Source organism: Burkholderia crassaminum (assembly GCF_964265005.1).
Classification (GTDB): domain Bacteria; phylum Pseudomonadota; class Gammaproteobacteria; order Burkholderiales; family Burkholderiaceae; genus Burkholderia.
Genome location: NZ_OZ183801.1, coordinates 967,838 through 1,025,330, shown reverse-complemented (window position 1 = coordinate 1,025,330; position 57,493 = coordinate 967,838). Strand labels below are relative to the sequence as shown.

Annotated in this window: 48 protein-coding genes and 3 pseudogenes (2 of these 51 cut by a window edge); 26 read left to right on the top strand and 25 right to left on the bottom strand. The window is 66.8% G+C overall.

The window, feature by feature from the left end; translation table 11 throughout:
- On the top strand, positions 1–232 hold the 3' portion of the coding sequence (locus ACPTTF_RS37725; RefSeq protein ID WP_423372550.1) for a hypothetical protein. Its footprint begins 1,313 nt before the window's first position; only the last 232 of its 1,545 coding nucleotides appear in the window; its start codon lies off the left edge, out of view; it ends in the stop codon at positions 230–232.
- A 93-nt stretch (positions 233–325) separates the two neighbouring features.
- Positions 326–457 (top strand): annotated as a pseudogene (locus tag ACPTTF_RS37720) (helix-turn-helix domain-containing protein); the annotation flags it as partial.
- A 32-nt stretch (positions 458–489) separates the two neighbouring features.
- Here the strand turns inward: ACPTTF_RS37720 and ACPTTF_RS37715 are convergent.
- The 3 genes and pseudogenes from ACPTTF_RS37715 to ACPTTF_RS37705 all read right to left on the bottom strand — a co-directional run.
- Positions 490–624: pseudogene (locus tag ACPTTF_RS37715) on the bottom strand (IS256 family transposase); the annotation flags it as partial.
- Between the two features lie 304 nt (positions 625–928).
- Positions 929–1,282, bottom strand: a complete 354-nt coding sequence (locus tag ACPTTF_RS37710; RefSeq protein ID WP_423372549.1) for a helix-hairpin-helix domain-containing protein — start codon at positions 1,280–1,282, stop codon at positions 929–931.
- Positions 1,283–1,317: 35 nt separating this feature from the next.
- A complete protein-coding gene (locus ACPTTF_RS37705; protein ID WP_423372548.1) occupies positions 1,318–3,126 on the bottom strand; it encodes a B12-binding domain-containing radical SAM protein in 1,809 nt (602 codons plus the stop codon).
- 136 nt (positions 3,127–3,262) lie between these two features.
- Between ACPTTF_RS37705 and ACPTTF_RS37700 the strand changes: the two genes are divergently transcribed.
- The gene (locus ACPTTF_RS37700; protein WP_423372547.1) at positions 3,263–3,883 is read left to right on the top strand and encodes a glutathione S-transferase family protein; all 621 of its coding nucleotides are present in this window, start codon (positions 3,263–3,265) and stop codon (positions 3,881–3,883) included.
- Positions 3,884–3,940: 57 nt separating this feature from the next.
- Entirely contained in the window at positions 3,941–4,699 is a 759-nt protein-coding gene (locus ACPTTF_RS37695) for a PIG-L deacetylase family protein (RefSeq protein ID WP_423372546.1), read from the top strand.
- Here the strand turns inward: ACPTTF_RS37695 and ACPTTF_RS37690 are convergent.
- The 19 genes from ACPTTF_RS37690 to ACPTTF_RS37600 all read right to left on the bottom strand — a co-directional run bounded on the left by ACPTTF_RS37690 (position 4,654) and on the right by ACPTTF_RS37600 (position 23,996).
- Positions 4,654–5,517: a glycosyltransferase family 2 protein gene (locus ACPTTF_RS37690; protein ID WP_423372545.1), complete on the bottom strand. Its 864-nt coding sequence runs from the start codon at positions 5,515–5,517 to the stop codon at positions 4,654–4,656. The genes ACPTTF_RS37695 and ACPTTF_RS37690 overlap by 46 nt on opposite strands.
- Positions 5,514–6,635: a Gfo/Idh/MocA family protein gene (locus ACPTTF_RS37685; RefSeq protein ID WP_423372544.1), complete on the bottom strand. Its 1,122-nt coding sequence runs from the start codon at positions 6,633–6,635 to the stop codon at positions 5,514–5,516. Before ACPTTF_RS37685 ends, ACPTTF_RS37690 begins: the two co-directional genes overlap by 4 nt.
- 5 nt (positions 6,636–6,640) lie before the next feature.
- Entirely contained in the window at positions 6,641–7,843 is a 1,203-nt protein-coding gene (locus tag ACPTTF_RS37680; RefSeq protein WP_423372543.1) for a DegT/DnrJ/EryC1/StrS family aminotransferase, read from the bottom strand.
- 62 nt (positions 7,844–7,905) lie between these two features.
- Positions 7,906–9,195, bottom strand: coding sequence for an alkaline phosphatase family protein (locus ACPTTF_RS37675; RefSeq protein WP_423372542.1), 1,290 nt, complete (start codon positions 9,193–9,195; stop codon positions 7,906–7,908).
- Between the two features lie 11 nt (positions 9,196–9,206).
- Positions 9,207–9,668 carry a type II 3-dehydroquinate dehydratase gene (locus ACPTTF_RS37670; protein ID WP_423372541.1) on the bottom strand — a complete coding sequence of 154 codons (462 nt, stop codon included), beginning with the start codon at positions 9,666–9,668 and terminating at the stop codon, positions 9,207–9,209.
- Positions 9,653–10,312 carry an HAD-IA family hydrolase gene (locus tag ACPTTF_RS37665; RefSeq protein WP_423372540.1) on the bottom strand — a complete coding sequence of 220 codons (660 nt, stop codon included), beginning with the start codon at positions 10,310–10,312 and terminating at the stop codon, positions 9,653–9,655. Before ACPTTF_RS37665 ends, ACPTTF_RS37670 begins: the two co-directional genes overlap by 16 nt.
- Positions 10,305–10,949 carry a sulfotransferase gene (locus ACPTTF_RS37660; RefSeq protein WP_423372539.1) on the bottom strand — a complete coding sequence of 215 codons (645 nt, stop codon included), beginning with the start codon at positions 10,947–10,949 and terminating at the stop codon, positions 10,305–10,307. Before ACPTTF_RS37660 ends, ACPTTF_RS37665 begins: the two co-directional genes overlap by 8 nt.
- 37 nt (positions 10,950–10,986) lie before the next feature.
- Positions 10,987–11,241: an acyl carrier protein gene (locus ACPTTF_RS37655; protein ID WP_166958944.1), complete on the bottom strand. Its 255-nt coding sequence runs from the start codon at positions 11,239–11,241 to the stop codon at positions 10,987–10,989.
- Between the two features lie 3 nt (positions 11,242–11,244).
- On the bottom strand, positions 11,245–13,470 hold the full coding sequence (locus ACPTTF_RS37650) for an AMP-binding protein (RefSeq protein ID WP_423372538.1): 2,226 nt from the start codon (positions 13,468–13,470) through the stop codon (positions 11,245–11,247).
- On the bottom strand, positions 13,457–14,578 hold the full coding sequence (locus ACPTTF_RS37645) for a radical SAM protein (RefSeq protein WP_166958948.1): 1,122 nt from the start codon (positions 14,576–14,578) through the stop codon (positions 13,457–13,459). The genes ACPTTF_RS37650 and ACPTTF_RS37645 overlap by 14 nt, the downstream gene beginning before the upstream one ends.
- Complete coding sequence (locus tag ACPTTF_RS37640) at positions 14,575–16,374, bottom strand: B12-binding domain-containing radical SAM protein (protein ID WP_423372537.1); 1,800 nt, start codon at positions 16,372–16,374, stop codon at positions 14,575–14,577. The genes ACPTTF_RS37645 and ACPTTF_RS37640 overlap by 4 nt, the downstream gene beginning before the upstream one ends.
- Position 16,375: 1 nt before the next feature.
- The gene (locus tag ACPTTF_RS37635) at positions 16,376–17,878 is read right to left on the bottom strand and encodes an alkaline phosphatase family protein (RefSeq protein WP_423372536.1); all 1,503 of its coding nucleotides are present in this window, start codon (positions 17,876–17,878) and stop codon (positions 16,376–16,378) included.
- A gap of 77 nt (positions 17,879–17,955) precedes the next feature.
- The gene (locus tag ACPTTF_RS37630) at positions 17,956–18,306 is read right to left on the bottom strand and encodes a TfoX/Sxy family protein (RefSeq protein WP_166958954.1); all 351 of its coding nucleotides are present in this window, start codon (positions 18,304–18,306) and stop codon (positions 17,956–17,958) included.
- A 23-nt stretch (positions 18,307–18,329) separates the two neighbouring features.
- Positions 18,330–18,719, bottom strand: coding sequence for a VOC family protein (locus ACPTTF_RS37625; RefSeq protein WP_166958956.1), 390 nt, complete (start codon positions 18,717–18,719; stop codon positions 18,330–18,332).
- Positions 18,719–19,510, bottom strand: a complete 792-nt coding sequence (locus ACPTTF_RS37620; protein WP_423372535.1) for a hypothetical protein — start codon at positions 19,508–19,510, stop codon at positions 18,719–18,721. Before ACPTTF_RS37620 ends, ACPTTF_RS37625 begins: the two co-directional genes overlap by 1 nt.
- Positions 19,511–19,520: 10 nt before the next feature.
- Positions 19,521–20,534: a methyltransferase gene (locus tag ACPTTF_RS37615; RefSeq protein WP_423372534.1), complete on the bottom strand. Its 1,014-nt coding sequence runs from the start codon at positions 20,532–20,534 to the stop codon at positions 19,521–19,523.
- Positions 20,531–22,768: a beta-ketoacyl synthase N-terminal-like domain-containing protein gene (locus ACPTTF_RS37610; protein ID WP_423372533.1), complete on the bottom strand. Its 2,238-nt coding sequence runs from the start codon at positions 22,766–22,768 to the stop codon at positions 20,531–20,533. The genes ACPTTF_RS37615 and ACPTTF_RS37610 overlap by 4 nt, the downstream gene beginning before the upstream one ends.
- On the bottom strand, positions 22,762–23,493 hold the full coding sequence (locus ACPTTF_RS37605) for a class I SAM-dependent methyltransferase (protein WP_166958964.1): 732 nt from the start codon (positions 23,491–23,493) through the stop codon (positions 22,762–22,764). The genes ACPTTF_RS37610 and ACPTTF_RS37605 overlap by 7 nt, the downstream gene beginning before the upstream one ends.
- A gap of 239 nt (positions 23,494–23,732) precedes the next feature.
- Positions 23,733–23,996, bottom strand: coding sequence for an acyl carrier protein (locus tag ACPTTF_RS37600; protein ID WP_166958966.1), 264 nt, complete (start codon positions 23,994–23,996; stop codon positions 23,733–23,735).
- Positions 23,997–24,398: 402 nt separating this feature from the next.
- On the opposite strand from ACPTTF_RS37600, the gene ACPTTF_RS37595 reads away from it, so the two are divergent.
- From ACPTTF_RS37595 to cysC, 8 genes are all read left to right on the top strand, one after another.
- Positions 24,399–25,358, top strand: a complete 960-nt coding sequence (locus tag ACPTTF_RS37595) for a transglutaminase domain-containing protein (protein WP_166958968.1) — start codon at positions 24,399–24,401, stop codon at positions 25,356–25,358.
- A 48-nt stretch (positions 25,359–25,406) separates the two neighbouring features.
- Positions 25,407–26,150, top strand: coding sequence for an SDR family NAD(P)-dependent oxidoreductase (locus ACPTTF_RS37590; RefSeq protein WP_423372532.1), 744 nt, complete (start codon positions 25,407–25,409; stop codon positions 26,148–26,150).
- Positions 26,150–27,013, top strand: a complete 864-nt coding sequence (locus tag ACPTTF_RS37585) for an ROK family protein (RefSeq protein WP_423372531.1) — start codon at positions 26,150–26,152, stop codon at positions 27,011–27,013. The genes ACPTTF_RS37590 and ACPTTF_RS37585 overlap by 1 nt, the downstream gene beginning before the upstream one ends.
- Positions 27,010–27,843, top strand: a complete 834-nt coding sequence (locus ACPTTF_RS37580; RefSeq protein ID WP_423372530.1) for a 4'-phosphopantetheinyl transferase family protein — start codon at positions 27,010–27,012, stop codon at positions 27,841–27,843. Before ACPTTF_RS37585 ends, ACPTTF_RS37580 begins: the two co-directional genes overlap by 4 nt.
- Positions 27,844–27,845: 2 nt before the next feature.
- The gene (locus ACPTTF_RS37575) at positions 27,846–28,949 is read left to right on the top strand and encodes an HlyD family secretion protein (RefSeq protein ID WP_243771730.1); all 1,104 of its coding nucleotides are present in this window, start codon (positions 27,846–27,848) and stop codon (positions 28,947–28,949) included.
- Between the two features lie 11 nt (positions 28,950–28,960).
- Entirely contained in the window at positions 28,961–30,553 is a 1,593-nt protein-coding gene (locus tag ACPTTF_RS37570; RefSeq protein ID WP_423372529.1) for a DHA2 family efflux MFS transporter permease subunit, read from the top strand.
- Between the two features lie 94 nt (positions 30,554–30,647).
- Complete coding sequence (locus ACPTTF_RS37565; protein ID WP_423372528.1) at positions 30,648–32,093, top strand: efflux transporter outer membrane subunit; 1,446 nt, start codon at positions 30,648–30,650, stop codon at positions 32,091–32,093.
- Between the two features lie 62 nt (positions 32,094–32,155).
- On the top strand, positions 32,156–32,761 hold the full coding sequence (gene cysC / locus ACPTTF_RS37560) for an adenylyl-sulfate kinase (RefSeq protein WP_423372527.1): 606 nt from the start codon (positions 32,156–32,158) through the stop codon (positions 32,759–32,761).
- 57 nt (positions 32,762–32,818) lie between these two features.
- On the opposite strand, the gene ACPTTF_RS37555 is transcribed toward cysC, so the two are convergent.
- Positions 32,819–33,601 (bottom strand): alpha/beta fold hydrolase, encoded by a 783-nt coding sequence (locus ACPTTF_RS37555; protein WP_423372526.1) that lies wholly within the window; start codon positions 33,599–33,601, stop codon positions 32,819–32,821.
- 979 nt (positions 33,602–34,580) lie between these two features.
- Between ACPTTF_RS37555 and ACPTTF_RS37550 the strand changes: the two genes are divergently transcribed.
- Positions 34,581–35,255 carry a lytic polysaccharide monooxygenase auxiliary activity family 9 protein gene (locus tag ACPTTF_RS37550; RefSeq protein ID WP_423372631.1) on the top strand — a complete coding sequence of 225 codons (675 nt, stop codon included), beginning with the start codon at positions 34,581–34,583 and terminating at the stop codon, positions 35,253–35,255.
- Between the two features lie 97 nt (positions 35,256–35,352).
- Here the strand turns inward: ACPTTF_RS37550 and ACPTTF_RS37545 are convergent, their stop codons facing one another.
- Positions 35,353–36,756, bottom strand: coding sequence for a GGDEF domain-containing protein (locus ACPTTF_RS37545; protein ID WP_423372525.1), 1,404 nt, complete (start codon positions 36,754–36,756; stop codon positions 35,353–35,355).
- Positions 36,757–37,341: 585 nt separating this feature from the next.
- Between ACPTTF_RS37545 and ACPTTF_RS37540 the strand changes: the two genes are divergently transcribed.
- The 7 genes and pseudogenes from ACPTTF_RS37540 to ACPTTF_RS37510 all read left to right on the top strand — a co-directional run bounded on the left by ACPTTF_RS37540 (position 37,342) and on the right by ACPTTF_RS37510 (position 48,438).
- On the top strand, positions 37,342–39,069 hold the full coding sequence (locus tag ACPTTF_RS37540) for a S53 family peptidase (protein WP_423372524.1): 1,728 nt from the start codon (positions 37,342–37,344) through the stop codon (positions 39,067–39,069).
- 377 nt (positions 39,070–39,446) lie between these two features.
- Positions 39,447–40,316, top strand: coding sequence for a glycosyl hydrolase (locus ACPTTF_RS37535; protein ID WP_423391209.1), 870 nt, complete (start codon positions 39,447–39,449; stop codon positions 40,314–40,316).
- 135 nt (positions 40,317–40,451) lie between these two features.
- Entirely contained in the window at positions 40,452–40,886 is a 435-nt protein-coding gene (locus tag ACPTTF_RS37530) for a polymorphic toxin type 15 domain-containing protein (RefSeq protein WP_423372523.1), read from the top strand.
- Positions 40,887–40,900: 14 nt separating this feature from the next.
- A complete protein-coding gene (locus ACPTTF_RS37525; protein WP_423372522.1) occupies positions 40,901–41,545 on the top strand; it encodes a GAD-like domain-containing protein in 645 nt (214 codons plus the stop codon).
- A 512-nt stretch (positions 41,546–42,057) separates the two neighbouring features.
- Positions 42,058–42,750, top strand: a pseudogene (locus ACPTTF_RS37520) (IS5 family transposase); the annotation flags it as partial.
- 57 nt (positions 42,751–42,807) lie between these two features.
- Positions 42,808–46,380: an AAA domain-containing protein gene (locus ACPTTF_RS37515; RefSeq protein ID WP_423372521.1), complete on the top strand. Its 3,573-nt coding sequence runs from the start codon at positions 42,808–42,810 to the stop codon at positions 46,378–46,380.
- Between the two features lie 1,332 nt (positions 46,381–47,712).
- Positions 47,713–48,438 (top strand): autoinducer binding domain-containing protein, encoded by a 726-nt coding sequence (locus tag ACPTTF_RS37510; RefSeq protein WP_166958988.1) that lies wholly within the window; start codon positions 47,713–47,715, stop codon positions 48,436–48,438.
- Between the two features lie 345 nt (positions 48,439–48,783).
- On the opposite strand, the gene ACPTTF_RS37505 is transcribed toward ACPTTF_RS37510, so the two are convergent.
- Entirely contained in the window at positions 48,784–49,893 is a 1,110-nt protein-coding gene (locus ACPTTF_RS37505; RefSeq protein ID WP_423372520.1) for a 3-deoxy-7-phosphoheptulonate synthase, read from the bottom strand.
- A gap of 545 nt (positions 49,894–50,438) precedes the next feature.
- Between ACPTTF_RS37505 and ACPTTF_RS37500 the strand changes: the two genes are divergently transcribed.
- The 6 genes in view from ACPTTF_RS37500 to ACPTTF_RS37475 are tightly spaced (at most 33 nt apart) and all read left to right on the top strand, a layout consistent with a single transcriptional unit that may run on beyond the window.
- Positions 50,439–52,526 (top strand): isochorismatase family protein, encoded by a 2,088-nt coding sequence (locus tag ACPTTF_RS37500; RefSeq protein WP_423372519.1) that lies wholly within the window; start codon positions 50,439–50,441, stop codon positions 52,524–52,526.
- Positions 52,523–54,394: an anthranilate synthase family protein gene (locus ACPTTF_RS37495; RefSeq protein WP_423372518.1), complete on the top strand. Its 1,872-nt coding sequence runs from the start codon at positions 52,523–52,525 to the stop codon at positions 54,392–54,394. Before ACPTTF_RS37500 ends, ACPTTF_RS37495 begins: the two co-directional genes overlap by 4 nt.
- Positions 54,391–54,726 (top strand): hypothetical protein, encoded by a 336-nt coding sequence (locus ACPTTF_RS37490; protein ID WP_166958994.1) that lies wholly within the window; start codon positions 54,391–54,393, stop codon positions 54,724–54,726. Before ACPTTF_RS37495 ends, ACPTTF_RS37490 begins: the two co-directional genes overlap by 4 nt.
- Positions 54,726–55,817 carry an AMP-binding protein gene (locus tag ACPTTF_RS37485; RefSeq protein ID WP_423372517.1) on the top strand — a complete coding sequence of 364 codons (1,092 nt, stop codon included), beginning with the start codon at positions 54,726–54,728 and terminating at the stop codon, positions 55,815–55,817. The genes ACPTTF_RS37490 and ACPTTF_RS37485 overlap by 1 nt, the downstream gene beginning before the upstream one ends.
- A 23-nt stretch (positions 55,818–55,840) precedes the next feature.
- Positions 55,841–57,211 carry an aldehyde dehydrogenase family protein gene (locus ACPTTF_RS37480; RefSeq protein WP_423372516.1) on the top strand — a complete coding sequence of 457 codons (1,371 nt, stop codon included), beginning with the start codon at positions 55,841–55,843 and terminating at the stop codon, positions 57,209–57,211.
- A gap of 33 nt (positions 57,212–57,244) precedes the next feature.
- Positions 57,245–57,493: the 5' end (the start) of an FAD-binding oxidoreductase gene (locus ACPTTF_RS37475; protein WP_423372515.1), read on the top strand. It continues 1,128 nt past the right edge of the window; only the first 249 of its 1,377 coding nucleotides appear in the window; its start codon is at positions 57,245–57,247; the stop codon falls past the right edge of the window.

Here is a 57,493-nt window from a genome sequence, read left to right as displayed (position 1 = left end):
AGTGCTGCAGGCGGCGTCGTTGAATCAGTCGTCCGACCGGAAGACACGCGATTCGATGTACGAAGCCGGCCGGCTGATTTCGGATGTGACCACGCCGGAAGAAACGTCCCGGTCGTCGGATCTGCTCGCATTGCTCAAACCGCTGCTCGACAACGGTGACGCTACGCGCAACAGCGTTGAGTGGCAGCAGGCGCTTTCACGCGTCCATGCAATGGTCTTGCTGGGCGCGTAATTTTCGCCGGCGATCGGGAGATTGTGTCGCTTGAGATGTGTGATTCGCGGACATCGTTTCAACTAATACGGGACGATGGAACGTGAAATCTCGATGCGATTACGTTGGGTACGCATATCTCAAGAGACCGGCAATGCCGGTCTCGTATGCGCGCGTTGTGGCATCTCCAGGCCAACGCTTCGCAAGTGGCTGCGCCGCTACCAGGAAGCGGGAGGAGAGGGGGTGTCAGGAGCTCCGTATTCAAGGCAGGTTGAGATTCACGCGGATGATCGAATGAATCGATCCCCGTAAAGGATGGCGAGCTGGTTCACAGCCGCCTTCCAGTCATGAGCGGCACGCCCCCAATCGGCAGTAATGTTTCGTAGTGCAAACCAGATGGGCTTGGTGGCGGCTGTCAGCGCTCCAGGTGAGTTGACATTGGTCTTCGCGACGCTGGGTTCGGCGACATCTTTACTTCGCAAGCGGTGACGACTTTATTTTGGTCTGCGGCTGCGGCTGCGGCTGCGGCTGCGGCTGCGGCTGCGGCTGCGGACGCTGGGGCACGCGCTGCATAGCTGAGGGCGATGCCGGCACGGGGGGATGCGATCGAACCCGCGCAAGCGTCTCTCGGCGCCGACCTGCTCGTCTGCTACCGGCGCGCGTGCCGCCGGTTCGTGGCGATCGGGCGGCGCGCCCCCTGGCTGGCGGCCGTCCGGCTCAGCCCGGCCGCCGTCCGCACACATCGCACGGCAGGCCGGCGGGCGTGTCGCAGGCGGCGGGAGAGGCGCCGCTCATGACGCGCTTGCGCGCGTCGGTGAAGGCCCACCACGGCTCGGGCGGATCGCCCGCCATGAACCGCGTCACGGAAATGAACACATCGATCACGCACGGGTCGTGGCGCGTCGCGGTGCGCATGCACAGCTCGTCGTAAAGGCAAAACGGACACCGGCCGACGAGATCGGCGGGGCGGCCGATGCCGATCTGCACGAGGTCGGCGGCGGACGCCGGGCCGATATTGGGCAGGTCGGTCAGCTTGACGACGCGGGTTCGGTCTACCTTGGCGGGATTCATCGTGAAGTCGGTCGGGAATGGGGCAGCGGCCCGTGTCACCAGCAGGGCGTGCCGCCGCCAGTATACGTTTTTGCGATCGGGAAGTTTCGCGTGTCGGTGGTCGACGTGATCTGGCTCAGGTCGGCGCCCGCCCGCAGCAGCGCCCGCCCGAGCCGCAACTGGCGGGTCCGGATCTCGTCGATCGCGGAACGGAAATACTGTTCGACATCCGCCACGTCGCGCCGGTGCGTTTCCGCATCCAGCCGGTCCGCCAGCACCGCGTCGAGGCTCGACGTGAAGAACGCGAAATTGAACTCGGACATCTCCTTGTGCTTCGCGTACAACCCCGAGCGAAACTCGCGGATCAGCTCGACGACCGACGGGGTGTGCCGAAAGCGCCGCTGGGTGCGCGACAGGAAAGTCGACAGCACCACGTTGAAGGTCTCGAATTCGAACACGGCGGACTGATCGGTGATGACGCCGCGCTCGTGATAGTCGTCGTTGTTGTAGAGCGACGCGAAGTGATGCGCCAGCTTCGCCACCGCTTCATCCTGGTAGCGGTAGCCATAGTGGTCGAGCGATTGCCAGTAGTCCGCGTTCAGCAGGCCGTCGTGCTCCATCTTGCCGATCAACGGCGTGCCCGGATAGATTTCCAGCCGCTCGGTGAGCCGGCGCAGATTGTGGCCGTTGTTGCGGCGCAGGAATTCGGCATTCCGACGCAACGTGTCGACGGTCGAGTACGGGTGGAACTGGATGAATCCCATCGCGAGATAGATGCCGTGCTCGCGCAGCAGCCGGATGATCCGCTCGTTGTCTTCGACGCTCGCGCGCTTCTGCCACAGGGCGAGCTCCTCGGTGGTGCCCGACTCGATCCCCACGTTGACCTTCTCGAGGCCGGACTCGAACAGCAACTGCAGCAGCTCGGCATCGTCGTCGGTCCAGTTTTCCGCGCGCATGCAGACGTTGTAGTAGATGTCGAGCTTGCGATCGAGAATCCCGTTCGCGATCTCCCGGATTCGCCCCTTGCCGATGCGCCGTCCGTCCGGATCCTCGAAGGTGGAATCGATGAAGTCGTAGGTGCGGAACTGGTACGCGTCGACGAGATGGGTGAGCTCGTCCAGCACCGACGCGGCCGAGCGGCCGCGCCAGCCCTTGCCCGGCTGGATCTTGTTGCCTGCGTGCGGCGCGCTGCAGAACGTGCAGCGCGCGACGCAGCCGCGGCTCGTGCTGATGCGGATGTACTCCAGCTTGCCGCCGTGCAGCTCGAGCTGGTCGCGCGACGGGAAGGGCAGGTCGTCGAGGTTGTGCATCATCATCCGCAACGGGGTCTGCACCGGTTCACCGTCTGCGTTGCGAAAGCAGATGCCCGGGCAGGTGTCGAGCGGCAGGTTCAGGTACAGCCGCTGCACCAGCTCGAAAATGGTCGGCTCGCCTTCGCCGACCGCGACGATGTCCGTGTGCGGGCAGTTGCGCAGCACGTCGACCCCGGCATAGGTGCCGGCCGGCCCGCCGCACACGATGCGCGTGCCGGGCAGGCGCGCGCGGACCTGCTCGGAGAAGCCGCCGAACGTCACGATGTTCAGGCTCATCAGCGTGAAACACGTCATGTCCGGCGCGAACGCGGCAAGCGTGTCGAGTGCGGCGTCCTTGTCGTCCCGCACTTCCATGATCACGCAGGTGAAGCCGGCGCGGCGCAGCACCGCCGCCATGTAGGCGACGCCGAGATGCTCCGGCGACATCACGAGGTCGCCCTCCAGGAATATCACGAACGCGACCTTGAAGCGGGCGGGATCGGTGACGCGCGAGTCCAGCTCGAAATGATATTCACGCTCGAGCGGCGCATTTCGCATATCGATTAATTGCATGGTCAGCCTCGAAAGAACTATGCTCGTGTCGTTAAAAAAAAGCGGTCGTTGCGGGAAAGGCCGGGAAGGCCGGATGCGCCCGGATCGGTCGCGCAGCCGCCGCGTTGTTCATTGCCGTATTCACTTGCCCGAAGTCATGCATTCAAAACCATCCATTCGTCTCCATCGTTTCTCGCTGTCCGGCCATTCGCACAGCGTCGCGTTGTTCGCTTCGCTGCTGAAGCTCCCGATCGAGACGATCGAAGTCGACCTGCTGCGCGGCGAGCACCGCACGCCGGCCTTTCTCGCGCTCAATCCGCTCGGTCAGGTGCCGGTGCTCGAGGACGGCACGCTCGTCCTGTCGGACTCCCATGCAATCCTCGTCTACCTCGCCGAGCGCTATGGCGCGCGTCACTGGCGCGGCGCGGACGCGCCGCCCGGCGCCGTGCAGCGCTTCCTGTCGCTCGCGGCGGGGGAGCTCGCGTTCGGCCCCGCCGTGCTGCGTCGTCACGCGCTGTTCGGCGGGCAGCACGATCTGGTGCGCGCGCGTGCGCTGTCCGAGCGGCTGTGCGCGTTCTTCGAGCAGCATCTCGCGGGCCGTGATTTCCTGCTCGGCGCGCAGCCGTCGATCGCCGACGTGGCCTGCCATACGTACCTCGCGCAAGCGCCGGTAGGCGGGTTCGCGCTGGACCCGTATCCGCGCCTGCGCGCGTGGATCGCGCGCATCGAAGCGCTCGACGGTTTCATCCCGCTGGCCGACGGCATGGCGCACGCATGACCGCCATGACGCCAAGGCCCATCCGGACTGCATCGTTCGTTCTCCACTCGATCCCGCATGAACTCGACCGCCCGACTCGTTCCTGACGGCCGCCTCGTGCTGCTGTCGCCCCATCTCGACGACGCCGTGTGGTCGCTCGGCGGCGCGGTGCCGGCGTGGCGCCGCGACCGCGAGGTCACGATCGTCACGCTGTGCGACGGCGACGCGGAGCCCGCCGTCGCCGCGCGCCTGACCGAGCCGGCGCACCGCTGGCGTGCGTTCGGCGGCGTCGCCGCGCGGCGCGACGAAGACGCCCGCGCCGCGGCCATGCTCGGGTGCGCGCGCATCGGCCTCGGCCACCAGGACGCCGCACTGCGCGCGTCGCCGGCCGGTGAATTCGAATGCCCGGCGCCGGACGCGCTATTCGCGGCGTCCGGCGACGTCGGCGCGCCCGTCGTGCCGGACGCGCTCGAAGCGCGCCTGCGCGCATTGCTGCGCCCGGATGACCAGGTCATCGCGCCGCTCGGCTTCGGCGGCCACGTCGACCATTGCATCGCCCACCTGCTCGCGCGGCGCCTGCCGCACACCGTCGCGTACTACGCCGAGTTTCCGTATTACGCGCCCGCGCATGCCGCCACGCTCGCCGAGCAGGTTCGCGCGCTCGGGCTGGCGGCGATGCCCGTCGCGCTCGAATGCGACTGGCCGGCGTGGGTCGACGCGAGCCTCTGCTATCGCAGCCAGGTGATCCGGCTGTTCGGCGGCCGCGCGCGCTTCATCGACGCGCTGTCGGCCTACGCCGGCGATACGCCGCGCTGCCTGATCTGGTCGACGCGCTGACGGTAGCGCTCGACCGAGCCGGCCGGCGACAGCAGCGCATCGAGCGCGTCCGCCTCCGGGCAGGCCGCGCGCTGCTGGAACCGCCGCAGGTTGTCGTGGTGCTCGTCCCAGCGCGCGGCGTTGTAATGCGACATGTGGTAGCCGCGCGCCTGCGGCGCGAGCCGCACCGGCACCCCGGACGCCCACAGGCGGAACGCGAAATCGATGTCCTCCATCCCCCAGCGGGTGCCATAGGCCTCGTCGAAGCCGCCGCCGGCAAGCCAGGTCGCGCGTGGCACGGACAGGTTCGCGCCGGCGCACGCGAGCCACGGCCAGCGGGCCGCCTCGGCGTGCTCGGCGGCCTGTTCGAGCGGATTGGCGACGGCGCGCGCGGTGCCCGGCGACCAGCATCCGGCGCGCAACGCCGCCGCGTCGATCGGGGGGCAGGACGGGCCGCCGAGCGCCGGATCGTCGACGCGCAACAGCCCGATCAGCTCCCTGAGCCCGCCGTGCACGAGGCCGGGCTGCTCCACCTGCGCGGACCGGTGGCAGGCCAGGAAGTCGGCCTGCACGAGGATGTCGTCGTCGACGAACACCAGCCATTCGCCGCGCGCGACGGTCGCGCCCGCGTTGCGGGCCGCCGCGCGGCCGACGCCGGGCGTTTCGACGACGCGTGCCGCCGGCGCGGCGGCGATCACCTGCCGGACCGCCGGCGTCGCGTTGTCCGCGACGATGACGAGCTCGACGTCGCCGCACCCGGACTGGCCGGCGAGGCCGGCCAGCGTCAGCGCCAGCCGGGGGGCCTTGCTGTGCGCCGGAACGATCACGCTCAGGCTCATGCCGCCACCTCGCCGGCCCGCGCCGGTTCGGTGGCCGGGCCGCCCGCACCGGCCCGCGCGGCCGGCGGGTAAAGCGCGGCCATCGCCGAGCCGAGCGAGCGCAGCTTCCGGTAGTCGGCGGACAGCGCCGCGCGCTCGCCCGCCGCCGCGCGGCCGGCGAGCGTCAGCGCGTCGCGCACGAAGGCCCGATACGGCGCGATGCGCTCCTCGGAAGGGCAGGCAAGCGCGTGCACGGCGCCGTCCTGCGTCAGCGTCAGGGTGGGCTCGCGCACGCCGTTGGTGCTGAACCCGAACGTGCAGCGCAATGCCAGCTCGCCGTTCTGGCCGTATGCGTGGATCACGGTTTCATCGTGTTCGCGATGCGACACCCACGCGGTCGACACACGCACGACCGCGCCCGTGTCGGCGAGCAGGCAGCCGAACAACTGCGTGTCGACGCTGAGCTCGGCGTCGGGCGCCGTCGCGTCGTCGCCGCGCCACGCGGCCAGCTGGGCCGCAGGGTCGCCGGCCGTCATGACCTGGTGGCTGAAGCCGGCCTGCACGAGCGGATAATCGAGCAGGCCGAGACCGACTTCGAGCAGATGCCAGCCGAGGTCGCCGCCGGATCCGGCGAGCGCGCTGCCGGCACGCGTGAACCAGGAGCCGGGGCGCGGAATACCGGCGCGGCGACGCCAGCCGACGTCGATGCAATGCGGCGCCCCGAGCGCGCCGTGCCGGGCGTGCTCGTACAGGCTGCGCACATCGCCGCGTCGCGACGAGGCCGACGTGACCCACAGCCCGCGCTGCCGCCGTTCGCTGAGGCCGATCAGGAACTCGGCCTCGGCGAGGCTGAAGCAGGCCGGCTTGTCGACGATGACGTGCAAGCCCCGCTCCAGCGCGAACGCGGCGTGCTCGACGTGATGGGCGTTCGGCGAGCAGACCAGCGCGAGATCGCAGCCGTCCAGCGCCGCGTCGTCCAGCGCGTGATGTACGCGGATGCCTGGAAAGCGCGCCGCCACCGCATCGCGCGCGTCTGCCGACGGATCGACGACGCTCGCGAGCGTGGCGCCGGCCTCCTCGAGCAGCGGGAGCCAGACGGTGCGGGCGACCCAGCCGCCGCCGATCGTCGCCGTACGCATCGCGGTCACGACGCGTTGACGCCGTCGAGTACCTTGCGGAGCGCCTCGGCGATGGCCAGGGTGTCCTCCCGCGAACCCAGCAGCGCGCGATGGTGGATCCAGATGCCGTTCGCCGCGATGTGCTCGGTCGCCGGGCAGGCCTGGACCAGCGCGTCGTGCGTCGTCGTCGGCGCCGGCGGCATCCAGAAGCTCGGGATGCGATACAGCGCCTGATACGCGCGAAACGCCGGGATCCCCTCGGCGATGAGGCAGTCGACCACGCGGTTGCGATCGAACGAGCGGCCGTGCCGATCGCGCTCGAGGGTCAGGATGGTCATGTAGTGCGGATGGACGGTCGCATGCTCGCCGTGCTGCTGCTGGCGGATTTCCGGCATGCGGGCGAGCGCGTCGCGCAGGATCGCGGCATTCGCCTCGCGGGTCTGCGTCTGCGCATCGAGGCGCGCGAGCTGCGTGCGCAGCACGGCGGCCGAGAACTCGCTCATGCGCGCGTTGGTCCCGACCACGGTGTGCTGGTACGCGCGGTCGTTCTGCGGCCGGCCGCAATTGCTGTACAGGAAGATCCGCTCGCGAAGCGCGGCATCCGGACAGGTGATGATGCCGCCTTCGCCGGCCGTCATCAGCTTGAAGTTCTGGAAGCTGAAGCAGGCGGTCGTGCCCCATTCGCCGATCCGCAGGCCGCGGGGGCCTCGTGCGCCATGCGCGTGCGCGGCGTCCTGGATGACGGCCAGCCCGTGCTTGCCGGCGATCGCGAGTACTGCGTCCATGTCGCTGAAATGACCGGACATGTGGACCGGGATGATCGCGCGCGTGCGCGGCGTGATCGCGGCCTCGATCGCCTTCGGGTCGATGCAGTAGGTCGTCGGCAGCACGTCGACCGGCACCGGCACCGCCCCGATCTTCTGGCAGGCCATCGACGTCGAAATGAACGTGAAAGCCGGCACGATCACTTCGTCGCCCGGTTCGATGCCGAGCGCGAGCAGCGTGAGCTCGATCGCGACCGTGCCGTTCGTGACGGTCACGGCGTGTTCGCAGCCGTGATGCGCGGCGAATTCCTCTTCGAAGCGCAGGTTTTCCTGGCCCGTCGCGCGCCACCACTGGCCCTGGCGCAGGCTGCGCAGCAGCGCGGCTTCTTCCTGTTCGTCGTAGTGCGGCCAGGCCGGAAATGCGCCGGTCTTGACCGGGGTGCCGCCGTCGATTGCAAGTTTCATGAGGATGAGTTCCGGAAGATTGCGGGAGATTGGGGTGGCCGCGCTGCGCCGCCCCCGGTTCGTCATTGCAGCAAGGTGCCCATTTCGCACTGGGGCGCGGGCGCGCGACCGAGCAGATGCGCGATCGTCGGGGCGATCTGCTGCAGCTGCGCGTCGCCGCCCGGGTCGGCCAGCGCGTGCGCGCTGTCGACCAGCACGAAGCCCTGGTCCCGGTGCCAGCCCGACTGGGCGGTCCGGCGCACATGGCGCGCCCAGCGCGGATCGCCGAGCGGCGGGCGCTTCGGGTTCGCGGGCTTGACGATCAGCGTGGGTGCGAGATGCCGGTGGTCGCCGACGTAGAGCTCGTCGCGGTGATGCACGCTCGCGAGCACTGGGGTGCCGTCGTCGAAGCGCAGCGCCTGCAGGAACGCGCGAACCTCGTCGACTTCGCTGTCGCGGGCGCCGTGGCCACCCAGCAGGTCGCCGCGCAGCGCGATGCCGTGCGAACCCTGCACCGTTTCCATCGCGAGGCTGCGCGCGCAGTCGACCTGGCCGTCGCCCGCGAGCACCTGCAGGCCGCCGGCCTGCAGCGCCGCGTCGATGGAATGGAAACCGTCGAGATCGCCGAAGCCGATCTCGGAGAACACCAGCGTCGCGTCGGGCTCGAGCGACTGCAGGCGCCGGCAGGCCGCGTCGACGAAGTCGTACGCCTGCAGCACCACCGGCCGCTGCGCGGGATTGTCCTGGCGCATCTCGTACCACAGGAAATGCGATACGCGATCGATCAGCGTGAGGTTGACGATCATCACGTCGGTGTCCGCTGCCAGCTCGAACGCGGTGTCGAGCTGCGCGGACGCGACGCGCCACGCATCCTGCGCGAACGCGTCGAACGGCTGGCCCGTGTAGAACAGCGTCACGTCGTGCGCGTAGCGGATGCCGCGCCGGTGCAGGTCGGAGAGCAGGCTGCGCGGATAGCTGGCGTTCAGCGAATACGACATCGGGTACGTCACCAGCCGGCCGTTCAGCGGCTTGGGCGGATGGGTCAGCTGGACGTTCACGACGCTGAAGCGCAGGTCGCTCAGCTCGGGCCATTCCCACACGCGCGCGGCCTTCACGTCGCCCGTCTCGAGCACGCGCGGCAGTTCCCCGTCGCCACGGGTGCTCCAGTACGAGAAGCAGCCGTGGCGCCCCGGATTGACGCCGGAGAACGCGGTGGCCAGGTTGCTCGGCTCGTACGGAACCGGCCCGCAATCCAGGCGGCGGTAGTGCGACGCGCGCAGGCGTTCGGCGAACCACGGCAGATGACCGCGCTGCACCTGTTGCTCGAGGACGACCGGGTCCATGCCTTCGGCGATGATGATGAGTGCTTTCATGGGACAGGAGATCAGGGGTGCGCGGCCGGTTCGACGGCCGGCCGGCCGGCGCCGCGCATCAGCCCGGTGGCGGCCAGCAGGTAGCCTTCGCTGCCGAGGCCGGCGATCACGCCGGCCGCGAGTGGTGCGAGGATGGACGTATGGCGAAAGCTCTCGCGGCTCCAGATGTTCGACAGGTGGACTTCGATCCACGGCGCCGGAAAATCCTCGAGCGCGTCGCGCAACGCCCAGCCGTTCATCATCAGCGCGCCGGGGTTCAGGATCAGCGCGTCCACGTCGCGGCGCGCCTCGAGGCAGTCGATGATTTCGCCTTCGTGATTGCTCTGGAACGCGACGACCGACCACCCGCCGGCCTCGGCCAGCGCCTCGAGGCGCCGCGTGATGTCGTGCAGGGTGGCCGTACCGTAGATGTCCGGCTTGCGGCTGCCGAGCCGGCCGAGATTCGGGCCGTTGACCATCAGGAGAGTGCGCATGACTGGGGCATCCTCAGCAGTGACAGGAGATCGGCCGGCGCGGCGAGCTGCACGTCGACGGGCATCGCCAGCACGTGCGCCGGCGGATGGTCCCACAGGGCCAGCGCGGTCTTCATGCCGGCGCGCGCGCCGCATTCGAGGTCGGCGGCCGCGTCACCGACGAACAGCGTGTCGGCCGGCGTGAGCGCCAGTACGTCGGCGATGCGCAGCGCCATGTCGGGCGCCGGCTTCTGGTTCGGCACGTCGTCGCTGCCGAGCACCATCGAGAAATGGCCGTCGATCCGCAGGTGCTCGAGCAGCGCGACGGTACGCGCGTGATCCTTGCCGGTCGCGATCGCCATCGGCACGCGGTGCAGCGACAGCGTCTCCAGCATCGCGATGACGCCGTCGAACACGCGCACCCGATGCATGTTGCGGATGCTCTCGCGCTTGAATGCCGCATGCATTTCGAGCGGCAGCCCCATCTGGCGCATGATGTTCGGGAAGCTCTGGCCGAGATAGCGGCAGTATTCGCTGAACGGCGGCGGCGCGCCGTCTCCGACCACCTCGTCGTACGCGGCGAAATACGCGCTGCGCATCACGTCCTTGCTGTCGATCAGCGTGCCGTCCAGATCGAAGATGACCGCGGACAACGTGTCAAGCATGCGATGCCTCCCGCGGCGAAGCCGCATGGTTCAGCGTCGGGTCGACGGCCGCCAGCATCCGCGCCGTATCGAGCGGGCGCGGCGCGAGGAACGCCTGGATGCGGTCGATCTCCGGCGCGGGGGCGGCCAGCATCGATTCGTAGTGCAGCGTGTGCAGCCGCATGTTCGGCCGCGCGTCGATCCACGCGAGCGTTTCGTCGACATGGCGGCGGTATACATCCTTGAGCTTCTCCGCCGCCGCGTCGTCCCACGACGCGTCGGAGTGATGCAGCGCCATGTCGCGCTGCGAGCGCACGATTTCGTCGAGGTCCCGGTGCAGGAACAGGATCGAATAGCAGCGCGTGGCCGGCAGGTGCCGCACGAAGCGCGACACCGCCTTGACAGCCTTGCCGGCCGCGCTGTCGATCCAGTTCACGTAACCGTGCCGCTCCTTGATCGGCTCCCACTCGAAATAGCCGTGCGGATTGCGCGAGTTGCCTTCGCGGATGTGATCGGTCAACGGTTCGATGCCGCCGAACGCGAGCACGCGCATCAGCATCGACGTGCCGGAGCGCGGCAGGCCCGAGACGACGGTGACCGCATCGTCGCCCCAGGCATCGTTCGCGAGGACGTCCATGCAGGCGAGGGATTTCAGCATGCCGTTCTCCCCGGGCGGGCGCGGTGCGTGTGCCGCTTCATGCGGTGGCCGCCGGCAGCCGGTTGCGGATGTACTGCTCGAGCGTGTCGACCGAGCTGACCAGGTCGATCGACAGGTCTTCGTCGTCGATCTGGATGCCGAATTCGCCTTCGACGCGAATCAGCACTTCGAGCGCGTCGACCGAGTTCAGGCCGAGCGTCTCGATCAGGTTCTTGTCCCGCAGCGAGTCCAGCGTCACGTCGCGTTGCGTGACCGCGGAAAACACGTTGATCAGGCGTTCGGAAATTTGCATGGCTCAGGTCCTTGAGTAAAAGTTCACACGATGGGAAACCGTGGCGTCGTCCTTCATGACGTCCTGTTTCCGGAAGCCCAGGTTCAGCATCAGCAGGTCGATGCTCGATTCGGTGGGATGGCAGGTGCCGCCGTGCGTGATCCAGTCGACGCCGATCGCGGCGCCCGCGCCGTCGCCGAGGAACAGTTCGTCGACGACGACGACGCCCGTGGGCGACAAGCGCTCCGCCAGCCGCAGCAGGTTCGACGCGACGTCGGGGTGGTGCACGGCGTTGTCGAGGATCACGACGTCGAGGTCGCCGGCGCCGGCGCACGCGTCGTCGAGCGTGCAGCACCGCACGCCCGGCGCCGGTTCCGCATTGAGCCCGCCGACGAGCACGCATCGGCCGTCGCGCACCAGGCCTTGCGCCGCGAGGCGCGCCGAATAGGCGCCCGACGTCGCGCTGATGTCGAGCACGCGATACGGCCCGGGATGCAGTGCCGCGAGGCGCCGCATCGCGAACAGCGCGGCGCGCTGCTTGTGCGGCCCGTTCATCGCGCGCTGGTAACGCGCGATGAACGCCTGCGACGGCGCATGCGTTGCGAGCGGTCGCGCGCGCCGGCCCGCCTGCAGGATCGCGCGCAGATCCTCGGCGCGGTTCCAGCTGCCGGCGGCGTCGGCTTCGAGCCGCACCAGGTCGGTCACCGCGTCCGGCAGCGGCGCGGGCGCGCCGTCGGGCGCGTCGCTCAGCAATCCGCATTGCGCCGCGACCGACAGCAGCTCGCCGAGCGCGTCGGCGTGCAGACCGCTTTCGTACGCGAGCTGGTCGACGTTCGCAACGCCGTCGAGCCGTTCGAGCACGCCCGAGCCGCACAACGCGAACAGCAGCGCGGAGCGCTTGTACGCGCCGGCTGCCTCGATCAGCCGTTCCGGCGCCGCCCAGCGGTAGACCGGGCTGCGCGCGGCCTTGCCGTTGGCGGTGCGGCGGATGGCGTCGACGGCTTCGAACACGTCCGGAACCTTGTTCTCGCGCAGCCGCTCGCGGCAGAACCGGCGTACCGCGCCCGCGTCCCAGGCGAGCCCGGGGCGCGGCACGATCGACGCGAGAATGTGGTCGTTGCCGTCGCCGCGGCGCGACTTCACGCTGCGCACCTGGCAATCCTCGACGAGCGGGCACTCGCGCAGCACCGCTTCGATCTCGAACGGCGAGATCCATGCCTCGCCGCGGCGGATCGCGGCCGTTTCGCGGCCGACGATCTGATAGCCGTGCTCGCCTTCGTTCACCAGGTCGCCGGTCGGATGCAGGCGCCCGTCCTCGAGTTCGATCACCAGCGGGAAGGCCGACGCGTCGCCCGGCTTGGCGGCGATCCGCAGGCCGGGCATCGGTCGGCCGATGCACAGCGGCGGCAGCGGCGCGATGCCCGCGAACAGCGCGCCGGTCTCGGTGCTGCCGTAGTTACGCGACAGCCCGAGCCCGAACGCGGCCTGGAACTGCGCGTCGAGCGGCGCGTCGACCGGCCCCGCGCCCGCCATCGCCACGCGCAGCCGTGCCGGGCGCGCACCGCTGCCGGCGCGGCGCGCCAGCAGCGACGCGATGAACGGCGTGAGCGCGCAATGCGTGGCGCGCTGCCGCAGCGCGTCGACGGTGCGGCCGAGCTGGGTCGGCGCACAGATCTCGAGCGCGCAGCCCGCATCGGCGGCGGCCCAGAGCCAGCCCAGCACGTATGCGTGGTAGACGGGCGCGACGAGCAGCACGTGATGCTCGGGCGCGAGCCCGAGCAGGTCGATGTAGCGGCGCGCTTCCTGCCGCCAGCTCGCGACCGGACGGAACACGACGGACGGCCGGCCGGTCGAGCCCGACGTCAGCAGGTGCAAGCCGCTTTCCGGCGGGTTGTCGCCGGTGCGCGCCGGTGCGTCCGCGATGCGCTCGATCGTCAGCGACTGGTTGTCCGCCAGGCGCCAGAGGGTGTCGGCGCCGATTTCGCGCGCGTAGCCGCGCGCCTCGTCGGCCGTGCTGTCGGCCGGCAGGACGAGCGGCGAAATGCCGTGCGCCAGCAGGAAGAACAGCAGCGCGGCATGCGGCAGTGTGTTGTCGACGTAGACGACCGCCCGCGTGCCGATGCCGTGCTCGGCGGCCAGCGCGTCGCGCCACGCGGCGAGCGTCGCCGCGCCGGCATGGCGGGCCGCCACCTGCTCGAACGACGCGTCGCCCGGCGGCGCGGGCCGCGCGATGAATTCAGCGTTCGACATAGTGGGCCTTCTTGGCTTCGAGCAGGCGGCGCACGCCGGGCGGCGCATAGGACGGCGCGCGGCACAGCTCGTCGAGCGTGATCTGGTCCTCGAAATACAGGCTGAGCGTGTCCCACGGCGTGAAGCAGCCCTTGCACGCGTCGAGGCGCGGGCGCTCGCCCAGCAGCAGTTCGTAGAAGCCGGTGCGGTTGACCTGATCGAGCGCCGCTTCCCAGTTGTCCGTGGTCAGGTCGCCCATCTTGTGGAACCAGATGTTCGGGCAGGGCGTCACGACGCCGTCGTCGAACGTCGACACGACGAGCCGCGGCAGGTGGCAGCGCCACGAGCGCACGCCGTCGCGATAGAACGCGATCAGCCGGTCGAGATAGGGCTTCGGCGGCAGCACGTGCGCGAATTCCGCGAGCATCGACGGCAGCGCGTCGATGTGGTGGTACTGGTCCGGACGCACCTGGAATCGCTCGCTGTCCGGCCCGCGCACCGGGAACGGAAACAGCTGCGGCGGATTCTCGCGAAACTGCCCGCACCACTCGACCAGCGCGCGCAGGTAGGGCGCGCTTCGATCGTTCAGCACACCGTATATTTCGAGCGGTAGGCCGGCCTCGACGATCCGGCGGATCCGGTCGAGCACCATCGAATGAATCGATTCCGACTGCACGCGGTAGCTGTTGCCGTGGTAGTCGCTGCTGTCGAGCGACACCTGCACGGTGATGTTGCCGAGCTTGACGAGACGCTCGATCTTGTCGTCGGTCAGCGGCAGCGCGTTGGTCTGCACGATCAGCGTTTCATAGCGCGGCGCCATCTTCTCGATGAACGCCATGATTCCCTTGACGATGAAGATCTCGCCGCCGGTGAGCTTCAGCAACGGCGGGGCGAGCGCTTCGTCGACACGCTCGACGATCGTGTCGAGCCGCGTGCCGAGATCGTTGCCTTGCGCGTAGCGAGCGATCGTCGGCGTCTGGAAGATCAGTTTGCCTTCGTGCGACGCCTTCAGGTTGCTCTGCCCGGTCAGGCAGTATTCGCAGCTGAGGTTGCACGCGTTCTCGTTGATCACGAGGTCGTTGCCGAGCAGCTGTCTGGCGACGTCGGGTTCATGCGCGAGTGGATTCATGGTCGGACCGCCTCGTCGGGTTGGGAATGGAATGGTCGGGAGCCGGCCGACCGCCACCCGGCGGCGAGCTCGGCGTCGAGCGTGCGCAGCGCGTCGAGCGCCGCGCGATACCGGGCGTCGACGGCCGGCCGCTCGGCGAGCACGTCCGCTTCGGTCAGCGCGCCCTGCTCGGCGCGTAGCGTCAGCCGCGAAATCAGCGCGAGGTTGAATTCGGCGAGCGCGTCGCGCAGCACGCGCACGCCGGTTTCAGCCGCCGCAATCGCACGCGCGCCGGCCGGCGTCGCGGCCCGGCGCTTCAACCGCGACAGGCGCAGGCTGAAGGCCGGATCGTTTCGCTCGAATTCGAATACGGGCGGCAGCGCACCGTCCGTCGACGCGGCGTCCTTCCTGAACAGCAGCGGCATCGACGCGGCCAGCGCCGCGATGCGCGCATCCTGGAAGTCGTACGCGAACGGGTCGAGCGACAGCGCGTAGTCGTCGTGCAGTAGCCGCTCCTCGCGCAACGTGTCGAGCACGCTGGCGCCGGGGTAGAGCTCCAGCGGTGTCGTATAGCGGCGCAGATGCTGGCCGAGGAAGCGATGCAGGAACGCGTTGTTGGCGCGAATCTCGTCGAACGACGACCACGGGTGGTACGCGATGAAACCGAATTCGACGTGAATGCCGGCGCCGCGCAACAGCCCGATCGCGCGAATGTTGTCCTCGACCGTCGATTTCTTGTTCCAGCGGTCGAGGCCGCGCTGCGAGCCGGATTCGATGCCGATCAGCACTTTTTCGAGCCCCGAGCGATGGAGCAGCGCCAGCAGCGGCCGATCCGCCTCGTGCCAGCTCCGCGCCTGCGTGCAGCAGCTGTAGTGGATGTGCAGCCCGCGATCGAGCACGCCTTGCGCGATCGCGCCGATGCGGCGCTTGCCGAGCGTGCCGCCGCCCGGATCCTCGAACGTCGAATCGACGAACTCGAAGGTGTCGACCCGGTACTGGCGGTGCAGCCGCTCGATTTCGTCGAGGATCCGCCCGGTCGAGCGGGTGCGCCAGAGCTTCCCGCCGTTGATCTTGTTGCCCGCATGCGGCGCGTTGCAGAACGTGCAGCTGCCGCTGCAGCCGCGCGTCGTCGCCAGCCGCATGCTGGACAGGCGGCCGTCGTTCGCCTCGTACTGGTCCCGCATCGCTTCGGGCAGCATGTCGAGCTCGACGACCGTGTGGCCGACCGGATTGTCGACACAGTCGTCGGCTGCGCGCCGCCAGCTCAGCGCCGGCACGTTCGCGAAGTCGCTGTCCTGCCAGAGGGCCTCGACATAACGCACGAGCGGCACGTCGCCTTCGCCGCGCACCAGCGCGTCGAGGAACGACCAGTTCGGATTGCGCAGCAGCTGCGAGCCGAGCGAGGTCGCGAGCGGGCCGCCGGCCAGGAACGCGGGGGCGGGCCCGAGGCGCGCGCGTAGCGCATGGCCGAACGCCGTCGCATGCGAGATGCTGACGGTCGTGAGCGACAGGCCGACGAGGTCCGGCCGGAATGCCCGGATCCGCTCGATCGCGGCGGCATCGCCGGCGCCGCCCGCCGGCACCTCGACGATGCGGCAGTCGATGCTCAGGCGGCGCAGGATCGCGACGAGATAACTGACGCCGAGGTGCTCGGAGCTGACCACGAGATCGCCGTCCAGCAACACCGGGAAGCAGACCCGCATCGGCCGCGGATGTGTGAAGTCGACGGCCGAGCGCAGCGGATCGCCGTCCTCGTCGCCGGGCGCGGCGAACGGAATCAGCGGAATCACGGGCTTGATGTGAAGCGCAGCCGGCATGTCAGAAATAGCCGATCTGTTGCAGCTGGCTGTCCATGAACGCCGATTCGGCGTCGGTCATGCGCCGGCCGCCGGCGTGCTGCTGCGCCGCCTCGCGGGCGACATCGCCGCCGGGTTCGACCAGCCAGTGGCCGTCGAGACGATCGGGCACCGGCAGGCCGAGATGGGCGAGGAGGGTCGGGTAAATGTCCTCGATGCGGGCGAACAGCGCCGCGCCGCGCGGAAACGCCGGGCCGGCGACGAACACGATGCCGTCCGGCCGGTGCACGCCGCGCTGCGCGGGCTCGCTCCAGATCGTCCCGGTCAGGTTCGGTGTCGGCATCACGCTGAAGTCGCGCGGAATCAGCAGGTAGTCGGGCGCGTCCGCCAGCCGCGCGCCGCGATACACGTGCTCGCGCTTTTCCAGCCGGAACCAGGGCTGGCCGTGCGCGTCGACGACGGTTGCGAGTGCGTCGGCCAGCGCTCGCCCGGCGTCCGGCAGCGTGTCGGCATCGAGCGTGCCGTGCGCGTCGCGGCCCTTGAGGTTCGCGTTCAGGCCGAAGCAGCCGGGCGTCGGCATGTAGAAGCGGGTCTGCGCCCACGCGACGGTGCGACGGTAATGGAACGGCGAGTCGAACCACGCGCGCTGCGTCGCGTCGTCGTTCGCCAGTTGCCCGCCGGCGCCAATCGGTGCGAATTCGGTCGCCAGCAGGCCGTGCTGCTCCAGCAGCTCGTGCACGTTGAAATCGGCATCGCAGCGGCCGAAGCCGTGGTCCGACGCCACCACGAACAGCGTGTCGTCGTCCACCAGCTCGAGCAGCGTGCCCAGCGCGCGGTCGACGTCGGCGTAGATGCGCTCCACGTCGGGGCCGGGGTGTGCGTCCTCGCCCCAGTAGTAGTGGCTCACGCGGTCGATCTCGGTGAAGACCACGAACAGCGCGTCGACGGGGCGGTGCTGCTGCAGGTGCAGGCAGGTGCGCGCGCGATCGTCGATGAAGCGGCTCGCACGTTCGACGTAGTCGTCCTGGCCGCGGTACATCGTCACGATGTCCGAGTGATAGTGCAGGCCCGCGGCGGCCAGCTCGCTCATCAGCTCCGGCGGCTCCGTATAGCGCAGCGTCTTCGACAGCGGCCAGCTCACCATGTAGCCGTCGCGCAGCGGCGCGGGCGGATGCGTCATCGGCACGTTGTAGACGCCGACACGGTAGCCGTGGCGCTCCAGCGTGCGCCATACCGGTTCGCGGCCATAATCGGCGACGTTCATGCCGCGCGCCGAGTAATCGCCGGCCTGGGTCGACCAGAACTGGTAGACCCCGTGCTCGCCCGGCTCGACGCCGGTAAACATCGACGCCCAGCCGGGTGCGGTATGCGGCGGAAAGGTCGACTGCAGCACGCCCGATGCGGCACGCGCACGCAACGCCTTGAAATTCGGCAACCGATCCCGCGCGATCAGATCGTCCAGGACCGTTGCCGACGCGCCGTCGATGCCGAGTACCAGCAGTTTGAGCGCATTCGATGTCGTCATCGACTGTGGCGCGGCGCGTGCCGCGCTTCCATGGTGAAGGTTTAAGGTGTCCGGCGCCGCGCGCGGCGGCCGGAGCGTCATCGTTTTCGGGGCGGCTTGCCGGGCTGGCCGGCAAACCGGATCGAGTGCGCGAGCCACACGCTCAGGCGCGCGGTGTCGTCCAGCATCGCGTCGGGCACCAGCACGTACTGGCGGCTCGGCGGGCTGGTCGGCTCGTACTGCAGCGGCCGTGCGCCGCGCTCTTGCAGCAGCGCGGCGTGGTGCACGGGATCGAGCTTGATCGCGAGGCCGACGTTGGACAGCGACGCGAACGGCTTGCCGTTCGCATACGCCATCACGCCGCCGAACATCGCCCGGAAGCTGATCGCGTTCGGATCAGGGGCGGCCAGCATCACCGGCGCCTGCAGTTGCCTGGGATCGTGGTGCATGACGAGTGCCTCGCGTCGGGAGATCAGCGCAGCGGCGTCGCCAGCTCGACCAGCACACCGTTGTTGTCGAGCACGTAGCCGACCTTTTGCCCCCAGGGCTTCTCGATCGGCGTCTTGACCGGCGTGGCGCCGTTGGCGACCGCGTGCGCGTAGGCCGCCTCGATCTCGGGGCTGACCAGCACCACCTCGATGCCGGCAGGCATTTCGCCGGCCAGGTTCTTGCGGTACTGGACGGGCACGCTGGTTGCCGCGAGCTCGTCGCAGACGAACGCGAGCGTCGTGTCGCCGGTTTCCATTTCGGCGTACTGATTGCTGTCATGCACGAAGCGGCGCGTCAGGCCGAAAGCCTGCTCGTAGAACGCCACCGTTTGCAACACATCGTTCGTATAGACGATTACATAGCCAAGCTGCATCACTTCACCTCGGGTGTGGAACGGTTTTCAAAAGCGGCGGGTGCCGCGCCTTCCCCGTACAGGGCGGCGAAGCCGTCCCGGTACGGGGGGAACGTGTGTACGCCGCTCACGAGCGGCTGGCAGCCCCGGATCACGCCGCGCGCATGACCGAGCGGCTTGGTCAGGACGATCGCGAGGAACATGCGCGTCGCGCCCAGGCACTCGACGAGCCGGCCCGCGCGCGCGGCGCTGTCGGGCGCATCGCGCAGGATCGCCGTCACGGCTTGCGCAAAGGCGAGATCGGGCACGATCCACGCGTGCGACTCGCCGGCCGCGTCGCGGAACGCGAGCTTGACGAGATGCCGCTGGCGCGTCGTGCGCAGCAGCTCGATACGCTCCGGCGTGGCCTCGATCAGGGCGGCGCTGCGCGCGCCGGCGAACCCGGCCGCGACGCTCGCGTCGCAGTGCGACGACAGCCAGGCCTCCAGCCGGGACGCGTCCCAGTCGCCGACGGCCTGCGCCGCGGGCAGCCATGCGACGCGCTCGCGATCCTCCGGGCGCCGGTCCGCGCCGCGGGATGGCGCCAGCCGGCAATGCACGGGGCGACCGTACGCGTAGTGCGGCGCGTCGCCGGCCACGTCGGCCAGGTACACGGGTTCGGGCCTCAGCCACCGGCCGTCGGGCGTCAACCCGGCCGCGCAGCCGTAAGTCGCGTCGACCTGGGTGATCGCGAGCGGCAGCAGCGTCACGTCCTCGCATCCGGCGGGATCGGCGTCGTGCGTTGCGCCTGCCGTCGTCATCGGCTCGTGCATGGCGCGCACCTCATGGCGCCGACGCGCAGACCAGCGCGCCGGGAACGAGCGGGAACCGCCGGCTCGCGACCGCGGTGAAGCCGTGCCGCACGAGCCGTTCGCACATGTCGCGGTCGGTCAGCGCGAACTCGGCGCCGACGCAGGCCCAGTCGACGGTCATCAGGTCAGCGGCGCTGAAGCAGGCGGGATCGAGAAACTGGTCGTAGACGACGAGCCGCGCGCCGCTGCGCAGCCCGCCGCGCAGCGCGTCCAGCAGCGCGTCGATCTCGCGGTCGCTCAGCAGGTGCAGCACGTTCGACACGATGGCGGCGTCGGCTGCGGCAATTTCGGTGCCCAGTGCCTGCGGCCGGGTGATGTCGTCCGCGACGAAGCGAAAGCGTTCGCGATCGGCCATGCCGGCGACACGCGCGTCGAAATGGGCCGCGACCGGGGGGCGGTCCACGATGCAATAACGGGTGTGCGGCAGCAGCGCCGCCAGCTCGCCGGCGAGCGCGCCGTCCGCGCCGCCGATATCGAGGATGGCGCCATGGGCCGGCATCGCCGCGTAGCGGTAGACGTGCAGCGCGAGGGCACGCGCGGAGGCCGCCATCGCCTGCTGATAGCAGGTCAGGAACGCCGCGTCGTCGATCTGTTCGAGCGGGCGTTCGGTCACGCCGGTCTCGAGCGCGGCGCGCAGCGAGCCGTGGTCGGCATGCCACCGGCGCAATCGCGATTCCATCGCCACGACCGGCAGCACGGCACGCGTCGCGGACGGCAGCGAATACGCGGCGCCGCTGCGCTCGAGCACGCCGACCGTCGCCAGCAGCTCGAGAAACTGCGCGAGCGGCGCGGCGCGCCAGCCGCCCGCCGCCGCGAGCGCCTCGGCCGTGGCCGGCGCCTGTTGCAGCCGCGCTAGTGCGCCGGTCTCCGTCAGCGTCATCAGGATGTCGCTGATCTTGTAGGCCATCGCCCAGAACATGGCGGGATTGCCCGACGGCGCGCGCAAGGCCGCATGGGCGTCGATCCGATGCTCGACGGCGCTCATTGCGCGTTCTCCGTGGCGGCGACGATCGCGACGAGCACGGTGCCGTCCGCGCCGGGCGCGACGATCGCCGACGTCGCGCCACGCGCGATCGCGTCGTCGATCGCCAGCATCGACAGCGCGGCGCGCGGGTCCGGCAAGCCGTCGCCGAGCGCCAGGCAGGCCGGCGCGTGGCCGCAGACATCCAGCGCGCGCGTGAGCAGCGGCAGGTAGCGGCCGGCCTCGTGCGCCGCGAGATAGACGCGGTCCGGCGCGTATTGCGCGAGATGGCGGCCGAGCCGTTCGGCAAGCGCCGGGCGCGCGCCGTCGGCCGCGTCGCGACCGCTCAGCGTGCGCACGTCGAGCAGGCGCGCCAGCACCCGCGCGCCACGCGCCTCGGCCCGCTCGGCGGTTTCCAGCACCAGCGAACCGGCCGCGTCGGCCGGTTCCGCCCGCCCGGGCAGATGCGGCGCGAGCGCCGCTTCGAGCGGATCCCATGCGTCGTAGCCGGCGACCAGCGCCGCGTCGGCCCGCTCGGCCCGGATCGACAGCGCCGCGACTTCGAGCGCCTGAAGCCCCGAACGACGCGAGCCCGTCAGCGTATAGGTCGTGCCGGTCAGGCCGAAATGCCGGCACACGAGCGCGGCGCCGAGGTGGATGCCGTGGTCCAGCGACATGCTCGGCGTGATGGCCGCCGGATTCGTCCGCAAGCCGTCGCACATCACGCGGCTGGCTTCCGGGGAACCGCCGACGCAGCTCCCGAAGATCGCCGCGAAGCGATCGTCGGGGCAGGGCAGCGTGTCCGGCGCGATGCCGGCGCGGCGCAGTGCGTCTGCGCTCGACGCGGCGGCAAGCTGGGCCGCGCGGTTCATGTAGTGGTAGTTGGATTCGACCGGGTAGTGGCGATAGATGTCGAACTCGCCGAGCCGCGCGGCCGGGCGCGGGCCGTCCTCGCCCACCGGCCGCCAGCAAAACCCGTCGGCCGCGATCGCGCTGCTGCCCGTGATCACGAGCGGCGCGTCCGCACGCGGCGCGAACGCGTGGCGGCGCGGTTGCCCGTTCGCGGCCGACGACAGCGCGACGCTCGTATTCAAGCCGCCGCCGCCGCACGCGTTCGACAGGCCGAACGCGAACGCGTGGCGTACGCTCGCCGTGCCGACGGGACGCAAGGCCAGCGTGTCGTCGTGGCGATCGAGGCCGGCGTTGCCGTGCACGAAGCCGTCGCGCATCTGCACGAGCGTGGCGATGACTTCGGTGATCGCGGCGGCGCCCGCGAGATGCGTGGTGATCGATTTGGTCGAGTTGACGAGCACCGGCTCGCCGATACCGCGCAGTCGCGCGATCGCGCCGCATTCGATCGCGTCGATCATGCGGGTGCCGGGCGCGTGCGCGTTCACGTAGTCGAGCTGCTCGCGGCCGCGCGCGGCGTCGTCGAGCGCGAGCTGCATCGCGCGATACAGGCCGGAGCCGTCTTCGGCCAGCGTGATCGGTGCCGCGCCGCGGTCGCACACGCTGCCGAAGCCGTCGACCCAGCCGAGCGCGGGCGCTTGGCCGGCCAGCGCCGGCTCGGCCAGCACCAGCGCGGCGGCGCCTTCACCGAGGATCGCGCCGTCGCGATCGGGATGAAAAGGCGCGAGCCGGGTGCCGACGAAGCCGGCGCGCTCCGCACCCCAGATCATGCTGGGCTTGATGACTTCGACGCCGACCACGATCATCGCCTTGCACTTGCCGGCCCGCAGGAAATCCAGCGCGAGACCGATCGCGATGTTGCCGGACGCGCATGCGTTGCTGATCACGAAGCGCGGCCCGAGCACGTCGAAGCTCGCGCACAGGCGTTGCAGGAGCACGCCGTTCGGATAGGCGCCGAGCGCCGCGCGCGCCGCGTCGTCGATGGCCGACGACGTATCGAGCGTCGCATAGCACTGCTCGGCCGCATGGCTTTCGCCGCCCATCGTCGCGAGGATCACGCCGACATCGTCGAGCGCGGACAGGTCGAGCCCGCTCGCGTCGATCGCCTGCGCCATTGCCGCGTGCGCCATCCGGAACGCCTTCTCCGGCCCGTCGAAGGCCGCGTCGCTCACGAGGCCCGCGAGCGCCTTGCCGCGGGGAATCGGCATGCCGTCGAGCACGCCGACGCGCGCGCGTGTGTTCGACAGGGCGTCCGAGAAGCCCTCCAGCGTCGCGGCGACCGGGTTGACCACGCCGGCGCCCAGCACGGCGACGCCCGCCGCCTCGCTTGCGTTGCGCGCACTCAGCATGGCTTGACCGCCACGATCACGCAGTTCAGCAATTCAGCCGGCACCATCTTGACCACGGTGGCCGGCGGGAAGCCCGCCGCGTCGAGGCATTCGAGCCAGTAGTCGACCGGCACCGGCATCTCGCCGTCGGCGCGCAGGAACTTCGGCATCAGTTCGATCTGCAGCAGCATTCGCGCCAGTCCCGCGGTACGCAGGTAGTGCATCGCCTTGTCCGACAGTAGCGAGAACATGTCCGCGACCCACGCGGGATCGTCGGGACCCCCCATCATCCGGCAGTGTTGGTCGCCATAGATGAACTTGCCGCCCGGCCGCAGCACGCGCATCACTTCACGCGCGCAGATCCGCTTCTCGTCGTGGGTCAGGTGGTGCAGCGCATAGTTGGACACCACGGCGTCGACGGAGCCGTCCGGCAGGTCGATCGCATGCGCCGAGCCGACGATGCACGCGACGTCCTGTTGGCCGTCGAATTTCGTCCGCAGCATGTCGAGCATCGGCTCGGCCGGGTCGAGCGCGATCAGTTGCGCGTCGGGCCGGGCCGTCGCGGCCGCCTTCAGCAAGTTGCCCGTGCCCGCGCCGAGATCGAGGATGCGGCCGGCATCGACCGGGAGGTGGCGCACGATTTCCGCGAACAGATCGTGCATCTGCGGCACCTTGGCCATGATGGCGTCATAGGAGCCAGCCAGATCCTTCCAGTGCGTGTCGCGATGATCGAGGGTTGTCGACATGAGCATTCCAGTTTAGAGAGGAGACCAACGAGTCGAATTGCGCAACCGATTGCCGAAACCAGCCGAATCATCGATTGATGCCATTTTTGTAAATGACCGGCTGAATTAGATGTGCTGGAATCGGTTTCCGCTTCAAATGCGTGGATTAAATTTAAATGGACGAGCGGCATCGCAATTCCGAATGAATCGGAATTGAACAGGTAATCGTCGATTATTTAGCCGGGCGTGCGATCGCGCGCCTAGCCGATCGTGGAGGCGGCCTGCTTATCCGTGATATATCGCGCGAGCACCTCGAACGAATCCAGCAGGTTCGCGGACAGATCGTCCGGGTCTATTTCGATGCCGTATTTCGCCTCGACGCCGATGCTGATCTCCAGCATCGAGACGGAATCGATGGACAGGGCGGCAAGAAGCCCATCGGGCGGCAAGGTCTCCGCCCGGCGATGCAGTCGCAACGCGCGTATATACAGGTCACGAAGCTGCAAATCAAGGCTCTCGGCCATTACCCCTCCTCTGGCAAACACGCATCCGTCGTCCAGCCGGACGCGGACGGCTCTCTCAGTCATTTGTCAATATATTTGGCGGATCAGGCCAGGATGAATTCTTCGTCATCCTGGCGTTCGCCGGTTCATCATGAATTTCATTGATGTGTCTGTGAATTATATTCATGCACTGTTATTATTCGCAACAGGAATTTGTAATCCAGTCTCGGCGGAATAGTAAATACAAGACGAATCCGTGCTGACTTTTTAAATCAAAGAAACAATCAAATAAAACGCGGCGAAAGATGAAACAAAGCGATCGGGCACGCCCCGTTCGCGCGAACGGACGTCTCTTTCAAACGTCGTCTGCCTGACGGACCCACCTTTAGAACGATCGACTGCCGCCGTGCCGGCAAGACTGCTATGCGAAATACCAATGACCTTACTCAGGAATTGCTCGGCCTGATCACGGCGATTCCGGCAAGCGTGCGGCGCTTCGACACGGACGCCGACACCGCCGCGCGCCACTACGGCATGCCTCCCGCGATGCTCGACGACCTGACACAGCGTGGCCTGCCGTGCGTGGGCGCCGAGGGCGCGCGCCGCTACGACCCGTTCGATCTGTCGAACCTTGCGCTGCACCTCGGGCTGCCGTCGATCCAGCGGCTGGCAATGCGGACGTGGGCGCGGGCGCTGCAGCTGGCGGCCAGCCACCGGATCGACGCTGCCACCGTGAAGGTCCTTCCGATCGACGCGGACAGCGCGACGGCCGATCCGCTCGAGGTGCTGCACATGCCGATCGCGGAGCACGCCCGTTACGCGGCGGGCCCGGTGAAGGCGCTACTGGATGAATGGGCCGGCTATCGCTTCTTCATGTTGCCGGAAGCGTGCCGGTGGGACGTCGGCTTCATCGAGCAGCATCGCGTCTGCGAATGCGGTGGCGCGTCGAAGCGCATGCTGCAACAGGCGCACGAGCAGGGCCTCGACGCGCGGCAATGCTTCGGACTACTGCTGGCCACGCCGTTCTCGACCGGGCACTACTGGACCGAGTTCCGCATCGACGGCGAATGGGTTGCGTTCGACCCGCTGCTGCTCGGCATGCTGCACGCGGCGTGCCGCCTCGATCCCGCCGAGTGGCCCGCGCATCGGAGCAATGGCGCGGTGCTGCACCGGCTGTGCGTGATCGACCGCTACGACGCGCACGGCGCGCCGATACTCGATCGCTACGTCGACGAGCCGTATGTGAGCCAGCCGCTCGTGATCATGGACGGCCAGGCGCTGGCGGTCTCGCTGCCGACCGCATTCGGCAAGCCCCAGCGAGCCGGCGACGAAGCGCCGTCGCCGTTGCATGCGCCGGCGGGCGCCCCGTCCATCGGCGCCTGACGGGGCGCCCCCCGTCGCCGTACCGGCACGTCAATTTCGGATAGACCCATGTTCGATCTCCACGGAAAAATCTGCGTCGTCACCGGCGCCTCGGGTTACCTCGGCGCGCAGATCTGCAGCGCGCTCGCCGCGCAGGGCGCGACGGTCGTCGCCTGCCATTTCACGCACCCCGAAGGGCTCGACGCGACACGCGCGGATGCAGCGGTCGCGGCGCGAATTCATCCGGTCCGGCTCGACGTCACGCGCGCCGACGACGTTACGGCCACCATCGGCGAGATACTGAAATCGCATGGCCGGATCGACGTGCTCGTCTGCGCGGCCGGCGCCACGTTGCGCAAATCGGCGTTGCTGACCGGGCAAGACGACTGCGATCGCCTGCTCGACCTGAATTTCAAGGCGGTCGCCCAGCTGTGCCGCGGCGTGCTGCGCCCGATGTTTCGGCAGCGCAGCGGCCGCATCGTGCTGATCGGCTCGACGGCCGGCGAGCGCGGGCTGGCCGGGCAGGGCGTGTACGCGGCGTCGAAGGCGGCACTGCACGCCTATGCGCGCTCGCTCGCGCAGGAAGTCGGCGGCCACGGGGTCACGGTGAACGTCGTCGCGCCCGGCGCGTTGTCGAGCGCAGGCCAGTCGCACTACACCGAGCAGGACGAGGCGCGCGTGACGGAGCAGATCGGCCTGCGCCGGCTCGGCAACGCGCACGAAGTGGCGGCCGCCGTCGTGTTTCTTGCGTCCGACGAGGCGTCCTACGTCAGCGGCGCCGTGGTGCCGGTCGACGGCGCGGCGCGCTTCTGATGATGCGGCTCGGTATCGACATCGGCGGCAGCAAGATCGCGCTGGCCGCGCGCGACGGCTCGCACACGGTGTTCGAGCACCGCGTCGGGCTCGACATGCATCCCGCGCCGGACGAGGTGCTGGCGGCGCTTGCCGCGTATCTCGAGCGGCAATGCGCCGTCCATGGCCGGCCCGCCACGATCGCGATTGCCAGCGCCCCGAACCTGGACCGCGACGGCCGGGTCGAGCGCTGGCCGAATCGTCCCGCGTGGGAGGGCGCGCCGGTCGTCGCGACGCTCGCGCCGTTCGCGCGCGAGCGGATCGTGTGGTGCGACGACGGCACGGCGGCAACGCTCGCCGACGCGTGGGCGCTCGGCGCGCGCAACCTGGTTCATTTCTCGCTCGGCACCGGCGTCGGCGGCGGGATCTGCGTCGACGGCAACGTGCTGCGCGACCGCGAGCTTGGCCATCTGCTCGTGCATCCGCATGGCGCGCTGTGCAGTTGCGGTCGGCACGGATGCCTGCAGGCCTACGCATCCGGCCGCGCGTTCGAGCGCCTCGCCGAGCGGCACCCGGCCGATGTCGCCGCGGCGCGCTGGCTCGACGGCGCGGCCGACGCGCTCGCCGCATGCAGCGCCAATCTCGTCGAGCTGTTCCACAGCACCTGCATCACGCTGAGCGGCGGGCTCGTGCATCGCTTTCCCGCGCTGCCCGACGCCGTCGCGCGCGCGCTCGGCGCGACCTTCCTCAAGCGACCGCTCGCGATGCCCGAGATCCGGCTGTCGCCGCACGGCGGCGACGCGCCGTTGCAGGGCGCGCTGGCGCTGGCCGCCGCGCCGGAGCCCGAGCAACGGGCCGCCTGCCGGCACTGGCGCGCGGCATGAGCCCGGTTGCCCACGCGTCCCGCTGGCACACCGATACGCAGCACCTGCATGCATGCGGGCTGTGGCGCGACGTGCCGGCGCGCCGGTTGCGCGCGGATGCGCCGCAGGCGTCCGTCGAATGCCGCGTGTGGTCCGTCGCGCACGGCGACTGGGACGATCGCGGTTGCGCGGCGCTGCTCGATGCGCGCGAGCGTGAACGGATGCGGCGCCTGCCGCTCGAGCGGCAGGCTGCGTACGCGCGGCACCACGCTTCACTGCGCGTGCTGCTGGCGGAATGGCTGGGCGTCGCTTCGCGCTCGCTCGTCATCGCGCCGGACGCGCACGGCAAGCCGGCGCTGCCGGATCATCCGCGGCTGCATTTCAATCTGTCCCACAGCGGGCCGTTCGGGGGCGTGGCGCTCGGCGAATGCCCGGTGGGATTCGATCTCGAGGCGCCGGACGGCGCCGCCTACGACAGGCTCGCATGGCGGCTGTACGCGTTCGAGGCGGCCGCACTGGCGAAACGCGGCGGCACGCCGCGCGATCCGCGCGCATTCGCGCGACTCTGGACTGCCAAGGAATCCTACTTGAAGGCGACCGGCGAGGGCCTGAGGCGACGCCTCGACAGCTTCCGGCTGCGCGTCGGCGCCGACGCGCGCGCATTCGCGCTGCTGGACGACGGCGCGGCGCCGCCCGTGCGCGCCTGCCATTTCCTCGTGCTCGACGAGCCGCCGGCGCTCGCGTACGTGGGCACCTTGGCCGTGCTCTCCGCAGCCCCGCAAGACGATCGATTCACATATGGCGACGCCCGGTCGGGTGACCGCGCATCGCCACTCACCATCGGAGAATGAAGATGTCTGTCGTACAGGATCGCCCGAATCCAGCCGCGCCGACGCGGCGCAGCCATCGCGTCGTCTGGCTGGCCGGCGCGCTGGTGCTCGTCGCGCTCGGCGTTGCCGCGCGCATGGCGTGGCGCGGCGCGCATTACGTCGAGACCGACAATGCCTATGTGACGGGCCACGTGCACATCGTGTCGCCGCGCATCAACGGCGTCGTGTCGCGCGTGTTCGTGACCGACAACCAGTTCGTGCGCGAGGGCGACCCGATCGCCGAGCTGGACCCGACCGATCAGCGCACCCGGATCGAGCAGATCGAGGCGCAGATCCACAGCGCGACGCAACAGGTGCTGCGCGACGATGCACAGGTCGTCCAGATGCGCGCGCAGGTCGGCGGCGCCGGCGCGCAGCTCAAGCAGGCCGAGGCGCAATTGCGGCGCGCCAACCAGGACGCCGAGCGCTATCGCCAGCTGTACGGCGAACAGATGAAGGCCGTCGCCAGGTCCGAGCTGGACGCGGCCGTGGCCACCCAGGCCAGTGCCGCCGCGGATGTCGACGCGCGCCGCAAGGCCGTCGAGGCCGCCGCAGCGCAGGTCGATTCGGTCGCCGCCACCCGGGACGTCGACGAGGCGCAGATCCGCGTGCTGCAGACCCAGCTCAAGGACGCGCGGCAATTCCTCGAGTACCACACGGTGCGGGCGCCGGCGGCCGGGCGGATCGGCAAGCGGATCGTCGAGGTCGGCATCGCGATGCAGGCGGGCCAGCACATGGCGGCGGTGGTGGAGGACAAGGTCTGGGTGACCGCGAACTTCAAGGAAACGCAACTGACGCGCCTGAATCCCGGGCAGCAGGTCGCGGTCATCGTCGACGCGCTGAAGGACCGTCCGCTGGTCGGCACGCTGGACAGCTTCTCGCCGGCCTCCGGCGCGCAGTTCTCGATGCTTCCGCCGGACAACGCGACCGGCAACTTCACGCGCATCGTGCAGCGGATACCCGTGAAGATCGCGCTGGCGCCGGCCGACGTGGCGGCGCTGAAGGGGCGTCTCGTGCCGGGCATGTCCGCGCGGGTCGAGGTGCGCGTCGATCAGTCCGGGCCGGTACGGCTCGCCGACGCACGCTGACACGGACGGCCATGAACACGGTTTCCACAGGCGTGCGCGGCACGCAAGCATCGCCGGAGCATGTCGACGCGCGAACCTGGATCGCGGTCCTGGCGAGCATGATGGGCGCGTTCATCGCGATTCTCGACATCCAGATCACCAACGCGTCGCTCAAGGACATCCTCGGCGCGTTGTCCGCGACCCCGGAAGAGGGCTCGTGGATCTCGACGTCGTATCTCGTGGCCGAGATCATCGTGATCCCGCTCACCGGCCTGCTCGGCCGCGTGTTCGGCGTGCGCAACTACCTGATCGGCACGGCTGTCGCGTTCCTGGTGACGTCCAGCCTGTGTGGCCTCGCCTGGAACCTGGAGAGCATGATCGTGCTGCGCACGCTTCAGGGGTTCACGGGCGGCGGCATGATTCCGATGGCCATGACGCTCCTGATGACGCGGCTGCCGCCGACGCGCCGCGCCGCCGGCATGGGCATGTTCGGGCTGACCGGCACGCTCGCGCCGGTGCTCGGCATCACGTTCGGCGCGTACCTGAGCGAAAGCTACGGGTGGCAGTCGATCTTCTACGTCAACTGGCTTCCCGGCCTGCTGCTCGTCGCCGGCATCGTCTACGGGCTCGAACCGGGCGAGACGCGGCCCGGGCTGCTCCGGCACGCCGACTGGACCGGCATCGGCTGCATGGCCGTCGGCCTCGGCGCGCTGACGGTGTTCCTCGAGGAAGGCAACCTCAAGGACTGGTTCGACTCGCCGCTGATCATCAGTTGCGCGGCGCTGGCCTTCGCCGGGGTGCTGGCGTGGATCGTGAACGACCACTTCCGTCGCGAACCGTTCGTCGATCTCGGCCTCTACGGCCGGCGCAATTTCCTGGTCGCCGCGATCCTGTCGGCCGTGTCCGGCGTCGCGCTGTATGGCTCGTCGTTCCTGATCCCGATGTTTCTCAGCCGGATCGCCGGCTACACGCCGATGCAGATCGGCGAGGTGATCATGTGGGCCGGTCTGCCGCAACTGCTCGTGATGCCGATCGTTACCGCGCTCGCGAGCCGCGTCGACAACCGCCTCTTGTGCGCGTTCGGCTTCCTGCTGTTCGGCGTGTCCTGCCTGATGAACACGACCATGGACGCCACCACGGGATACGACCAGCTGATGATGTCGCAGATCGTTCGCGCGCTGGGCCAGCCCTTCATCATGCTGATCATCGCGAACTTCGCGATGAAGAGCGTGGCGCCGGCGGAAACCGCGTCGGCGTCGGCGCTCTTCAGCATGACGCGCAATCTCGGCGCGTCCGTCGGCATCGCGGTGCTGTCGACGCTGCTGACCTGGCGGGAACACTTCCACTCGTCGCGGCTGGTCGAGTGGATCTCGCCCGCGCAGCCCGAAACGCTGCTCCGCATCGGGCAGCTCACGCGCACGTTGCTGGCGCGCGGCGACGATCCGTGGCCGCTGGCCGACGAGCGCGTGACGCGCCTGATCGATGCGGGGGTGCGCCGCGATGCCTACGTGATGGCGTTCAACGACTGCTTCCTGATCATGGGCCTGCTGCTGTTCGCCTGCATCGGCATCGTCTGGTTCGCCGACGCACACAAGACGCCGTCCCGATCCAGCACGTCCCGCTAGGGCCTGTTCCGCCAACAACAGGCCCCGGCAGGCACGGCAGCGGCCCGCCGCTGCGCGCGCTTCCGGTGCCTCCAACGCTTGCCAAGTCATTTTCATGTCGAGACAACTCACTTCCCTGGCGTGGCCCGCCATGCTCGTCCTGCTGTCCGGTTGCATGACGGTCGGCCCCGACTTCGTCGCACCCGCCGACACCACCCCGGCGCGTTACCGGCATGCGACGTCCGAGGCGACGTCCGTGCCGCTGCCCGACGAGTGGTGGACCGTGTTCGGCGACCCCGCGCTGAACGCGCTCGAGGCACGCGCGTTTCGCAACAGCCCGAACCTGAAAGCCGGCGCCGAACGGCTGCTGCGGGCCCAGGCGCTGCTGGGCGTCGCCCGCGCCCAGCAGTTGCCGGCGATCAACGCGAATGCGTCCGCGCAGCGCATGCGCAGTTCCCTCAACACGCAGCAGGCGATCGTATTCGGCCGCCAGCTGATCCTCGGCAACAACGTCGCCGCGGGCCTGTCGATGACCTACGAGATCGATCTGTGGGGCCGGGTCAGGCGCGTCGTCGAAACGGCCGATGCGCAGTTCCTCGCCGCGCAGTCCGACTACGCCGGCGTCGCGCTGCTGCTGTCCACCCAGGTCGGCCGCGTCTACTGGCAGTGGCGCGGCGTAGGAACCGAGCAACGCATCCTCGAAAGTGCGCTCGCGACGCGCAGGGAAACGCGCGAGCTGGTGACGGCGCGCTTTCGCACCGGCTTCGCCAACGAGCTCGACCTGTCGCGCGCGCGCGTGGAGGAGGCGAATGCCGAGGCGGAACTGCACGAGGTGGTTCGCCAGCGTGATGCACTCGAGCATGCGCTGGCGGTGCTCGTCGGCGAAGCGCCGTCGCGGCCCCTCGACGCGAGCGCGAATGCGCCGCTGCCGGCGCCGCCGCGCATCCCGGTCGGCCTGCCGGCGCAACTCCTCGGACATCGGCCGGACCTGAGCGCGAGCGTCGCGAACCTGCGCGCCGCGAATGCCCAGGTCGGCGTGGCGGAGGCCGCGTTCTATCCAGGCGTGCAACTGACCGGCGATTTCGGCTACGCGTCGCGCAACCTGCGGGAACTGACGAACGGCGATTCCACCCAGTTCAACCTCGGGCCGCTCGCGCTGACGCTGCCGCTGTTCGACGGCGGGCGCAATCGCGCGAACCTCGCGGCGGCGAAGGCGCGCTACGAGGAAGCGCTCGCCGATCACCAGAACAAGCTGCTCGAGGCGCTGCGCGAAACGGAGGATGCGCTGTCCGACGTCGAGCAGCACGCGTTGCAGGCCGACGCGCGCAAAGCCGCGCAGGAGTCGGCCTCGCGCGCCTACCAGGTGGCGCTGACCCGCTACGAGCGCGGCATCGCCACCTACCTCGACGTCGTCGACGCGCAGCGCAGCCAGCTCGCCGCGGACCGCGCCGCCGCGCAGACTCAGACCCGGCGCCTGCTCGCGGCCGTGGACGTGATCCGGGCGACCGGGGGCGGTTGGTCGGCTGCGCCCGCCGACAGCGCCACCGCTGGCGCTCGCTGACTTCGCACGGGACATCGCGTGCCCGCTATCTCGCTTGACACACTTTGGGGAGATTTCAATTGATGAGAATGCTGCATTCTGCTGGTGAAACCGGATCGCAAACGCCGTCGATCGACCGTCGCTACCGCGAACGACAGCAGGCGCACCGGGCGCTCGCCATCTGGCTGACCGGGTTGTCGGGCGCGGGCAAGTCGACGCTGGCGGTGGCGGTCGAGCAGCGCTTGCACCTTGCCGGCAAGCGAACCTACGTACTGGACGGCGACAGCCTCCGGCATGGCCTGTGCAGCGACCTGGGCTTTTCGGCCGACGACCGCACGGAAAACATCCGCCGCGCGGGCGAAGTCGCCCGGCTGTTCGTCGATGCCGGCGTGATCGTCCTGTCCGCATTCATTTCGCCGTTCCAGGGGGATCGCGAGACCGTGCGCGCGCTGTTCGCACCGGGCGATTTCATCGAGGTTCACTGTGACTGCGACCTTCAGGTCTGCGAACAGCGCGACGTCAAGGGCCTGTACCGAAAGGCGCGCGCGGGATTGATCACGGACTTTACGGGAATCTCGTCGCCGTACGAGCCGCCGCTGCATCCGGAAGTGCGCGTCGACACCGGCAATGAATCGCTCGACGCGTGCGTCGACCGGATCGTCGGTGTCGTGCTCGGCGCGCTGCGCTAAGCCGCCCGCGCGCGACCGGCGCGGACCGGCCGGTCGCACGGAGCGGGTCGCCGCCGCTTACCCGACGCTTTTCAGGAAGGCTTCCACGGCGCCCGAGATCGCGTCGGCATGCTTGTCGCCCTGCAGGTCGAGGTGGGTTGCGCCCTGCACCCAGAACACCGAGGCGAAAGGAATTGCCTGCGCCGCGCGCTTGACCATGAAGTTCACATGGCTGTCGGTCCCGCCGATCAGCAGGACCGGCACCCGCAGTTGGGCGAGGTTGTCGTCGGAGATCGGGTTCTCCGCGCGAATCGTGAATTCGTGGGCCAGCAGGTTGTCGCTGTTGATGTTGGTGACGATCGATTGAACGACCTGCGTCGCACGCTCCTGCACCAGTCCGACGGTCGGATCGACGTATCGGAGCACGCGCTCGACCGCGCCCGCCTTGTCCCCCGCGGCGGCCTTCCGCGCACGCTCGAGCAGGTCTTCCTTCGGCGTGTAGAGCGCCGGCTCGACCAGAATCAACGCACCGATCCGGTCGGGATGCGCCAGCGCATACGCCGTCGTGAAATAACCGCCATGGGAGTAGCCGAACAGCACGGTTTTCCCGTTCGCTCCGGCGGCCGTGACCGTGTCGAGATCGGCGACGTAGTCGCTCAGCGCCGGCGTGGCCTGCCGGTCCTGCGCGACACTCCTGCCGTAGCCGCGCAGCTGCATCTGGCTGACCGGTAGCGACAGCCGGTCGAGCGCCGCGAAATGACCGCACGCAACGGCGGTAACGTGAAAGGCGCCTTGCTCGCGAAGGACGCTCACTTCAATTTCCGCACCCCGGGAAGTCAGAACGCGCGACGCTGCAGTCATAATGTTCTCTCCAGATATGGGTTAAAAATAGTGAATAAAAGGCGCGTCAATTGCGGGAATATTTTGCTTCGCCGTGTCCGGCGCACCGCATTTCACGCGAAATTCAGCATAGGTGATCGGGTGCGATTTTCAACCGGAAATTGATGATTCCCGGATATCGAATTGCATCGAAATCAAGGGGGGCCTGCGAGGAAGCATTTGGAGATTGGTTGGGCCGTGTTGCGACACGGTATCCGTTCAGCGTTCCGATGCCGTGGGAAATGAGCACAAGGCTGCGCTGCGCGCGATTAGCCGCTATCGAGTGCCGATCCCGAACATCGTGTGATCACGACTGGCGGAGCTGAAGCCGCGCTGCGGGAGAGTTGACACCGATCTTCGCGGCGCCCGCCCGGTGGCAACTCTGACTCTGATGCGCGGCGCACAACCTCATGAATTCACCGGTTTTCACATCTCTCGCTCGACGACGGCTGGCGACGTGACATCTTTACTTCGCAATCGGTGGCAATCTTGATTTGGTCTACGATTGTTTGCGAGTTCAATTCAATTAAACCAATAAAATTATTGAACAATGAAGATGATCATGCCGGCGCCCTCCAAACGTGAAATATCGAGATCGATCATTCACGATCGTCAAACACCAAAATCCGCGTTGCATCAGGGCTGACGAACAACGCATCCTGAAAATGGATGTTTCGATGTCGCGAATCAAAAAAATTACTCATGAGGGAAGTTTATTTTTCCGATTTTCGCGGATAAGGTTCGAATCGGTGAAAGTTATTTGTCAGGAAGCATGGCGATCGATCATCGCCTGCCGAGGTTTCATCCGACCGCCGCTTTTGCCGATCAGCGTGCGCGACGACGCGTCGCCAGGAATCCCTGCCCGGGATCTTGCGACAGGCTCGATGAGCGCATATCCGTTTCGACATCAATGCCATGAGGGCTCATGAACAAGATCATCCGCAGGTACGTTGCTTCCGTCATGCCACGCTCGCTGGCCGGCGTGGTGCTGCTGGTCGCGGCGGCCGGTGCTCACGCGCACGGCCGTTTGACCGAACCGCCTTCGCGCATCGTGCTGTGCACGCAAGGCCAGAATCCGAACTGCCCTGTCGACGCCTGGCACGCGAACGCGATGGAGAACGGCAAGTTCTTCCCCGCGACGCAAAGCGGCCTGTCGGATTCGTTCGCGCCGGACGACGCGAAGAATGCCGCACCACCGAAGGACGGCGAAATCGCCGGCGCCAGCACGAATGGCCCGCTGCCCGTGCTGAACGAGCAGTCGCCGGGCCGCTGGCAGAAGATCCCGCTACGGCCGGGCGCGGTGCAGAATTTCAAATGGGAATTCAGCGCCGTGCACAAGACGCGTCGCTGGAACTACTTCATTACACGTGCCGACTGGAACCCGTCGGAAAAACTGACGCGCGCGCAGTTCGAGCCCACGCCGTTCTGCACGATCCAGAATCCCGGCCAGCCATACTGGGACCCGAACGCGAACCTGGTACCACAGCAGCCGACCATTCACTCATGCCGGCTGCCGATGCGTAGCGGCTACCACGTCATCCTTGCGGTCTGGGAGGTCGCGGATACGGCGATGGCGTTCTATCAGGTCGTCGACGCGGTGTTCACCAATGGCGATACGACACGCAGTCCGTTCTGATACGGCCGCGACATGACGCGCCCGGCGATGCCGGGGCGTCATGAATTGAAGAGCGCTTGTCGCCGACGCGGAAGACGGCCCCGACACGGCAACCGGCTTACCCGGCGACCACCTGGTTGCGACCTTGATGCTTCGCGCGGTACAGGCGTTCGTCCGCCTTGCGCAGGATCGCGTCGATCGTCTCGCCGTCCCGGCCGAATTCGGAGGCGCCGACACTCACGGTGACCTTGATCGGTTCGCCGACGCCTGCTTCGAACGGCGCGCCGGAGATCGCCGCGCGGATGCGCTCGCCGATCGACCGGGCGGTGTCCAGCGCGGCCTGCGGCAGCAGCACCATGAATTCCTCGCCGCCCACCCGCGCAACGCCGTCGTACGGCCGGATCGCATCGGCGCATTTGTCGACGAAGCGTTGCAACACCTGATCGCCCGCCTGATGCCCGTAACTGTCGTTGATCGCCTTGAAGTGGTCGAGATCGAGCGCGAGCAGCGAGAACGGCGCGCCATTGCGCTTTGCCCGGTTGATTTCCGCTTCCACGCTTTCGATGAATTGCCGCCGGTTGGCCGCGCCCGTGAGCGGGTCCGTGGCCGCCAGGTGCTCGAGCTTTTCGTTGGTCTGTTGAAGCGCCTGCAGCGCGCGCTCCGTCCTGGCCATCGCGTCCCTCAACCGGGCAAACAGTTCTGCCTGGCTGTAGATCTTCGAAAACGAACGGGTCGTCTGAAAGGCCTGCACCACGCCGAAACTGAGCAGGAAGAAGCCGGCGGCGAAAATCGCATGCGCGAGCCACCACATGTGATTCCACGGCCGCCCGAGGATGAAGGCGAGCGAGGAGAGCGCGAACGACGTGACCGAAATGCCGTAGATCGTCATCAGCGGCGAGCGGATGCGACGTATGACCAGTGCAACGACGTTCACGCTCGAGAGCAGCAGTGCGCCGCCTTCCATCGACAGGCGCACCCACAGGTGGCCGGCCACCGGCGAGAAGGCGATCACGGCGACCGCGACGTCGACGAGTCCGAACACGGCGAGCCAGGGTAACCAGGTGCGGGGATCGGCGCGGGTTGTTGCGCTGTCGGCCTTGTGACTATAGGTGAGCTGCCCGACCAGGATCAGGATCGACATGGTCAGGCGCGATGCCGGTCCGTACAGCAGGAACAGCCAGATATTGTGATGCGCCATGCCGGTGAACAAGCCATGCAACGCATAGACGAGCGAAAAGCCCAGAAAGCCCAGCGTAAGCCAGCGAAGCAACGGCTCACCCGACAGGCGATAGCAGCGCCAGCAGACATACGTGACGAACACGCCTTCGAGCGTGGCGGCCGCGATCGCCAGTTCGTGAAAGGCGTGATTCTCGAATTTCAGCGACGGGTCCTGGAAGAAGTACAGGTAGGCGATCAGATAGGCAGGCACCAGCGCGAAGCCGACCAGCAGGAGCCTCGCGTACACCCGGGTGACCAGTTGGGCGGTGCGGGTCGACGCTTGGGTGGTGAGATCGACAGTCATGTTCGGCCTCCGGGTTCGGTGGATGAATCAAGGACGGCAACCTGACGTCATCGCGGGTCGGTCGCCAATACGATGAAGCCCGATCGCATTGCCTGAATTTCGTTGATTTGAACAATCAGCCAAATGGCTGCGAGATATCCGGTTAATTTGTCGAATGGCGACAATTGCAATATGGCAATGCGATCGCGTGAATATTTTCGGGTTTCGATATTGGCGGAAATAATCGATTCCAGGGTTGATGCCTGATGATTATGTAGTATAACAAATCGAAGTGCGGGCGTCGGACTGAAGCTTTACTACATTGACCGCCGAAATATCGGTATCCGCCGCCGCGCGGCGGGCCCGCTATCTCGGGCCTGCGTGACGACGTCACGATACCACTTGCATCGTGTTGTGACGGACTTCCGGTGTTGCGCGAAAGTGGCGTGCGACATGCTTCATCAGCATTGACCGAAGTCGTAGCGTTTTCCGTCGTAGATATAAAAACAGAATCAATATCGAAATTTGTCTTCAAATGACAATTTGTAAGGTTGTTTTCTTTTGAATTCGACCTGGGCGGAGCTTTGTCAATCGAAAGGGGAAATCATGAACCAGATCGGAATGACGGAGAGACGGTGTTCGAGAAATGAAACCGGCCGTATGCCACATGTCGTATCGCTTTCATTCGCGTTGCTCTCCCTGCTTGGCGCGACGGTGCCGGCCCATGCAGCAGAGGTACTGACCCGCCACGTCCGGGCCGAAACCGGCGTCGCGTTGGCGGCGCCCGCGAGCGCCGTTCCGGCGGACCGGCAGATGCTGCTCGACGTGGTGCTTCCGCTGCGGGACCGGGCAGGCCTGGACGCATTCGTCGCGGATGTCACCAACCCGGGCAGTCCGAACTTCCGTCATTACCTGACGCCGGCTGAATTCACCGCGCGATTCGGTCCGACCCGGGCGGACTACGCGTCGACCGTGCAATATCTCGTCGATCACGGCCTGACGTTGAAGGGAGGCAGCCGCGACGGCATGGATATCCAGGTGAGCGGGCCCGTATCGGCGATCGAAGCCGCGTTCAACCTGAAGCTGCGTTACTACCGGCATCCGACGGAGGGCCGGCTCTTCTTCGGCCCCGATCGTGAACCGACCACCTCGATGGGGGTTCCGCTTTGGCACGTGTCGGGGCTCGACAACTATTCGATTCCGCATCCGTTGTTCGTCAGGAAGACTGACTATGCGAAAGCGGGCGCCATCCGCCCCGACGCCATCGCGCCTCGAGCCACGACCGGGTCGGGGCCGTCCGCGTCATTTCTCGGAAGCGACATGCGCGCGGCCTACTATGGCGGCGCCAGCCTGACGGGCGCGGGGCAACACCTGGGCTTGCTTGAATACGCGGGCACGGAGCTGGCCGACCTCGACACCTATTTCAGCAACGTCGGGCAAACCAACCGCGTCCCGATCACGCTCGTCTCGACCGACGGGACCGCTACGTCCTGCGACCCAAGCGGATGCGATGACGGCGAGCAGACGCTCGACATGACCCAGGCCATCGGCATGGCGCCCGGGCTCGCGAGCCTGACGATGTTCGTCGGTTCCGCCGACACGGCCATCCTCGCCGCGATGACGACCCGCAATCCGTTGCCGACGGCGATCGGCTGCTCGTGGGGCTGGACGCCGGCCGATCCGTCCACGCTGGATCCGTACTTCGAAAAAATGGCTGCCCAGGGGCAATCGTTCTTTGCGGCGTCCGGCGACAGCGCGACCTGGTCGACCAGCAACGAGGCATGGCCCGCGGACAGCGCCTACGTCATTTCCGTCGGCGGGACCAGTCTGACGACGGGCTCGGCGGCAGGCGCGTGGAAGGCCGAGACGGCGTGGAGCGACAGCGGCGGCGGTGTTTCTCCCGCGCAGATCGCGATTCCGTCCTGGCAAAAGATCCGCGGTGTGGTCAATTCCAGCAACCGTGGCTCCACGGCCTATCGCAACGGACCGGACGTCTCCGCCAACGCCGACTTCACCTTCTACGTGTGTGCCAACCAGGCCGGCTGCACCGCGAACGAGTACGGCGGAACCAGCTTTGCCGCGCCGATGTGGGCAGGCTTCGTCGCGCTGGCGAACCAGCAGGCCGCCGCGTCCGGGAAGGCGCCCGTCGGGTACTTCAATCCGTTGATTTACGCGCAGAACCAGGTCAACGGCGCGCTGACGCCCACCTATGCGGCCACCTTCCACGATGTTGCGAGTGGCACCGCAGGCAGTTACTCGGCGGTGAAAGGCTATGACCTGGTCACCGGGTGGGGGAGCCCCAAGGCCGATCTGATCACGATGTTGATTCGGTAGTCCGTAGCAATGGTGCAGACGCTTGCCGCCCATGTGACGTGGCGGGTTTCCGTTACGTCCGTGCGGGCGGAGCGCGTCTTCCTGAAATGTTCCCCGGCATGTATGGCGTGAAAGACAGGTGCCGGTAATGCGTAAAACACGATGAGGGCATGAAAATGAAGAGCAACCAATCCGGAATCAAGAAGCGGTCGACCTTGAGGGGCGCGCTGGCGCTTTTGTTGGCATGGTCGTCTTTCGGCACGGGCGCTGCCGCGGCAGCCGGGACGGGTACCGGCACGGCGCCGGCATTCGTTTATAGCCCGTACAAGGACGCGACGATTTCGATGAACTGGAACACGAACGTCATCTCGTCGAACGTCACCGGTCAGTTGAGCCCGGTGCTGTCGGTGCTGCCAGCCGGTGTCCGTACGATGACGCTCGCGTTTGCGACCGGTGAATGCGGCAGCGAGAACTGGGCGGGCGTCGACGGCGGCGCGATGGCGTCCGCCAATGTGCCGCTTTTCACCGCGGCCAATGTGAATTACGTGATTTCCACCGGCGGCGCGGCCGGCATGTTCACGTGCGGGACGGATGCGGGCATGACGGCCTTCATCAATCGTTATGCGTCGAGCAACCTCATCGGGATCGATTTCGATATCGAGGGCGGGCAGACACAACAGGTGATCAACGATCTCGTCCAGCGCGTGGCAGTCGCCCAGCAGAATTATCCGGGCCTGCGCTTCAGCTTTACGCTCGCGACACTGGCCCCTTCCCAGCAGGGCGCGACCACGGCCAGCTCCTGGGGCGCCAGCGCCCCCGACAGCTTCAACGTGTATGGCGACTGGGTCATGCAGGCGATCCAGGCGTACGGGCTGAAGAACTACACCATCGACCTGATGACGATGGACTACGGGTCGGCGGGGGCGGGGAACTGCGTGGTCGCGAACGGCACCTGCCAGATGGGACAGTCGGCGATCCAGGCGGCGATGAACCTGCACGATCACTGGGGTGTGCCGTACAACCAGATCGAGCTGACGCCGATGATCGGCGGCAACGATGTGAGCGGCGAAACCTTTACGCCGGCAGATGTGGACACCGTTGCGCAGTTCGTGAAACAGAATGGTCTCGTGGGTGTCCACTTCTGGTCGTTCGACCGTGACGTCGATTGTCCGCCCGGCGCCGCGTCGTCGACGTGCAACTCCATTGGCGGTGTCGGTACGCTCGGTTATACGAACCGGTTTGCCAACGACCTGGCGCCCGGCAATTGAACGAAGAGGGGGCAGGGAGGAGACCATGCGGGCCGTCCGTATCATGGCGACGAGTTTTCCCATGGTCTCCGATTTCCACGGCCGGCAACTGGAGGAATTGCGGTTGTCGAGGGGCGGGCCGCCGGTACGCGCCGGATGTGTTCGTCGGGGCAGAGGGGCAGTGTCCGCCCCGGGTCGACGCGCCACGCTCGTCGAAGCAATGCCCCATCGGTTCGAGCAGCGGCCGGCGTCGCTTGGTCACGGCGAATGCCCACTCGTGGGTCTGGCGTGGTACCTCGGCGGGCTAGACTGCATGGAGAAGCCGTTCCGCGCGAGGAAGGCCGTACCACGGCAACCGGGCGGGCTCAAACCGTCGCGAGCAAGCTTGCAGCGCTGCATGAGCCTGATATGGTGGCAGGGGGATGGGCAAGTCAAGACCCGACTCGAACGGGACGCTCGAGCGTCGACTCCTCCATCGTGGGAAGCTGGAACCAAGGCGGTCGCCTCTCGACGATGGAAGGTGCGGCATCGGATGCTATTTCAGGCAGCAGGGGTGATGCTTTGATGAACGTCAAGCTGGATTCTTGTTGAGGAAAGGGAGGGAGATGAGAGACGAAGATTTTGAACTGTTTATTGAAAGTTTCGGAGAGGCCACCAGCCGGGTCGAGGTGCCGCCGGCAAGCATCGCAAAGTTTCAAAAAAAATTGCCGGACCAGCTTCTGAAATATTGGACAGAAGAGGGTTGGGGTAGCTATGAGAACGGTTTGTTCTGGATAGTGAATCCGGAAGAATACGAAGACATCCTCGATATGTGGCTGGAGGGTACGGTCTTCGAAGAGGTTGACAGCTACCAGGTCATCGCGCGAACGGCGTTCGGAAAGCTGTATGCGTGGGGGGAGAAGACCGGGCCAAGCCTGACGGTCTCATGCCCAACGCATTCCCTTATTGCGTTGGAGCGAGATTTAACGAGACCACTGAAAAATCCGGACTTCCGGGTTCAGACGTTTTTCGGTGCGAAGACGAAGAATGAATGTGACTTCAAGGATATGTCGACGCAACCGCTGTTCGAACGAGCGTTCGGCAAGCTCGGAAAGCTCGAGCCGAACGAAATGTACGGATTTGAACCAGCGCTGGTTGCCGGAGGCTGCATGGATCTTGATCATCTGAAAAAGGTGAATCTCGATGTGCACTTGACGATTCTTCGGCAACTTGCACCACCCAAAATCCCGTTCCTCAATACGCCGACCTGATGCCGGCTGTATGTTGAAGGGCCCGGAGTGGTTGCTGCATCTTGCCGTCGGCAAACTTTCAGCAAGCAACCGACCTGGGCCGTCTTGATATGTTTAAGGTGCCCCTCACGCGGCTGTTCGAGTGAAGGGGGGGCGCCGGCCGTTTTCCACAGTAACGACAACTGGGCCGGCGACGTCGAGCGAGTCGCATGATCCCCTTTCAGACCCAGTTCGTCTCGATCCTCGCTCAAACTCACATGCACGGTGTCCGGTCGAACTGGCAACGGCCTTCGAGCGGGTGAGCCGGCGATGTTTACCGGGCACCTGTTCGCGCCGCGATTTCTAGTGTCTTTTTAGTGTTCGTCGAGTGGCGCGGCGCGTGCCCTTGTGGGCCTTTGTCTTGCTGCCGCGACGGCACAACACCGCGGGTGGCCCTGCCAACACGGTGGCCGAAGCAGGGCGCCCGTCGGACAGGGTGGGACGATCGGTGGCGCGGCACCTTCTGGGACTGACCGACCGATCGAGCGAGCGTGCGTGCAGTGCCGACCGGCATCCTGTTCGTGCTGCAATCTGGCATCCCTTGGGAAATGCTTCCGCAGGAAATGGACGGCTGCTCGGGCATGATTTGTTGGCGCGAACTGCGCGAGTGGCAACAGGCGGGCATCCGGGATCGGCTGAACGAGGTTCTGCTCGCGAATCTTCGGGCAGCCGATCGCATCGACGGGTCGCGCGTGGTCACCGATCCGTCCTCAATGCGAGCAGCGGGATCAGGTCAGGAAGCAGGACACAGTCTCACCGATCGAGCTCGGCCCGGCCTCGTTAGCGAAGCGCGGGGTATCCCGCTCGATCCAATCTTCACCGGGGCCAACCGTCACGACGTCACCCGGTTGCTACCGCTGATCGAAGCCATTCCGCCCATTCGTGGCAAGCGGGGGCGGCCGCTATCCAATCCGGTCGTCGTGCAGGCCAATCGCGGTGACGACCACGACACCTGTCGCAAGCCACTGCCCGCTGCTGGCATCGCCACGCAGATTGCCGATTGCAGCGAGCCGCACGGAAGCAACCTCGGAAAGACCCGATAGGTCGTCGAGCGCCCATTCGCATGGCTGCATGGCTTCCAGCGACTGCGCATCCGGTTCGATTGCCTCGCGGCCATTCAGAAGGAGCTCATGAAAATCGCCGCTTGCCTCATTTTCCGGAGACGGCTTCAATACGCATTGTGTTAGATCTTCTTGCAGCGGCCAGCGGCAATTCACGTCGCTCAACCATCGAACGAAACAGCCATGCACGACAAATCGAAAGCTTACGCCGCATATTGGAGAAATTCGCTCGTCGACGCCGAGTTGGGAACGGGGGCGCTGAAAAAAGACGAACTGGGCGTGCACCGGACGGTATCGGAAACGGAAGCGCACACAGGTTTCCTGCACGAGGATACTGTCACGGCATTCTTTTCCGGAGAAGCGGACGACACCCGCTTCGTCGAAGTCGTCTATCGCCCGTTGCTTTACCGGGCGAAAGTCGAGCACGGCACGATTGCTGAACAATTACCGGAATTGATTACGCCGATCGTTACACAGGCGCTGTTGTCGCGCGACGGATGCTTGCTGCCGAAAGGCAACACGGTTGTTCCCAGGGATATCCTGCAGCCGCTCGAAGCGGGCGCTTTTTCGGTCGGAACCGTCGACGACCTCGACACGTTCCTGACGAAAGAAGGCAGCGCGCCGGGCATGTCTCCCGCCGACGTGATCGACGACAGTGGTACGCGGCTTGTCGAATTCTCGAAGCGCTGGGCCGCCTATCTCACCGGCGTCCGCACCATGACGGATGCTGTATGCCGTGAATTCGTCTCTCGCACGCAGCAGTTCATGCTCGTCGATCACGCGCTCGTGCTGAAGAAGAACGTCATCACAGGCACGACGCGCCATATCGTGCCGCTATATGACCATCTGCGCGACAAACGTCCCGAGACGCCGCTCTTCGACACCTACGCGCGCGAGGCCGCCGCCGGGATCGAGCCATGCCTTTCGCTCGACGCGTCGTTTGCCGACCGGCTCGGACATTCGAGCGACCGATTCGCGCTCGTCGACGCGCAGCGTGCGGCGCTCAATCACGTGCTTGCGGCGCAGGAAGGCGAAATCGTCGCCGTAAACGGTCCGCCCGGCACGGGCAAGACGACGCTGCTGTTGTCGGTCGTCGCGTCGCTGTGGGCGCGTGCGGCGCTCGAAGGCGGCGACCCACCCGTGGTGTGTGCGGCGTCGACCAACAATCAGGCGGTGACCAACATCATCGACGCGTTCGGAAAGGACTTCTCGCACGGCGATGGGGTGTTTGGCGGTCGGTGGTTGCCCGGCATCGCGAGCTTCGGTGCCTATTTGCCGTCGCAGCAACGCGAAACGGAGACGGCCGGGAAGTATCAGACCAACGCGTTCTTCGACGCGATCGAGACACCCGAATACGTCGATCAGGCGAGGACGGCGTACTTGTCGCACGCGCAGACCGCGTTTCCCGGCATGACGGAGCCGACCGTCACCGCAGTCGTCGCGCGGCTCCAGGACGAATTGAAGACGCTGGCCGGACGGCTCGCGGCCGTCGAAGGAAATTGGCATCTGTTGCGCGACGCGGAGGACGAGGTCGCGAACGAGCTCGGCGGCGATACCTCGAACGAAATGAAGCGCAGGCGCAAGGATGCGGCCGACACAAGCGCACGAGCGCGGCGATGGAAGACGATCAAGGATGAATGGGAGTCCTATCGGGCGCGCGAGTCACTGTTTTATGCGTTCTTTTCATGGCTGCCGCCCGTCGCGGGCAAGCGCATCCGATTGGCGCGCGAACACCTCAAAACGGCATTGCGCGACGAATCGCTTGCGCCTGATTCGCTCGGGGCGACGATGTCGGAGTTTGAAGTGGCGATCGATGAATGTCTTCAGGAATGCGACCTATTGAGAGATGCCGCGGCGCTTTCGGTGGAGCTTGGAGAATCCGTCCTGCTTGCGCAGTCGAACGCGCGGGACGACTTCCAGACGGCCGCGCGCGAAGCAGGCCTCGACGTTGACGACGGGACGCTCGCGCAATGCGATCTCATCGCCGACACGCAACTGCGCTTTCGGATCTTTCTGTTGACGACGCATTACTGGGAAGGCCGCTGGCTGCTCGAAATGGCGCAGTGGATGCCCGCGATCCTGAAGACGAAGGAAAAGCGCAACCCGGGCCCTTCGACGCTGATGCCGCGCTTTCGGCGGCGCATGATGGTGACGCCGTGCATGGTGTCGACGTTCGCGATGTTGCCGAAGTATCTGCGGACGTTCGTCGTCGGCGACGGCGGATTTCGCGGCGAGTATCTGTATAACTTCATCGATCTGCTGATCGTCGACGAAGCGGGGCAGGTGTTGCCCGAAGTCGCGGGCGCGTCGTTTGCACTGGCACGCAAGGCGCTCGTCATCGGCGACACGCAGCAGATCGAGCCGATCTGGTCGATTCCGCGTCAGGTCGACTTCGGCAATCTCGCGAATCTTGGCCTGGTGACCGGCGAAAGCGAGACGGCGCGATACGAGAAGATCGCCGAGACCGGAAAGGCCGCGGCGAGTGGCAGCGTGATGCGCGTCGCGCAGAATGCGAGTCGTTACCACGCGGACCCCGAACTCGAGCGCGGGCTTTATCTCTACGAGCATCGACGTTGCTATGACGAGATCATCGCGTTCTGCAATACGCTTTGCTATCGCGGCAAGCTGCTGGCGCGGCGCGGGCCGGCACCGGTATGTGAAGCGCAGGCGCCGGACTGCCTGCCGCCGATGGCGTACTTGCATATCGACGGCATTTGCGAGAGCCTGCCGACCGGAAGCCGCCGCAATTTGCTCGAAGCCGAGACGATCGCGGCGTGGCTGGCCGCGAATCGCGCGATGCTGGAAACGAAATATCAAGCGCCGCTCGCTCGGATCGTCGGCATCGTGTCACCGTTCGCCGCGCAGATCGCGGCTGTCCAGGCGGCGTGCGAGAAGCTCGGCATCGAAGTCGGACGGGCCGATGGTCAACTGACGGGCGGCACCGTTCATGCGCTGCAAGGCGCGGAACGCCACGTCGTCATCTTTTCGCCCGTCTATTCGAAGCACGACGACGGCCGCTTCATCGACCGGCGCGCGAGCATGCTCAACGTCGCCGTCTCGCGCGCAAAGGACAGCTTCCTCGTTTTCGGCGACATGGATGTCTTCACGACGGCCGCGCCGAGCGACCCGCGCGGCATATTGGGGGCTTTTCTCTTCGGTCGTTCCGACAATGCGCTGTCGTTCGAGCACCGTCTGCGCCCGGATCTGCAAACGAGCGGCACGGCGGTCTCTCAGTTGCGCGACGCGGCGGGTCACGATGCGTTTCTGCTCGACACGTTGTCGCGAGTCGAGGTTTCCATTCAGATCGTGACGCCGTGGCTGCGGCTCGATCGGGCGAAGGATACCGGCGCGTTCGATGCGATGTGCGAAGCGGTCGATCGCGGTGTCGACGTCGAGATCTACACGGATCCGCAGCTCAATATCGGCGATAGCGGTCCCGAGGCCGGGCGTAAGCGCGAGCGCCTGCTCGCCGACACGGAGGTGTTTCGGGAGGCTGGAATCGCGGTGACGTTTGTGGGACGAGTTCACAGCAAGGTCGTCATCGGCGACGAAGCGATTTATTGCGTCGGTTCGTTCAACTGGCTCAGCGCAGTGCGCTCGGGAGCGTATGCGCGTCACGAGACTTCTTTGCTGTATCGCGGCTCCGGGCTTTTGAACGAGATTCTGTCGATGCGCAAGAGCCTGCTGCAGCGGACGATCACAACCGGGCCGTTCGCAAGCAAAGGGCGGCAGCCGAGTCCGTCCGAGCAATCGTGACGTGCCGGCAGGCTGTTGAAGTTCGCACGGCCGTGACGTTACGAGCATGTATTGGCGTTCACAAATCGGGTCTGTCACGTCAACGATCGCGGGATAACGTGACAGCGCCCTTCGGTGATTCGATGCCGGCACCACCGAATCCGGCTGGCCGCATCGCGTCCTGGCGAGGGCCACCCGTGCGCGCCATGCCGTTTTTCGGACAGTCGAATCTCCGTCGGCCCGGTGCGGAATCGAAGCGCCGATATCTGACAATCGCGTGTTCAATCGAGGATGTTGGTTCGATCTGGGTAATACCGCGAGAATGATGCGGACAATTCGACTGATTACTCTATTTCATTTTTTTGCAACCTAAAGAAACGTATTATCCGGCTTGATCTGAAGCAAGCCGCTCTTTTATTTGAAAAACAGATAAGTAAATAACGGGCAGAAGCTCTGACCCGATATAAAAACTGGTTCTTTCCCGGAAAATTAGTGAACTTACGTCGGACTGTCGAATTTCCGACCTAATCGTCGCGTGAGCGACTGAATTACCTCGTCAACGGGGTGGTCGGTGTGCTGCACGATGGATGTGATTGATTCTATTTAATCAATTCTGGTGTTGGTAACGAGGGATGGTCTGTTTTGATGAGGTTGATTCGCTGGGCTTCACGCGGAGGTGGCAGGCATTTGTTATATACATGAAAGAATTCGGGCTTTGGCGGATTCGCAACAGATGCCCGGATTCTGGGAATCAGGATAGGAAATAATCGATTCCGAATCACGCCCCCATTTATCGAATCTCCATTCATCGAATCGGTGCGAGGATGCGCGCGATTCATGCGCATCACATAAAGCGCAGCACCATTCGACCGGCCCGATCCCACATCAGGACGCGTTTCCGTATGCTCCGCACGCGTTGCCGATTGTTCGTGCGCGCTGACCGTCGCGAGTGAGGATCAGCCACTGGCTGGCTCTTGCGGGCGGGTTGCTCCATCGTGTTTTTCCTCAACCTTGATCTGACATCTGGCGATGATGAAACCGAGTCCTGCCGATCCGCATGAGATGCTCGACCCGAGCGCGAAGCCGCCCGACCGAGATCGTCCCGTTCAGGCGCACGCCGCGTGCTGCCGGGTGGAGACGACCTGATGCCGTGACGTGCGCCGCGCGGCGACGGTGCCGTTTTCCTGAAACGGCCGGTCGGCGACGGCCTGCTTCACGTGTTTCTCACCGCGACGATGCCAGCTTCGTCCACGATGACGAACGGTTCGCGCGCCGATACCCATTCACAACAAACTTTCGTTAGCCGCAACCGAAGGGGCGGGGGTCGATATCGAAAGTTTGGAGCGCTGAGAAATGAATATCGATCTAACGATGTGGTGGCGCGATGTGTTCGCCGGCTTTGGTCAGGTCGTAACGGAGAAAAATCTGCTGCACCAGATGATCCGTTTCGGGAATCACCTGGGATTCGACTACGTGGCCGGCGGCGCGAAAGGGATGATCGTCACGTCGCAGGATGAAGTGAGAATCGTCTCCAATTATCCGCAGGCGTGGCTCGATCGCTACGTGCAGAGGAATTACGCGGCGATCGATCCGACCATCCGGATCGGCGCGCGCAGTCGCAGCCTGGTCATATGGGGCGACGCAATGTTTCGCAAGACGCCTCACCTCTGGGCCGAAGCGCAGCAGTTCGGGTTGAAGGCGGGGCTGTCGCAACCCGGGTGGGCGAGGGGGGGCATCTTCATGATGCTGTCGCTCGCCCGCAACGGCGAGCCGGTCACGATGGCCGAGGCCGCGGAACTGCAGCCGTATCTTTTGCTGCTGACCGAGTTCTTCATCTCGAAGATGCAGGATCTGATCGACAACTCGGACGCGACCCGCAACAGGACGCAACTGTCGCCGCGCGAGATCGAGGTACTGAAGTGGAGCGCGGCCGGCAAGACCGTGATCGAGCTGTCCGCCATCCTGGGCGTGACGGGCGCCACCGTACAGTTCCACTTGCAGAACGCGAAGCGCAAACTGGGCGTGTCGACGAAGATTCAGGCGACGGATCACGCGCGGCGTCTGGGCCTGATTGGATGAGTGCGGCCCGGAGATAGCCGCGGGCGGCGGTCGCGCACGATGCGCGGATGAGAGGATCCAGCGGCGTAGATAGCTGGGTCCATTCATCAGGACATCAGGAACGGAGAGCATGGGCGCGCGCGTTGCCGGGCCATGCTCCGTTGCTCCGGAGCGGAGTCGAACGGACCCCATCCGGCATTTGGCCGGCGAGCGATATCCGACGCATTCCGCAATGCGCGAATCGGCGCCCACGCGCTCGAGCGATGCGCGGGCACCGCAGCGCGGGGCGCGATGGGTGGCCGGCGTCCGCGTGGTGCGCGTGACGGCCGCGTATCCGACCGCGCGGCCGTCAGCGTACCGCGTTCGTCACACGCTGATCTCGCCGCTCGACTGGCGGCCCGCGTGCAAGCTGTCGTCCCGGATTGCGTGCGCCGGCCGGCGCGTGCCGACTGCGCCGGCCAGCTGCTCCAGCACGCGTTCGGTGTCCGGCCATGACAGGCACGCATCCGTGATGCTCTTGCCGTATTCAAGCGCCTTGCCGTTGCCGGGATCCTGACGACCTTCGACAAGGTGCGATTCGATCATCACGCCTGCGATATGCCGACTGCCGGACGCGATCTGCATGGCGATGTCCTCGCAGACCGGGATCTGATTGCGGTACTGGCGCTGGCTGTTTCCATGGCTCGCATCGACGAACAGACGCGGTTTCACGTTGGCGCTCGACAGCAGCGCGTGCACCTCGCGGATGTTCGCGGTATCGAAGTTGGGTTGTTTTCCGCCTCGCAGCACCACGTGTCCGTACGGATTGCCGCGCGACGAGACGGTACTGACCGCGCCGTGCGCATCGATCGACATGAAGTGATGCGCGCGCGCCGCGGCGATGATCGCATCCACGGCGATCTGGACGTTCCCGTCCGTGCCGTTCTTGAAGCCGACCGGCATGGGCAGGCCCGACGCGAGCTCCCGGTGCGTCTGCGACTCGGTGGTGCGCGCGCCGATGGCTGCCCACGCAACCAGATCGGACAGATAGACCGGCGTAAACGGGTCCAGGAATTCGGTCGCCGTCGGCACGCCCAGCAGATTTATTTCGTTCAGCAGCGCGCGCGCGACCGTGAGGCCGATCTCTATCCGGCAACTGCCGTCGAGATGCGGATCGTTGATCAAGCCTTTCCAGCCGACGGTCGTGCGCGGCTTCTCGAAATAGGCGCGCATCACGATTTCCAGATGGTTGCAGAAACGCATGCGTGCCTGCGCGAGATGCGCCGCGTACTCCAGCGCGGCGCGCGGGTCGTGAATGGAGCAAGGCCCGACCACGACGACAAGGCGCGTGTCGCGTCCGTCGAGTATGGCCTCGATGGCCCTGCGCCCACGTTCGACCACGGCGCGCGCGCGCGACAAGTCGGGAAGCGCGGCGGCTATCTCCGCGGGGGCGGGAAGACGAATTGCGCTCTTTCTCTCAGGCGACCACATATCCATGCTGCGCTCCTCGACGATTTACCTAAAGATACGCACACCTGACGGGCTGTACGAGTATCGGTTCCGGAATGGCAGTTCCGCACTGTGCCAGCCATTCGTGCAGACGGGGGCGTCTCGCAGTCGCGTCTACCTATCAATGGCTACAGGAGAAACAAGACACGCATCGCGATGGGGCGACGCGATGAATCAAGCGGATGTCATGCATGTGACGACGCGTCGAAATGTGCGCGTACGCGGCCGTGAATGACCACCCCCTATCGAAATTCATAGTGTGGCCGGCGCGGCGCTGCGCACGCGACGAGGTCGCCATGCAATGATGAAGTCGTTGTTGGCTCACCCACATGCGATCCGCATAACGCGGAGCGCGATCGGATCGAACACACGATTGATCGCGACTTGAAGCAGGCGCGCACGCAAGCACGCCGAGCGGATCGACGAATTACGGGGCGGCGCATCCACGCCGCCCGGTACCCCCGTATGCCCGATGAATCGTGCGGACCCTGTCCGCGGTATTCAAGCGCGTGGCGCAGCAATCGGAGACAGACGTGACAGCCTCAATTGCCGAGAAAGAACACTGGGTCATCTGTTCGAACTTCGACCATGACCTCCTGCAAACCCGGCTCCTGGCCGACGCCGCGCGCGCCGGCGCGCACCGGGAGGTCATCGTCGCGCCGCTCGGCGCGGCGTTCGATGCGCTTCGCGCGGAGCACGACGGACAGGATGCGGGCGATCGCGCGCATCGCTTCGTGCTGGTGCGCGTCGAGGACCTGGTCGACGTCGCGCCGCTGCGCGCCGAGGCGCCCCGGTCGACTGCGGATGCCGGCGACATTGAGTACTACAGATTGCCGAACGGAATGGAGATCGCGCATCTGAAGGCGTACGAGAGCCGCTACCTGTACAACGAGATCTTTGTCGAACAGACCTACCTGAAGAACGGCATCGAACTGCACGATGGCGACGTCGTGTTCGACATCGGCGCCAACATCGGCATGTTCTCGCTGTTCGTCAGCCGGCATTGCGAGGGGGCGAGGATCTATGCGTTCGAGCCGTCTCCGGTGACTTTCCGCGCGCTGCGCGCCAATCTCGAACGTCATGCGCCCGGCGCGACCGCGATCGAGGCCGGCGTGGCGGAGGCCGACCGCGACGCGACCTTCACGTTCTATCCGCAATCGTCGGTGTTCTCCGGATTCCATGCCGACGACGCGGACCGCGCGGCGCTCAGGGCCATCGTGTCGAACGAGCTCGCTGCCGATGATCGGTTGCGTGGCCGCGATGTCAGCGGGTATGTCGATGCGTTGCTCGAACACCGGTTCGAGCAGCAGACCTACGACTGCAAGCTGCGTTCACTTTCCAGCGTGATTCGCGAGCTGGGTATCGACCACATCGACCTGCTCAAGATCGACGCGGAGAAGTGCGAGGAGGCGATTTTCGACGGCATCGACGCGCACGACTGGGCGAAGGTCCGGCAAATCGTCGTCGAGGTGCACGGGCAGGCGGCCCCGGCACGGGAGCATATCTGTGCGACGCTGGAAGCGAACGGTTTCGACATCGCGCTGGTCGAGGAACAGATGCTGCGCGAGTCGGGATTCTGCAACATCTACGGCACGCGGGCCGGGGTGCGCGGCCGCGACACGCTGGCGACATGGGAGGCGCGCGCACAAAACGGGCTGGACGCGCTGTCGAAGCTGCTCGATCCCTCCACGCGCGCTGCGCACGACGCGGCGCCGGTGATCGTGATCGCACCGTCTTCCGACGCGTTCGTCCGGCGCGTGCCCGAGGGCCTGGTCGAGGCGGTCGAGGCGCGTATCGAGCAGATGTTGGGCGCGCGGCCCGTCGGCGCGCGCGTCGATACGCACGGACGCCGCGACGCGGGCGACGCATCGGATCGCGCGGCGCCCGACGGCGCCCGGCTCGACGCACTGGTGCAGTACCTGGAGGCGCTGGCCGCCGCGCGGCCCAAAGCCGCGGCCGCGACGGCGGATGCGCCGCTCGCGGGGCAGGCAAGCCGGCCCGGGATTCCCGTGATCGAATCGTATGCGATGCCGGTTGCGTCGCAGTTGCCGGTCAATATCGCGCAATGGCGGATCGATCCGCGCCGCGCCGTGCTGCTGCTGCACGACCTGCAGCGCTTCTTTGTCCACCGCATTCCATCGGCGGGCGCCGGCGCCGCGCTGGTCGACAACGCGGCGGCCATTCTGCGCCACTGCCGTGCGGCCGGCGTGCCGATCGCCTATACCGCGCAGCCAGGCGGGATGACCCAGGAGCAGCGGGGCTTGTTGAACGACTTCTGGGGCCCCGGCATGCAGGTGGCGCCCGAGGATCGCAACATCGTGGACGGCCTGACGCCCGAGCCGGACGACTGGGTTCTGACCAAGTGGCGCTACAGCGCGTTCTTCAAGTCGAATCTCTTGCAGCGCATGCGCGACGCGGGGCGTGACCAGCTGATCGTCTGCGGCGTCTATGCGCACATCGGTGTGCTGACGACGGTGATCGAATCCTATTCGAACGACATCGAGACCTTCCTGGTCGCCGACGCGATCGCGGATTTCTCGCTCGACCGCCATCTGATGGCGCTTCGTTACGCGGCCAGTTGCTGCGCGGTCGTGCTCACCACCGGGGAGGTCATTGCGTGAACTCATCGCTGCTAGACGACATCGTGTCCGGCCATGCGAACCACGGCGCGTTCGCGTTGCTCCTGCGTTCGGATCCCGACTGCGGCGGCACGCTCGACGTGCTGGCGGGCGACCTGAAACAGTACGAGACCCTTGCGTCCGTCCCGCTGCCGGATGGCGGGGACGCCGGGGACGAGGTGCTGTTGCTCGTACCGTACTGCCAACTGCGCGAGCGCCGCTTCGCGTGCCGCGACGACGGCGAACGCCTGCGAGCCATGACGGTCCGGCGGCGTGAGCACGTCGATGTCGCCGAGGCGCTCAAGCGCCTGCCGGACGCGGCGGTCGTCACCGGGCACGGTGAATTCGACATCGACGACGACGCGTACGCGGCGATCGTGCGCGAGGTCATCGCCGACGAGATCGGGCGCGGCGAGGGCTCGAACTTCGTGATCCGGCGCACGTTCGTGACCGAGCTGAGCGGCTACTCGACGCGGGTGGCGCTGGCCGCGTTTCGCCGGCTGGTGGAGCAGGAGGTCGGCGCGCATTGGACCTTCATCGTGCACACGGGCGACCGCACCTTCATCGGCGCGAGCCCCGAGCGGCACATCAGCCTGCGCGGCGGCGTCGTCACGATGAATCCGATCAGCGGCACCTACCGCTACCCGGCGTCGGGCCCGACGCTCGACGGCGTGATGGCGTTCCTGTCCGATCCGAAGGAGAAGGACGAGCTGTACATGGTCGTCGACGAGGAACTGAAGATGATGGCGCACTTCTGCCCGCAGGGCGGCAGGGTCATCGGTCCGTATCTGAAGGAAATGTCGCGGCTCGCGCACACGGAGTATTTCATCGAAGGGCATACGTCGAGCGATCCGCGCGAGATCCTGCTGCATACGCTGTTCGCCCCGACCGTCACCGGCAGTCCGATCGAGAACGCCTGCCGCGTGATCGCGAAGCACGAGCCCGCGGGTCGGGGCTACTACGGTGGCGTCGTGGCGCTGATCGGCCGGGACGCCGACGCGCGCTTCTCGATCGACTCGGCGATCCAGATCCGCACCGCCGACATCGACGTGCACGGCCGCGCACGCATCGGCGTCGGGTCGACGATCGTCCGACATTCCGATCCGCGCTCGGAGGCGTCGGAGACGCGCGCCAAGGCGATGGCACTCCTGGCCGCGCTCGGCCAGGGCGGCCGGCAGCGGCTCGGTGCGGAGTCGCGCGTCTGCGCGGCGCTGAACCAGCGCAATGAAGGGATCTCCGGGTTCTGGCTGGCCGGCGCCGAAGAGCGGATTCGCCCGGATCCGGAATTGCGCGGCCGCCAGGTGTTGATGATCGATGCGGAGGACGCGTTCACCGCGATGCTGTCCCAGCAGCTGTCGGCCGTCGGCCTCGACGTGACGACCTGCGGTTGCGAGGAACGCGACGCGTTCGAGCGCGACTGGGACCTGGTCGTGATGGGGCCCGGGCCGGGCGACCCGCGAAGCACGCAGGACCGGCGCATCGCGAACATGCGCAGCACGATCGGTCATCTGCTGCGCAAGCAGATCCCGTTTTTCGCGGTCTGCCTGAGCCACCAGATCCTGTGCCTGGAGCTGGGACTCGAGATCGCGCAGCGCGCGATCCCCAATCAGGGTGTGCAGCGCGAGATCGACTATTTCGGCGACCGCGAACGGGTCGGCTTCTACAACACCTATTCGGCGAAGTGCGATCACGACGTGTTCGCGCTGGCGGACGGCACGCCGATCTCGGTTTGCCGGGATGTCGAGTCGGGCGAGGTGCATGGACTGCGCGGCCGGTACTTCTCGTCGATCCAGTTCCATGCGGAGTCGCTGCTGACCCAGCGCGGTGTGGACATCTTGAGCGCGAATCTGAAAAGGATACTTGTCAAATGAAAGCGACGATCAGCTGGTGGAACCTGGATCAATCGAGTCAGACCATCGAATCGCTGCGTGAATACCTGAAGGAGGAAGGTGTTGCGCCGTGGGAGGCGATCCAGGGCATGCGCTCGAAGGCCTGGATCTCGGATCCCGCGAACAACCTGTGGGGTGCGGTGGTGCTGTGGGATTCGCCCGACGCGATCCGTCAGCCGCTGCCGCCGAATCGCGCGCTGGAGCTGATCGGCTACCCGCCGAGCACGCGTGTGACGTTCGACGTCGAGGCACTGGTCGAACAGAACCGGACGCTTCACTGGCTGGCCGAAGCGGCTACGAAGGAGACACGCTGATGGCACACGACGTACTCGAGCTGTCGACGGCGTTTTCGCCCGATCCCGACGAGCTGGTGCGCGCCGCGATGCAGTGGCATTTCAGCGAACGGACCGGGACGCCGTTCTGGCTCAAGCGCGCGCGCAGCCTCGATTTCGATCCGTTGCACGACGTGCATGGCTTCGCGGACCTGCGCCTGTTTCCCGACGTCGCGAGCGAATGGCGCACGACGCCCGTCGAGGACCTGATTCCGCGCGGCTATGGCGACCGACCGGACCTGGCGGGCATCTTCGAGAGCGGTGGCACGACCGGCAAGCCGAAGCGCGTGGTGTGCATGCGCGAGTGGCTCGATTACATGGTCGCGTGGAGTAACGCGAATCTGGCCGAGCACGCGTTTCCGCGCGGCACCAACTGGCTGGGCTTCACGCCGTCGGGGCCGCATTTCGTCGGACGGCTGTTTCAGGAATCGGCGACGACCTACGGCGTGCGCGGGCTGACGCTGGACGTCGATCCGCGCTGGGTCAAGAAGCTGATCGCGGCCGGCAAGGGCGCGGAGGCGGATGCCTACGCGGAGCACGTCGTCGACCAGGCGGCCGATATCCTCAAGACGCAGGACATCGGCGTGCTGACGATCACGCCGCCGCTGCTGGAGCGGGTCGTGCGCCGGGAGGAGCTGATCGAGCTGGTCAATCGCAAGGTGCGGGCGATTCGCTGGGGCGGCACGCAGCTCGACCCGGAGACGCGCGCGCTGTATCAGCACAGCATCTTCCCGTCGCTCAAGCTCTACGGGCACTACGGCAACACGATGATTCTCGGGGTCGCCGGCGAGCGCGCGAATCACGACGATTCGGACACCTGCGTGTTCGACACCAGCGCGCCGTACGTGACGTTTGCGGTCGTCGATCCGGACACGCGCGAACCGGTGCCGTACGGCGAACGCGGACGTGTGGTGACGACCCATGTCAGCCGGGCGATGTTTCTGCCGAACAATCTCGAGCGCGATCTCGCGACCCGTATCGCGCCGCGCCACGGCCGAATCGGCGACGCAGTCGCAAACATCGCGCCCGTCGCGCGCTTCGAGAGCGAAGCCGTGATCGAAGGGGTTTACTGATGCTGGAAACCGCAACCCAAACCTTGACCGCCGTTCGGCCGATGCTGTCGCCGATGGGGCCGGACGGACTGCATGGCGCGCAGCAGCACCTCGCGATCGAGGATGTGTCCGGCGACGTGGTGGCCGACCTGGGCATCGTGCCGCCGGTGATGGTCGGCTGGGCGATGACGAGCCTGCGCAAGGCCGCGCCGATGCCGGTCGACGCGCGGGTGCGCGCGATCGCGCAGGCCGGCGCGCTGTTCGCGACGGGAACGCCGGGCGGTTTGTCGATCGCGGAGCACGAGCGGCTCGTGAGCCGGGTGGGCGGCATTCCCGCGCCGGTGGTGCGGGCTGCGACGCAGGTGCTCGCGCAGCGTACCGCGCAGATCTTCGCGAGCATCGAGCATGCGCGCCCGGCGGGCGCCGTGATCGACTGGCGCCATCCGCTCACGCGCACGGGGCGCGGCGTCTGGGCGCGGCGCGGCAACGTGCTGTCGGTGCACGCCGCCGGTAATCATCCGGGCACGCACACGATCTGGCCGGAAGCGCTGGCGTTCGGCTATCGCGTGGCGATTCGCCCGTCGCGGCGCGAACCGTTCACGCCGTTCCGGCTGGTCGCGGCGCTGCGCGAGGCAGGTTTCGGCAACGACCAGGTGATGCTGCTGCCGTCGGAGCACGACGCCGCGCAGGCGATGCTGCGCGGCGCGGACCTGGCCTACGGCAGCGACGAGATCATCCGGCAGTACGCCAACGATCCGAAGGTCCTGTCGCTGCGTCCCGGGCGCTCGAAGATCCTCATCACGGCGAACGTCGACTGGCACACGCACCTCGACCTGATCGTCGATTCGATCAGCCACCACGGCGGCACCGGCTGCGTGAACGCGACGGCCGTGCTGGTCGAGGGCGACCCGACGCCGCTCGCTCGCGCACTCGCCGAACGGCTGGCGACGCTGCCAAACCTGCCGCCCGAGCACGAGCACGCGGCGTTGCCGGTACAGCCGCTGGGCGCCGCGCGTACGCTCGCGAAGCACGTCGAGGCGAAAGCCGCCGGCGCGCGCGCGTGGCTGGGCGGCAAGGACCTGCTCCACGACCTCGGCGACGGCAGCGCCGTGCTGCGACCGGCCGTGCATCAGCTCGACGATCCGAACGCAGAGGCGATGGGTACGGAGTTGCCGTTCCCGTGCGTGTGGATCGCACCGTGGTCGCGTGAAGACGGACTCGCGCCGCTGCGCGACACGCTGGTGCTGACCGTGCTGACGGACGATGCGAGCCTGATCGACGCGCTGGTCGAGGAACCCACCATCAGCAATGTCCATATCGGCGATCACCCGACCTACTGGACCGGCACCGGCATGCCGCACGACGGCTACCTGGCGGATTTCCTGATGCGGGCGAAGACGGTGATCCGCGGCTGACGCCGCGCGCGCCGCGCACCTCGGAGCGACGACATGAGTGAACCACTGCAATCGGCAAGCGCGCTTCAGGACGAGCGGAACCCAAGCACGTTTCTCGTGCCGGGCAGCAAGGCGTTCGTCGAAGCGATGGCCGGGTTCCAGACGGGCTTCCATTACCGGCCGGCGCTGATCGCCTGCGCGACGCACGCGGCGCAAGTGCGCGATGGCGTCCTTCAGGCGCTGCGCGACGACCTGCCGGTCGGGGTGCAGGCGACCGGACACGGCCGGCCGCGAACTACGGAA

Excerpts from the sequence above, each read along its gene's own strand:
- ACPTTF_RS37575 (WP_243771730.1), top strand. The coding sequence starts at position 27,846 with ATGTCTGTCGTACAGGATCGCCCGAATCCAGCCGCGCCGACGCGGCGC.
- ACPTTF_RS37525 (WP_423372522.1), top strand. The coding sequence starts at position 40,901 with ATGAGAGACGAAGATTTTGAACTGTTTATTGAAAGTTTCGGAGAGGCC.
- ACPTTF_RS37590 (WP_423372532.1), top strand. The coding sequence starts at position 25,407 with ATGTTCGATCTCCACGGAAAAATCTGCGTCGTCACCGGCGCCTCGGGT.
- ACPTTF_RS37570 (WP_423372529.1), top strand. The coding sequence starts at position 28,961 with ATGAACACGGTTTCCACAGGCGTGCGCGGCACGCAAGCATCGCCGGAG.
- ACPTTF_RS37610 (WP_423372533.1), bottom strand. The coding sequence starts at position 22,768 with ATGCTGAGTGCGCGCAACGCAAGCGAGGCGGCGGGCGTCGCCGTGCTG.
- ACPTTF_RS37670 (WP_423372541.1), bottom strand. The coding sequence starts at position 9,668 with ATGCGCACTCTCCTGATGGTCAACGGCCCGAATCTCGGCCGGCTCGGC.
- ACPTTF_RS37485 (WP_423372517.1), top strand. The coding sequence starts at position 54,726 with ATGGCACACGACGTACTCGAGCTGTCGACGGCGTTTTCGCCCGATCCC.
- ACPTTF_RS37540 (WP_423372524.1), top strand. The coding sequence starts at position 37,342 with ATGAACCAGATCGGAATGACGGAGAGACGGTGTTCGAGAAATGAAACC.
- ACPTTF_RS37550 (WP_423372631.1), top strand. The coding sequence starts at position 34,581 with ATGCCACGCTCGCTGGCCGGCGTGGTGCTGCTGGTCGCGGCGGCCGGT.
- ACPTTF_RS37675 (WP_423372542.1), bottom strand. The coding sequence starts at position 9,195 with ATGAAAGCACTCATCATCATCGCCGAAGGCATGGACCCGGTCGTCCTC.
- ACPTTF_RS37705 (WP_423372548.1), bottom strand. The coding sequence starts at position 3,126 with ATGCAATTAATCGATATGCGAAATGCGCCGCTCGAGCGTGAATATCAT.
- ACPTTF_RS37510 (WP_166958988.1), top strand. The coding sequence starts at position 47,713 with ATGAATATCGATCTAACGATGTGGTGGCGCGATGTGTTCGCCGGCTTT.
- ACPTTF_RS37635 (WP_423372536.1), bottom strand. The coding sequence starts at position 17,878 with ATGACGACATCGAATGCGCTCAAACTGCTGGTACTCGGCATCGACGGC.
- ACPTTF_RS37605 (WP_166958964.1), bottom strand. The coding sequence starts at position 23,493 with ATGTCGACAACCCTCGATCATCGCGACACGCACTGGAAGGATCTGGCT.
- ACPTTF_RS37620 (WP_423372535.1), bottom strand. The coding sequence starts at position 19,510 with ATGCACGAGCCGATGACGACGGCAGGCGCAACGCACGACGCCGATCCC.
- ACPTTF_RS37505 (WP_423372520.1), bottom strand. The coding sequence starts at position 49,893 with ATGGATATGTGGTCGCCTGAGAGAAAGAGCGCAATTCGTCTTCCCGCC.
- ACPTTF_RS37580 (WP_423372530.1), top strand. The coding sequence starts at position 27,010 with ATGAGCCCGGTTGCCCACGCGTCCCGCTGGCACACCGATACGCAGCAC.
- ACPTTF_RS37645 (WP_166958948.1), bottom strand. The coding sequence starts at position 14,578 with ATGAATCCACTCGCGCATGAACCCGACGTCGCCAGACAGCTGCTCGGC.
- ACPTTF_RS37595 (WP_166958968.1), top strand. The coding sequence starts at position 24,399 with ATGCGAAATACCAATGACCTTACTCAGGAATTGCTCGGCCTGATCACG.
- ACPTTF_RS37680 (WP_423372543.1), bottom strand. The coding sequence starts at position 7,843 with ATGAAACTTGCAATCGACGGCGGCACCCCGGTCAAGACCGGCGCATTT.
- ACPTTF_RS37515 (WP_423372521.1), top strand. The coding sequence starts at position 42,808 with ATGCACGACAAATCGAAAGCTTACGCCGCATATTGGAGAAATTCGCTC.
- ACPTTF_RS37655 (WP_166958944.1), bottom strand. The coding sequence starts at position 11,241 with ATGCAAATTTCCGAACGCCTGATCAACGTGTTTTCCGCGGTCACGCAA.
- ACPTTF_RS37710 (WP_423372549.1), bottom strand. The coding sequence starts at position 1,282 with ATGAATCCCGCCAAGGTAGACCGAACCCGCGTCGTCAAGCTGACCGAC.
- ACPTTF_RS37685 (WP_423372544.1), bottom strand. The coding sequence starts at position 6,635 with ATGCGTACGGCGACGATCGGCGGCGGCTGGGTCGCCCGCACCGTCTGG.
- ACPTTF_RS37555 (WP_423372526.1), bottom strand. The coding sequence starts at position 33,601 with ATGACTGCAGCGTCGCGCGTTCTGACTTCCCGGGGTGCGGAAATTGAA.
- ACPTTF_RS37490 (WP_166958994.1), top strand. The coding sequence starts at position 54,391 with ATGAAAGCGACGATCAGCTGGTGGAACCTGGATCAATCGAGTCAGACC.
- ACPTTF_RS37625 (WP_166958956.1), bottom strand. The coding sequence starts at position 18,719 with ATGCAGCTTGGCTATGTAATCGTCTATACGAACGATGTGTTGCAAACG.
- ACPTTF_RS37700 (WP_423372547.1), top strand. The coding sequence starts at position 3,263 with ATGCATTCAAAACCATCCATTCGTCTCCATCGTTTCTCGCTGTCCGGC.
- ACPTTF_RS37615 (WP_423372534.1), bottom strand. The coding sequence starts at position 20,534 with ATGAGCGCCGTCGAGCATCGGATCGACGCCCATGCGGCCTTGCGCGCG.
- ACPTTF_RS37665 (WP_423372540.1), bottom strand. The coding sequence starts at position 10,312 with ATGCTTGACACGTTGTCCGCGGTCATCTTCGATCTGGACGGCACGCTG.
- ACPTTF_RS37600 (WP_166958966.1), bottom strand. The coding sequence starts at position 23,996 with ATGGCCGAGAGCCTTGATTTGCAGCTTCGTGACCTGTATATACGCGCG.
- ACPTTF_RS37695 (WP_423372546.1), top strand. The coding sequence starts at position 3,941 with ATGAACTCGACCGCCCGACTCGTTCCTGACGGCCGCCTCGTGCTGCTG.
- ACPTTF_RS37690 (WP_423372545.1), bottom strand. The coding sequence starts at position 5,517 with ATGAGCCTGAGCGTGATCGTTCCGGCGCACAGCAAGGCCCCCCGGCTG.
- ACPTTF_RS37545 (WP_423372525.1), bottom strand. The coding sequence starts at position 36,756 with ATGACTGTCGATCTCACCACCCAAGCGTCGACCCGCACCGCCCAACTG.
- ACPTTF_RS37530 (WP_423372523.1), top strand. The coding sequence starts at position 40,452 with ATGTGTTCGTCGGGGCAGAGGGGCAGTGTCCGCCCCGGGTCGACGCGC.
- ACPTTF_RS37565 (WP_423372528.1), top strand. The coding sequence starts at position 30,648 with ATGTCGAGACAACTCACTTCCCTGGCGTGGCCCGCCATGCTCGTCCTG.
- ACPTTF_RS37585 (WP_423372531.1), top strand. The coding sequence starts at position 26,150 with ATGATGCGGCTCGGTATCGACATCGGCGGCAGCAAGATCGCGCTGGCC.
- ACPTTF_RS37650 (WP_423372538.1), bottom strand. The coding sequence starts at position 13,470 with ATGTCGAACGCTGAATTCATCGCGCGGCCCGCGCCGCCGGGCGACGCG.
- ACPTTF_RS37640 (WP_423372537.1), bottom strand. The coding sequence starts at position 16,374 with ATGCCGGCTGCGCTTCACATCAAGCCCGTGATTCCGCTGATTCCGTTC.
- ACPTTF_RS37660 (WP_423372539.1), bottom strand. The coding sequence starts at position 10,949 with ATGCTGAAATCCCTCGCCTGCATGGACGTCCTCGCGAACGATGCCTGG.
- ACPTTF_RS37630 (WP_166958954.1), bottom strand. The coding sequence starts at position 18,306 with ATGCACCACGATCCCAGGCAACTGCAGGCGCCGGTGATGCTGGCCGCC.
- cysC (WP_423372527.1), top strand. The coding sequence starts at position 32,156 with ATGAGAATGCTGCATTCTGCTGGTGAAACCGGATCGCAAACGCCGTCG.